The sequence below is a fragment of the Amazonocrinis nigriterrae CENA67 genome, from assembly GCF_016056305.1.
In the GTDB taxonomy this organism is placed as follows: Bacteria; Cyanobacteriota; Cyanobacteriia; order Cyanobacteriales; family Nostocaceae; genus Amazonocrinis; species Amazonocrinis nigriterrae.
Genome location: NZ_JAECZC010000033.1, coordinates 1 through 57,671 on the forward strand (window position 1 = coordinate 1; position 57,671 = coordinate 57,671).

The window sequence follows — 57,671 nt, forward strand, 5'->3', positions numbered from 1 at the left end:
ATACCAAATTATGTGGGTCTATACCTAAAACCCAATCTCGATAATCAAAGCGCATTTGATTGACTCGTGAACTGTCTTGCTCGCTAGCATATAGTGTTTTTTTTAGTGGTCAACTTCAACCTTTGAACTGCTCGATGCATAGTCGTAACACTGACTTCGACACCACTTTTGGCTGCAAAACCAGAGCATAATTCTTCAAGTATTGCATCTGGTTGCTCATCAACTAACTGCTCAATTACTGCCAAACTACTATTCCTGATTTTAGCGATCGCACCTCCTCCATGAGGCAAAGATGTCACCTGTCCCGTGTCTCGATAGCGACGAATTAACCTTTTAATGAAGGATACACTCACTTGAAAGCGTTCAGCCAATTGGCGTTGCGACCCTTGTTTGGATTCATAAGCATTTATCACACGTTGGCGTAAATCTGTTGAGTAGGGAGCCGGCATAACTATGAGTATTTTTGCTGCTCCTTCAGTTTACTAAATTTGGTGTCTATTCAATTGAAAAACGCTGTAAACCCAGCAACATCATTCGACGACGCTCTGATTGCAAGCTTGTATTAATTGACTTTGGCGCTGTCAAAGAAGTATCCACACCACAGTTAGATGATTCAGAGCCAACACCCTTTACCATTGGCATTGGTACAAAGGGATACGCACCAAGTGAACAATGCTTTGGGCGTCCGCAATACAACAGTGACATCTATGCAGTCGGCATGATTGCCATTAAAGCTTTGACTGGTATCCCACCCCATGAGCTAGATAGAGATATTTATGGGGAGGTGAAATGGAGTCATAAAGCTGTAGTCAGCAACTCTTTGGCTCAAATTCTTTCTCAAATGGTGCTAGATAATTGCAAACAGCGATATCAGTCTGCATTGCAAATATTAGCAGACATTGACCAATTAATCAATTCTCCAAACACCAACGTGATTTCAAAAGCTAACTCACCGATTGATACATTATCAAAAGACGATTTAGAAACTCCCACCACACCTTGGACAGGATCATTCTCAGAAACATCTGTATTAGACGACTTTAACCAGAGCAGGGGAGATGGAGGGATGGGGAGATAGGGAGCAGGAAAGCAGGGGAAAAATAAATCAATTTGCTTGTTTATTTATTCAAAATTCAAGGAAGAGGGTTGTATAGAATACAGGATGATTTACTACGGGCAGGTTTACCAATATCCTCGTTAATAGTATTGATTTGTCTTTTAAACGCACTCCTACTTACGCTTATCTTTCTCCTCATCTCCCCTGCTCCCCTGCTCCCCTGCTCCCCTGCTCCCCTGCTCCCCTGCTCAAAATCTCACCCCAGGAACTCTTCTCCAATAGTAGGATGAATGCCGATTGTATCATCTAAATCTTGCTTGGTAATGCCCTGACGAATTGCTACCCCAAGACTTTGAATGATATCAGCTGCGTGTTCACCCACCATATGAGCGCCTAAAACTTGCCCAGAATCATTATTTACTACTAATTTAATTGTGGCTTGCTCGTCGTATTCAGTCAGCTGATACAATAGTGGTCGAAAATGGTGGCAATAGCATTTTACAGCTTCACCAAATTTTTCTTTTGCTTGAGCCTCTGTCATACCTACACTAGCCGCTTCGGGGCGAGAAAAAACAGCAGTAGGCACATAGTCATAATTTATTTGTTGTGACTGATTGCCAAACAGTGTATTAGCTACAGCCACACCTTCTGCCTTAGCAACAGGAGTTAATTGGATTCCTTTGATGCAGTCACCTACAGCATAAATATTTTCTTGGGTGGTGCGGTTGTATGCATCCACTGTGATTGCACCTTGTTTGTCAAGTTCAACTTTGACTTTTTCTAAACCAAGATTCTTGGTATTAGGAGCATAACCTGTGGCAACCAGGATCGTGTCTGTGGCGATGATTTCCTGAAATTTGCCAGTAGTAGTCAAAAGTAAACCATCATCACAGAGTGTAATTTTTTGAGCAGTACTGTTGGTAAAAAACCGGATTCCCCGTTTGCTTAAACCTTCTTGCACACCAGAGCGGATGTCATCATCAAAACCTGATAAAATCATGGCATCATGCTCGATTACCGTAACATCGCATCCAAAAGCGTGCATCACGCTAGAAAATTCAGTGCCAATATAGCCACCACCAATAATTGCCAAACGTTTCGGCAGATAAGGTAAGTGAAACATCTGGCGGGATGTGATAGCGTATTCTATACCTCGAATGTCAGGCTTTGTCGGACGACCCCCTACAGCAATTACAATTTTGTCGGCTGTAACTTTACGTCCACCCAAATCTAGAGTGTGCGTATCGACAAAAGTCGCACGTTCCCGAATTAATTCAATTCCCGCTGTTTGCAACTGCTCAATATAGGAGTGGCTAATATGTTCTAGATGCTGATACACTGACTTCATAAACAGTGTCCAGTCAAAGTACCGTTGACAGTTGCTCCACCCATAATAGTGCGCCATTTGATTATCCTTGGCAAAGTCAGCGGCGTAAACAATCAGTTTTTTGGGAATGCAACCGCGATTTACACAAGTACCACCGATGGTTTCTTGTTCAGCAATAGCGACACGGACACCGTAGCTAGCTGCTTTTTTAGCTGCTGCTAATCCCCCAGGACCAGCACCAATGACAAACAGGTCGTAATCAAATGCCATAAAAATCTGTTCCTTTTCAACTGTTTGGAAAGCAGAGCTATTTGATCTTTTATAGTTATTTAGTCAACATTTGAGCTACTGTCTTTGGATGGACAAAACGGTATGGAAACGCTCTGATACGTAACAGATTGCCGCTTTACTAGCAATTATGTACAAAAGAAACAGCGATCGCAATGACTAATGCTCATGACAGAAGAATCAACTCCTGAGGGGATTGAAGAAATACTCATAAATCTTGCTGATACCAGTGCTATTCTAGCTCCATACTGGGAAGGAAGAAACTTAGCACCAGGTTTGGGCATTCCTCTGAATCGGGATTATACGCCAGAACAATGGGACTGGATTTTTGAGAGATTTATCAGCCTACTCAATAGTGAAGACTGGCAAATCAGACAACAGGCGATCGCGAGACTCAAAACAGCACTAGAAGCCGAAAGTAGGCAAAGCAACCGACAAGCAGAACGTTTACCAAATATTTTACAGGCGATCGCCGAGCAAGCAACTATCATACCAGATATCTTTGAGGAGTTCTGCGACGAATTCAGCTATTTTTGCGAAGATGAGGCTTATAGGCGTTTATTACTTCAGTGGCTAGAAGAACTGACCAGCAATGAACAGCGCCAGCTTCCCAGTGATGAAGCTATTGAAGCTGTTCAAATTTACTTCTATGGTTACGGTTGGACATGGACAGAAGCAGGAACAAAATTAATCACAGCTTTAGACCATCCTGACTTAACTATTAGAGCTAGTGCTGCTTACCAGATTGGTAAATTTTACACGAGAATACAGCAAAATAGCTGGGATGATCAGCAAGATTTGCAGATTAAGCAACAAATTGCTGAGGGAATACCAGCCATTGAAGAAATAATGGTATTAATTCGCCAAAAAGAATTAGAAAACCCTGGGGTTGCTGGGGCTTTTGGGTTTTCGTGCCCTAAAGATAACATTAATCTTGATTATGGAGCTTGGGTTTTAGACATTTTAGAAAATTCACCATCCCCAGAACCATATATTAAATATTTTCCCTGTCACCTTGGTTTTGATGCTCATGAACGGTTCAGTCGAGATGCAAATGCCATTCGTCGCCTGATACAAATTGGCAGAGTAGATATTGCCATCGCAGCAGCTACAGATGAAAACTATAAAATAGCAGCATTAGAACCTTTGTTAATAGAAATGGGTTACAAAGAAGAACCCGAAATTGCCAAGGCAGCAGCTTGGCATTTAGCTTACTATTACCATTACCTGCATTCTTATGGTGCAGAATTGGGTTATGTAGAATTGATTGCTGATTTGCCAGAAATTGACCTATTCTTGTTATTTAACGAACTGGAAGTAAGAACATCACCTTACGCAGCCATAATTTATGCCAAAGGTAAAGACCAACTTTTAAATCAAAAACTTGTCCAAAAATGGGTAGATAAAATATTTCCTGACTCAGTACGGGGAGAATCAAGAAATCATCAGTATTCAAGTAGTTTATGGTTTAGTAAAGGTTACATAAAATATCAAAGCTATGATGTAAATGAGCAGAACAAGCTTTGGAATAACGTCATCATTGGTTATCGTTCTGATACTCCTTGGAATCCCAAAGATCTTTTGTAAGTTGGCAATTATATTTCATAAAAAGTGGAGAAAATAACAATTTAATAATTTAAATACTAAAAGTTTGAGATTGAGGATTGATAATAATCACATTTGGTAAAGTAAAATAAGTGAGCAAAATTTTTACTTTTTGAAATTAAGTTCGATGAATTCCATCTTCCTGTACCATCCGTCGAACAAAATAAATTCATGACAACCAACCGAATTCAAACTTCCCTATTACCCATTTTTTCACCAGTAATTGCCATAGGATCTGCCTTAGCCGTTGGTGCAGTCCTCATCTTATTCGCTGGGGCAAATCCCATAGCAGCATATACCGCGTTGTTTCAAGAATCCCTTTCTACCTACTTCGGATTTGGCAACACCCTTACCAAAATGACACCGCTATTATTCACTAGTTTAGGAGTGTTAATAGCATTGCGTGCAGGTCAATTTAATATCGGTGGCGAGGGACAAATTTATTTGGGTGCTTTGGGAAGTACTTTAATAGGGTTATATTTGCAAGGATTACCAGCTTTAATCCACATTCCCTTAGCATTATTAGCAGGCTTTTTATTTGGTGCAATTTGGGGTTGGATTCCTGGTTATCTCAAAGCAATGCGGGGAGTAAATGAAGTAATCACTACTTTGTTATTGAATTATATAGCCGTGAATTTAGTTAGCTACTTGGTGCAAAATCCTCTCAAAGCACCGAGTGCGCCTAGTGCTTATTCACCATTAATTGCTAAATCTGCTCAGTTACCGATTATCTTACCCCAGAGTCTTGCCCATGCAGGAATTTTATTAGCGTTAATAGCAGCCGGAATATTGTGGGTATTGTTAGTGCGATCGCCTTTAGGATACCAAATCAATGCGGTGGGATTTAACTCTACTGCTGCCCGTTATGCTGGGATTTCTGTAGAACGTACCGTTATGTTAGTAATGACGTTAGCGGGTGGTTTAGCAGGGTTAGCAGGTGCATCTGAAGTAATGGGCTTGAAGTATCGGTTATTTGAACAAGTCTCACCTGGTTATGGATTTGATGCCATTGCGATCGCTTTTTTAAGCCGTGGTAGTGTTTTCGCTGTAGTGCTGACTTCTCTATTTTTCGCAGCCCTTCGCAGTGGTGCCAATGTCATGCAGCGCAGTGCTGGAGTACCCGTAACTGTGGTTTACGCCATTCAAGGATTGACTGTGCTATTCATTGCCGTTGCTTTGGCTTTGGAATATCGGATCAAGGGTAAAGTTTAGGGACTGGGGACTGGGTACTGGGTACAGGGGACTGGGGATTAGGGAAGAGTTTCCCAATTACCAATTACCAATTACCCATTCCCAATTCACATTAATTAAAATTGCTGCAAAAACCGCAAATCACTGGCATACAATCGGCGAATATCGTCGATTTGGTGTAATACCATTGCAAAGCGTTCTACACCAAAACCAGCAGCAAATCCAGTATAAACTTCTGGGTCATAACCTACAGCTTTGAGTACATTGGGATCGACCATACCGCACCCCATAACTTCTAGCCAGCGACCATTCCATTGCAAATCCACTTCTGCGGATGGTTCTGTGAAGGGGAAATAACTGGCGCGGAAGCGAATTGGCAACTCGCCAAACATTTCTTGTAAAAACACCTTAATAGTGCCTTTGAGGTCTGTAAACGTCAGCCCCTCATCAATTGCTAAAAGTTCTATTTGATGGAAAACAGCGGAGTGAGTGGCATCTACATTATCTCGCCGATAAACTCGCCCTGGCGCCACAACTCGGATGGGTGGTTCCTCCTTTTCCATGTAACGAATTTGTACTGATGAGGTATGAGTCCGTAGCAAATTGCCATCTGGCAGGTAGAAAGTATCCTGCATATCACGGGCGGGGTGATCAGGCGGGGTATTAAGAGCCTCAAAATTATAATAGTCGGTTTCCATCTCTGGGCCTTGAGCTACGGTGTAGCCCATACCGACAAAGATATCCAGCGCCCGGTCAATAATACCGTTCAGGGGATGAATGCGACCTTGAGGGCGGTAAATTCCCGGCATTGTCACATCCAAAGTTTCGGATTCTAACTGTAGTTGAATTTGTGCTGCTTCTAGGGCGAGACGTTGCTGGTCTAAACTAGTTTGCAGGGACTCCTTGACTGTATTCGCGATCGCCCCAATTTTTGGGCGTTCCTCCGCACTCATCTGCCCCATACTTCGCAACAGTGCCCCTAGTTGCCCCTTCTTACCCAGATAGCTAACTCGGAGTTCTTCTAGACGTTCTAGGGTATCAGCGGCGGCGATCGCTTTTTCTCCTTCTTGCCGCAGTGCTAAAAGTTGAGCCTCTAAATTGTTAGTCATTAGTTATTAGTCAATAGTCATTAGTTATTGGTCATTAGTCCAATGTTTTGGACAACCCGACAAATAATCTTAGTAGTATGGCATTAGTGAAGTACCCCTAGTGACGCTTCGCAACACTTAGGGCTTCCTGACCTCACCCACTACTGCGGGTGATACCCAATCTTTCAACTGGCTGTTCAGGCGTAGATTTTCCTTCTTCCAAGGGTATTTTTGATTCAGAGAATAGCATCAGGTTCAAGGTAGCATTAATATCTCTGTCCCAAAAACTTTTGCATTCTGGACACTCCGATTCACGAATAGCAAGTGTTAAATCTTGTTTTAGGTGTTCTTGAAGGCTAGGGTAGGGTAGGATAAAAGCTGAAATTACTCTACCTACTTTTGAATAGGAGCCTGAGTAGTAAAAAACTTTATCTTTTTGTCCATCAGGGGTCAAATACATACGAAAATTTTTATGAACCATCCATTATCCTAACCTAGGGCAAGCCGCCCAGAAGGCATCTACAAACTTGAGAATTTTTTGGTCAAAACCACACCTCTTTTTACCAGTTTATAGGCAATTGAACATGCGAGTATGTTTTTTGTTCTTAGCTGGTGACACTAGACATTGACAATTAGCCTGTGACTGTTGACCCCTTGGGGGTGACGCTACAAGCGTCAAAGATCGCTGTTGAGATCGCCAGTCACTCAGGGGGGACTCGGGTCTCCACGAAGTGGGGATTGGGGGAAAACTCCCTTTGAAGCACGCTGGCTCACTCTGGACTGTTGACTATTGACTATTTGCACATGAAATTACTCATTAGCAATGATGATGGTATTTCTGCCCTAGGTATTCGTACTTTAGCTAACTGCTTGGCAGAAGCAGGTCATGATGTAACTGTAGTTTGCCCAGATCGCGAACGCTCTGCAACTGGACATGGACTAACCCTCCATCAGCCGATTCGTGCTGAAATTGTCGAGTCACTTTTTCATCCCACAGTTAATGCTTGGGCTTGTGATGGCACACCCTCAGATTGTGTGAAATTGGCGCTGTGGGCTTTGCTAAAATCGCCTCCTGACTTAGTTCTTTCTGGCATTAATCATGGTGCAAATTTAGGAACTGAAATACTTTATTCTGGTACTGTTTCTGCTGCTATGGAAGGACTCATCGAAGGCATTCCCAGCATAGCCCTGAGTCTTACCAGTCATACATCAAAGGACTTTCAACCTGCTGCTCAGTTTGCCAAAATCTTAGTAGAGCAACTGGCTGTAAAACCTCTACCCGATTTAATGTTGCTCAACGTTAATGTTCCAGCTGTCAAGTGGGAAGAAATTACTGGTGTTACCCTCACCCGTCAGGGAGTGCGCCGCTATGTTGATGTTTTTGACAAGCGCGTAGATCCGCGTGGTAAAACATATTACTGGTTAACTGGAGAAGTGCTAGAAGACGTGGAACCACCAGAAGGCTTAAATTTACCACATAATGTGCCTATCGATGTAGATGTCATCCGTAAAAACTACATTAGCATCACGCCGTTGCAATACAATCTTACTTATGGTAACGGACTGGAAAAATTATCTAATTGGGAATTTCATTTTTCTTAAATTACTTGACAGTGATTCTCAAATGAATCAAACATACAGAACAGGGGAATTGGGCATTGGGCATTGGGCATTGGGCATTGGGCATTGGGCATTGGGCATGGTAGTTAAGAATAGAAGTTACTTCTCCCTCATCTCCTCTGCTCCCCTGCTCTCTAATCTACTGGTAAGCCGCAAAACATAGTTAAATGTATTACAACAGGAAAATTTAGGCTATAAAGACTATAAAGTAGAAATACTCCCAATATTAGCGATACAAGTATGCTCGTAAAATATGAGGTTATTGGCTCGTAGTAGATTAACTACGTTTATACAATTGAGCCACATAGGGTATGCTGTTTTACCAATAAATACAGATTCCACCAAATGTGGTAGTACAGCATAGACTTAACAAAGCAAGTAAAATTTTGTTGTCGATCGCCCGCTCAGTCCAGCAAGCAACACCCATGTCCAGGATCAAGAATCAATTTACCGTACAATTTTGGGGCGTTCGCGGAAGCATCCCCAGTCCAGGACCACACACCGTTCGTTATGGTGGTAATACCCCTTGCGTTGAGATGCAAGTGGGCGATAAACGCTTAATTTTCGATGGTGGTACCGGACTGCATGTCTTGGGGCAATCTTTATTGCACCAGATGCCGATAGAAGCTCATCTATTTTTTACCCACTCTCACTGGGATCACATGCAGGGTTTTCCCTTCTTTGTGCCAGGGTTTGTCAAAGGAAATCATTTTCATATTTATGGCGCGATCGCTCCTGATGGTTCCACCATAGAACAGCGACTCAATGACCAGATGCTACACCCCAATTTTCCTGTACCCTTGCAGATCATGCAGGCAAATTTGCATTTTTACAACATTGAACCAGGGCAACCAATACAAATCAATGACATTACCATAGAGACGGCATCTCTCAACCATCCGGGTGAAGCTATAGGATATCGAGTCAATTGGCTTGGTGGTGCTGCTGCTTACATTACGGATACAGAACATTTTGCCGATAGGGTGGATGAAAATGTCTTATGGCTATCTCGCAACGCCGACATCCTCATCTATGATTCTACCTATACTGATGAGGAATACCATTCACCAAAATCTCCCAAAATTGGCTGGGGACATTCTACATGGCAAGAAGCTGTGAAACTTGCTAAAGCAGCTAATGTCAAAACTCTGGTAATTTATCATCACGATCCCGCTCACAATGATGACTTTTTGGATTCTGTAGGAGAACAAGCAGCTCTTCAATTTCCTGGTGCAATTATGGCACGGGAAGGAATGGTGCTTCAAGTTCCTACCTCAGTTCCCTTATCAGAATCTTTTCCTGTCAGCAAGTTTTCTGTGTAAAGGTTGCGAAGGAAGCGATTATCAATTTTAGATTAGATTGGTGATCGAGAGCTGTTAGCGAGAGAGCGTACCTCACAGTTACGCCGCAATAACAGAAGGAAACGCTGTATGGGTATAGAGAGATGGGAAGCAAAGGAGCGGGGGAGCAGGGGAGCAGGGGAGATGAGGGAGATGAGGGAGATGAGGGAGAAATAACTTTCTAATTCCCAATGCCCCATTCTCAATGCCCCATGCCCCATGACGCCACTTGCTTCAAGTCGGCAAAGCCGCCCAACGCAGTGGCTCCCCAATGCCCAATACCCCATTCCCAATTCCTCAAAGCGGCTGACGTAAGGTAGCTTGTAGCTGATGGCTAAATAAACCTAAAATCCCAGAATCCACGTGCTAAATTTGTCTCAAAATGGATGTTCTGTGTGGGTTGCTTCTTCGACTCAATTGGCTTTAACACCAACTGCTGTGGCTCTTGGCAAGTTTGATGGTGTGCATCTTGGCCATCACAGAGTCATTCAACCAGTTTTACACGCTGGTGGTCAGTTGTCGCAAGGAGGAGCGCAAGGCTTTGCGCCCGTACAACAGTTAAACGAAAACCAACAACTGACTACTGAGCAAGGACGACTGACAAATCAAGAACATACATACTCGACAGTTGTCACTTTTCATCCCCATCCACAGGAGTTTTTTACAGGGCAACCCCGTGCTTTATTAACACCCCTGGATGAAAAAGTGGAAAAATTGCGATCGCTTGGAGTAGAACAACTAGTACTACTGCCCTTCGACAAAGAATTATCTGCTTTGTCTCCTGAAGAGTTCGTAGAAAAGATTTTAGTGCAACAACTGCAATGTCGGCGAATTAGCGTTGGGCAAGATTTTTGTTTTGGCAAACAACGCCGTGGTACTGCTAGGGATTTGCAACTACTCGCTGCCAAGTACGATATCCCTGTCACCATTGTTCCCTTACAAACTTATACAGACACTGCCCCCACCGAGGAGATTCCCATTAGCACTTCACTGATCCGCCACTCGCTAGAAAGTGGTGACATCAAAAATGCTAACCTCCTCCTAGGACGCCCCTACACCCTGATTGGTATTGTGGTTCAAGGTCAGCAACTAGGCAGAACCATTGGCTTTCCTACCGCCAACCTGCAATTACCAAACGACAAGTTTATACCTCGCCAAGGTGTTTATGCTGTGCGCGTTGAGATTTTGAGCGAGACACCAGATATTACTGTGACTCAAAACTTGGGTGTGATGAACATAGGCAATCGTCCCACAGTAAATGGTACTGGATCATCTGTGGAAGTACACCTGTTCGATTGGTCTGGTGATTTGTATGGACAAAAATTGGCTGTGCAGCTAGTTGAATTTTTGCGACCTGAACAGAAATTTCCTTCACTAGAAGACCTAAAAACACAAATTCAACTTGACTGTACCGTTGCTAGAAAAATTCTCAGTGCTGAGTGCTGAGTGCTGAGTGCTGAGTGGGAACACTGTAGATAAGGGACTGGGGAGCAGGGGAGCAGAGGAGCAGGGGAAGATGAGGGAGATAGCCCCCAATGCCCCATTCCCAATGCCCCATTCCCCATTCCCCATTCCCCATTCCCCACATTGCATGAGAGAAAAAATTGAGGCTCTGACACAAAATCTTGCTCGTACCATCGTTGGTAAAACTGATGCTATACGTTTAGTGCTAGTGGCGTTGCTAGGTGGTGGCCATGCCTTACTCGAAGATGTCCCAGGAGTCGGCAAAACTCTCCTCGCTAAATCCCTAGCTCGTTCACTTGATGGTAAGTTTCAACGGTTACAATGTACCCCCGATTTATTGCCAACTGATATCACTGGTACTAACATTTGGAACCCCAAAAGCGGCGAATTTACTTTTCTGCCTGGGCCAGTATTTGCCAATGTGCTACTAGCTGACGAAATCAACCGCGCTACACCCCGCACTCAGTCGGCTTTGCTGGAAGTTATGGAAGAACATCAAGTTACAGTTGATGGTGTCTCTCGTGCAGTTCCCCAACCTTTCTTTGTAATTGCTACCCAAAACCCCATCGAGTACCAAGGCACTTTTCCCTTACCGGAAGCGCAGATGGATCGGTTTATGTTGTCGTTGAGTTTAGGCTATCCTTCTGCTACAGAAGAACTGGAAATGCTGCAAAATCTCCAGCATGGTGTGAATGTTGCTGATTTGCAACCTTGTATTACCTTGGCAGAAGTACAAGAATTGCGTAACCTCTGTTTCAAGGTACGAGTGGATACTTCTTTACAGCAATACATATTGGAATTAGTACGAGCAACCAGGCAGGATGAAGAAATAACTTTAGGTGTTAGTCCTCGCGGTACTATAGCACTACAACGGGCTACCCAAGCCTTAGCTTTTATATCAGGGCGTGATTACGCAATTCCTGATGACGTGAAATTTCTTGTACCTCATGTTCTTTGCCATCGCCTCATTCCTAGAGGAGGACGTAGTGCCAGAACTGTTGTTGAGCGATTATTGCGATCGCTTGCCATTCCTTAAAATCAGCTTTATCCTGCCAGAATTTGCGCATGTTAGGATCACCAACAAAATGAGGTGGATAAAAGATGAAAGCGATTGAAGTTACTGGCAGGATTGACGCTCAAGGAAATCTAATTTTAGATGAGCCGATTCAGGGAATAAGTTATCCTCATCCGGTTCGGGTGATTGTGTTGGTTCCAGAACAGGCAGAAACACAAGAGTATGACCCTGATGATACACCCGTTGAGGAAATTAAAGCCAGTTTGAAGAGAGCTTTGCAGCAAGCAAAAGCCGGGCAACGCCTACCACTATCGCAAATGTGGGATGGAATTGATGCCGAATGAACAGCCATCGATATTAATCGATTTAACTCCTGAATATAAACAAAATTTGCGTGACCTTTTAAAGAGATACCGCAATATTCGCTCTGATGTTCAACCGATTATTGAGCAGTTACAACAAGGCAACTTTGTAGGAGATAGAATTGGCAGTCTTGGTGAAGAGTATGTTGTATATAAAGTGAAGGTTCGCAATAGCAATATCCAAAAAGGTAAAAGCGCTGGATACCGATTAATTTATCAATTGGAATCACCTACAAGTATTTTGCTACTAACAATTTACTCTAAGTCAGACCGAGAAGATATTAGCGCACATTAAATCCAGGGTATTGTAACTAATTTTTATGATGAGGACGGTTAAAAATATTAGAAGATTATTCCTTTGGTAAACATTGAGAAACCAATGTAAATTTTACAAAATTGCACACCCGTAATTAAAAAATACTAAAACCGCTCCCTGCAATCTAAAAGACTTACGCAAAACTTGAAACACCAGCAAGCCTGTGTAAGTCTTATTATTAGTTACAATTGCCACATTGCAACTGGGAATGTGAGGAATGTCAAATTTTGTGAAGCGGAAATTTCGCGATCGCCAACTCAAACGCCGTCCTTTAGGATTAATGTTAGTAATTTTAGTTTGGAGTCTAGCTATGGGCTGGCTTCTGGCCTTGGCAACCAGCGCCCACAGTGCTACTCCTACCCCTGAAATTGGCACAGTTGACGTAGTACCTGCACAATACCAGCTAGGGCAAGAATTATATTTGGAAAACTGCTCTACTTGTCACATTGCTCTACCACCAGCTGTGCTACCCAGGGAAACTTGGAAAAATCTGCTTGAAGACTCACAACATTATGGGGCACAACTCAAGCCTTTAATCGATCCGCCCCGTATTCTCGTGTGGAGGTATCTTTCCACCTTCTCCCGCACCCAGTCACCAAACGAAGAAACCCCATATCGCGTAAATAACTCCCGTTACTTCAAAGCTTTGCACCCCAAAGTCGAGTTACCACGCCCGACACAAATTGGCAGTTGTGTCAGTTGTCATCCCAGCGCTAGTGATTACAACTTCCGCCGCCTTAGCCAGGAATGGGAGAAGTAGGAAGATGAGGGGGATGAGGGAGAATTATTGTTGTATGGCCGTGGTGACATAGGTTAGGACAATGTTGATTGCTCAAAGTCTTCTTGAATCACCTGGGTTTCTACTCAGCAACGCGCTTGTGCTACCCTGCGGGTTCCGCGTTAGCGGTACAAGTCGGCGAAGCGCGATAGCACACTGCCTCCACCCTGCGGGTTCGCCGTTAGGCGTTCTCGTTCGCGTAGCGTCTCCGAAGGAGAAGAGTAGCCGCACCAAGCGTCTACAGCACGAGCGCACTTTGCTATAACTTTCTCATCTCCCCCTGCTCCCATGCTCTAAAAGCCCCCCTGCTCTTAAAGGGTGGGCGATCGCTAAAACCTATGGTCGGCGTTCTCTGCCTCAGTGGAGGGCAAAATGATACTATTAAAAGAGTCTCAAATTTAAACTGTGAAATAAAACCAATCATTTAGTAAACTGATTTGATCGGCTTTTTGCTGTTTTATACCCATCCATAATTAAAATGGCTGGGTTGGTTCAAATTCTTATAATCAATATCAAACCTTTAGTTCCCATCCCCTCCATTTAGTGCCATAACCTGCCATGCTAAAAATCTTGTTGGGCGATCCCAACGCTCGTAAGCTTAAAAAATATCAACCTGACATTACCGACATTAACCTCTTAGAGGAAGACATTAAAGCGCTTTCTGATGAAGATTTAAAAGGCAAAACAGCAGAATTTAAACAGCGGCTTGCCAAAGGCGAAACCCTGGATGATATTCTGCCGGAAGCCTTTGCTGTGGTAAGAGAAGCAGGACGGCGAGTCTTAGGATTGCGGCATTTTGATGTCCAATTGTTAGGCGGTGTAATTCTGCATTCTGGGCAAATTGCGGAAATGAAAACTGGGGAAGGTAAAACCCTGGTTGCTACATTACCAAGTTATTTAAATGCCCTGACTGGCAAAGGCGTACACGTAGTCACAGTCAACGATTACCTGGCTCGTCGGGACGCGGAATGGATGGGACAGGTACATCGGTTCTTGGGGTTGAGTGTGGGGCTGATTCAAGCTAGCATGACTCCCACTGAACGCCAGAAAAACTATGAGTGTGATATTACTTATGTCACCAACAGTGAGGTAGGCTTTGACTACCTGCGGGATAACATGGCAACATCAATGGCTGATGTGGTACAACGCCCGTTTAACTATTGCGTAATTGACGAAGTAGACTCGATTTTAATTGATGAAGCACGGACACCGCTAATTATTTCCGGGCAAGTAGAAAGACCTACAGAAAAATATTTGCAAGCGGCGGAAATCTCACTGACGCTGAAAAAAGATGAGCATTACGAAGTAGATGAAAAAGCTCGTAACGTACTGTTGACAGATGAAGGTTTTGCAGAAGCCGAAAGTCTTTTAAACGTCACAGATTTATTTAACCCAGAAGATCCTTGGGCACACTTCGTTTTCAATGCCATTAAAGCTAAAGAATTGTTCCTCAAGGATGTTAACTACATCGTCCGCAACGGGGAAGTGGTAATTGTAGATGAATTTACTGGGCGAGTATTGCCAGGAAGACGTTGGAGTGATGGCTTGCACCAAGCAATTGAAGCCAAAGAACGCGTAGAAATTCAACCAGAAACTCAAACTCTAGCGACAATTACTTATCAAAATTTGTTCTTGCTGTATCCGAAATTGGGCGGGATGACGGGAACAGCAAAAACAGAAGAACCAGAGTTTGAAAAAATTTACAAACTGGAAGTTGCTGTAATTCCTACCAACAGACCGAGAAACCGCCAAGACTTGTCTGATATGGTGTTTAAGACCGAAGCAGGCAAGTGGGGGGCGATCGCTAAAGAATGTGCTGAAATGCACCAGTTAGGCAGACCAGTACTAGTAGGAACCACTAGTGTAGAAAAATCTGAACTTCTCAGTCGGCTGCTGAAGCAAATGTCAATACCCCATGAATTGCTCAATGCTAGACCGGAAAACGTGGAACGGGAAGCGGAAATTGTCGCTCAGGCGGGACGGCGGGGTGCTGTCACCATTGCGACCAACATGGCAGGACGAGGTACAGACATCATCCTCGGTGGTAACTCTGAATACATGGCGCGTCTGAAGCTGCGGGAATACTTTATGCCGCGCATTGTCATGCCAGAAGATGAAGATGTATTTGGCGTGCAAAGAGCTGCGGGACTGCCCACAGGACACGGTGGCGGACACGGCTTTGTTCCTGGTAAAAAAGTCAAAACCTGGAAAGCTTCACCAGAAATCTTCCCCACTAAACTTTCCAAAGAAACGGAACAGTTATTGAAAGAAGCTGTAGACTCTGCTGTACGGGAGTATGGTGAGCGCAGTTTACCAGAATTGGAAGCAGAAGACAAGGTAGCTGTAGCAGCAGAAAAAGCTCCCACCGATGACCCCGTGATTCAGCAATTGCGGGAAGCTTACAAGCGAATTAAACACGAGTACGAAGAATTTACTAGCCGCGAACACGACGAGGTTGTACAGTTAGGCGGTTTGCACGTAATTGGTACAGAACGCCACGAATCACGGCGTATTGACAACCAGTTGCGGGGACGTGCAGGACGACAAGGCGACCCTGGTTCTACGAGATTCTTCCTCAGTTTAGAGGATAACTTATTGCGGATTTTCGGTGGCGATCGCGTGGCTGGATTGATGAATGCTTTCCAAGTGGAGGAAGATATGCCCATCGAGTCGGGAATGCTTACCCGCAGTTTGGAAGGCGCACAGAAAAAAGTTGAAACCTACTACTACGACATCCGTAAACAGGTGTTTGAGTACGACGAGGTGATGAACAACCAACGTCGCGCAATTTACGCTGAACGTCGCCGTGTGTTGGAAGGTCAAGACTTGAAAGAACAAGTGATTAAGTACGCTGAAAAAACGATGGATGACATCGTTGATTATTACATCAACCCAGATTTACCCTCGGAAGAGTGGGAATTAGAAAAGTTGGTGGAAAAGGTTAAAGAATTTGTTTACTTGTTAGCAGACTTGCAGTCTAGTCAGTTAGAGGATATGGCTGTCACGGAGATTAAAGCCTTCCTCCACGAACAGGTGCGAATTGCTTATGACCTCAAAGAAGCGCAAATTGACCAAATTCAACCCGGACTGATGCGCCAAGCTGAACGTTTCTTTATCTTGCAGCGAATTGATACTCTGTGGCGGGAACATTTGCAACAAATGGATGCTTTGCGCGAGTCTGTTGGTTTGCGTGGTTATGGTCAAAAAGACCCGCTGATTGAGTATAAGAGTGAGGGATATGAGTTGTTCTTGGATATGATGACTAATATCCGTCGCGATGTGGTGTATTCGTTGTTCATGTTCCAGCCTCAGCCTCAGCCGGTGGTGCAAACATCATCTGAAGTGGTGTAAAAAGTTAGAGGGAATATTTCACGCAACAGACGCAGAGGCGCAGAGAGTGCTTTCTGCGTCTTTGTTTTATGGTGAGATGAGTACTTTTAAGAAGGAATGAACTACTACAGTATGTTCTTTGAGCATTTTGAAATGAGGAACATAAAGACAACAAAACTTGAAGAAAAAAGGAACCAACTTTTATTTACCACTATGAAATGTGCAAAACTTGAAGAATATCATCAAGCAGCTTAAAATTTTAGACTAAACTAAATTTTTTGATGCCTAACAAAGGTTATCTGTGAAGAATTAATATTTTTCTGGAGTATTTGTGGAAATATTCACTCTAGATACATCTTGTGTCCTAAATCTGCTTAATACCCATGAATTGGTAGACCAAGAACTTGTTATACTTTTACGATTTGGCTTCAATGATGCTGTGAAGTTAGTAGTAACAGAGCAACTGTCAACAGAGGTTATAGGAAATGCAGGTAACCAAAGACCAGAAATAGCTCAACGCATAGGCTTTCTTCCGGTTCACAGTGTTTCTTCACAAAGATGTGCTGAACGTGATTCACTGGCTCAAGACTTATTTCAAAAATTTTGGCCAAACGCAAACCCTAGTTCTCGTAATGGAGAACATAGCTATCGTGATTGTTTGCATCTGGCTTCCCACAAACTATGCGGTGGCAATGTCTTTGTAACCCGTGATGAAACACTGCATAAAAAAGTGACAACTCATGGCGCTAGTTTTGGAATCACTGCATTGTCTCCCAAAGAAGCTGTTGCTCGAATTCAAAAAGAATTGCCGCTTTTAACTGGAATAGAGGCATCATCGCCTGTGATTAGACTTTCTCAACCTGATGATAAAGACACGCTCAAAAATTTATTACAACCACTCAAAGATTCTTATTTAGACTTTGACAAATGGTTGAATAAAACGTTAAATGATTCAAATGCTTCTATCAGCATAGCATCAATCGAAAATCAACCTATCAGTGCAGTAGCTATTTGGAAGAAAAAAGATAAAATAACTGCTAAACTTTCTTTATTTTACATAGCACCTGAAAGCCGAAAAACAGGTTTAGGTCAGCATTTATTGTTTTACTGCATCAGAGAGTGGATTAGAAATCGTTTTGAAAAAATTATTGTTACATTGTCAGAACAAAATGCAGAGCTTATAACATTTTTTACTAAATATGGTTTTCGTATAGAAGGAATTTCTCAACGTAGATATCAGCGTGCTGATGGAAATAATTCGGCGGAACTTGTTCTCGCTAAACATTGCTTTTATCGACGTATCACCGAAGTAAATATTAATCAGTTTACAGATGAGTTAGTTAATACAGTTTTTTTGATTCCCCAAAAAGAACAGATTATACATCATAAAAATTGGTTTATCCCTCCTCAAAACTCAAATATACAAACTCAACTTTATAACAATAGACTAATTCTAAATGTAAATAATCAAGAGATTAATAATTTTGCTATTTCTGATTTAGAAGTTTTGTTTTATCCAGTCCGGTTTGCTTTTAATAATCGGCAAGCTTACCTTGTCCCAATTAAGCCGAAGTGGGCTAATCAAATGATACAAATAAATAATACGCAAAATATTCTACAGAACAAATCAACTATTAATGTTTATGACAGACTTTTTCTCCGTACAGATAATGTTTATTACTGCCATCCCTGGTGTATCTATGAAGATGTTGTCGGTGCGCCAATATTGTTTTACATCTCAAGTCCACAGAGTATAATTGGCGGAATAGGTTATATTCTTGAACGACGTATTGCCCTACCTGAAGAGCTTTTTCTACAATTTGGAGGTATTGGTGTATACCAAATATCAGATATTCAGAATCATATCAAACGTCGAGGGTCTGGCGCAGGATGTGCAATGGCTTTAAGATTTGGCTGGTGGGTACCATTTCCAAACCCAATTCATCATTCCAGGTTCAGCCAATTTGGTATTAATGGTGTTCCTCAACATATGCAGAGTATTAGCTATCAGCAATACGAAAATATTATGAAAGAGGGTGGACTGGAATGGTGAATGATTGTGTTTTTTACCAATAATTTGGTTAGGACAACAAAAACAATATTATAAAATTAGTTAAACTGGAAATAGTTTTAATTGGTTACTTAGCCGTCCTGCTTGCATTAATTCATTCCTTCCTTCTCCTAGCACATTAATCCATTCTTTATGAATATACCAATCTTCTCGCCAATTAATGGTTGCTTGTGGGGGTGTAAAACCAGAACATACTTGATAGATTTCATTGAGTGATAACTCAGGAAAGGTAAAAGTCCGATAGATTAAAGTACCATATGCAAGTTCACAGTTAGCAAAATAGCTATCGTAAAAATCTTTTTCTACTCCCATCATATAATGATACTTTTCCCACATTTGTGAAACAGGTAAAGATATAGTTTTATCTGCTATGAAGCCTCCTCTGATAACAGAATCAGGAGCAGTTTCGTATAAAAGAATAAGATCACCTAACTCCATACCTATTCGACGCTTTCGCAACTCAATAGTTTTGATACCAGCCATAATACGTTCAGCATAGATTCGCTTGATACTTAGAGCTTTGATGTGTTTAAATTGCATAAAAACCTCTTAAATAAGCTATTCTACTGTAAAGATTTAGAGAAATATTTCCTAAGTGGCTGAAAATAAACATAAGTATGGTGTCTGAGGTAAAAATACCCTAAGCTCTTACCAATGAAAAATGACAAATAATGAACCTCATCAGTTAACTTGAATTGTGCCGACCTACTTAATGTATGCATTGTCTGACAATGAATTGTGAACAAACCCACTAGAGTATTTTATAGGCGATCGCTCCCTTTAAGATACCCCTCATAGTACAGTTACAATAATGAGCAAGACAGAGTTGGGGAAAGCGCACTATGCCGAAAATCACCCTAGAAGTATCAGAGGAACTATCTCAACAATTAGCACAATTAGGCCATCGCTTACCTGAATTGCTGGCTTTGAGTCTGCAACAACCAGCAGTACCAGCACAAGTTTACCGATACATCCTTGACTTTCTTGCTAGTAATCCAACTCCTGAACAAATTGCTGATTTTAAACCTACACCAGAAATGCAAGCACGGCTACGTACCTTGTTAGCACGTAGCAAAGCAGGCGAACTAGCACCCAGTGAGTTAAAAGAACTGGATGAATATGAGCGCATTGAACACCTAATGGTGATGATTAAAGCAGGTAACTTAGTAGCTGTTGAGGCATGAAAAAGCTGTTATTTCTCTGTAGTCAAAATAGATTACGAAGTCCTACGGCTGAGGCTGTATTTTCTGAGTATGAAGGATTGGAAACTGATTCAGCAGGTTTAGATCACTATGCTGAAGTTCCAGTATCAACAGAAGCACTTTTATGGGCTGATATTATTTTTGTGATGGAAAAATCACATAAACAAAAGCTCTCACAAAATTTTCAGCCATTTCTGAAAAATAAAAGAGTTATCTGTTTAGACATACCAGATGAGTTTGAGTATATGGAACCATCTTTAATTGAGTTATTAAAAAATAAGGTTTTGCCTTTATTAGGAAGTTATTAATTGAAGTAAATCAAATATAGCAGTTTACAGTTGAGTGTAATAAATCAATAAACTTGTATTTCATCCAAATTTAACTGCTATATTTGGTATGAAGCTAAACGCAGAATTATACCAATTTGAAAAATGATTGCGACAGATTGATTCGTAAAACCTAGATGCACAAGGCGATTCACAATCCAAAATCCGCTCATCCAAAATGGTATCACTTACCAGAACAGTAACCGTTAATTTCCTTGACGATAGCACTTTCCTGATTAGTAGTGTTTTTCAAGGTTGCTAAAAAGCCAGTAGCAGCTTTTAAATTCTTTTTATCCAAAGCACCTGCTGTATCACGCAAAGCCTTACTACTATCCTGATAAAGTTTCAGAAAGCGTCCCTGAAAGCCTTGGAGTTTTTCATCTTTAACTTCGACTGCTTTCATGTCATTGGCGATTTTATCTATCTTAGTAGCAGCTTCAGTTAAGGATTTTGAACCTTTTTCAGACTTAGAATTTGTGCTAATTTCCTGACCTATGGTAGCTGCTTGATTGGCAACGTTGATGATTTTGTTACATTGAGTAACTTTACTTTCACCACAACCCGTAAATAGGATTGCGATCGCAGCTGTTGCTGAAAGTATAGCAGTTTGTTTAAACGCGCGTTGCATATGTTCTCTCCATATATTCTGGGAAAAATGGGCTGACTTTCTTTTTGCCCTGCTAATTTATACTCTATTAATTCCAAAATGCGTATGTAATTTTACTAAGATAAACAAATTTTCAATAGCATAGTGAGGTTAAGCTTTTTAGTCTGCTTGAGAATACAGGGTGATCGCTCTAATACTCACTCTAGATGGGTAGCAGTATGTTCAAAATTAGTATAAAAAATAACTAAAATTTAGGTTAATTTCTTTTGACTTCTAGCGGTTAAGCTGCTGATAGTCTACATATCTTGACAATGCTTTATTGCCAAATATCAGCATATATGTTAACAGTAAAGGATAGAAATTTTACTGAAAATTAAAAATTTTCAGTAATTAAATATCACAGTACAAGGTTATTACTTCTTGAATAGGTTCATAGGCAACAACTAAGCTTAACCTTCACCGATGTATCACCTGGAACGAAGTAAAAAAAGCATCAGCGAACCCTGTAAAAATCTTTCATAACAAACTAGCAAATGCATGATAGATTTTAAATCCATCTTGTTCCCTTCGCGGCTCGTCCCATGCATCTGCATTATTTACACCCCCAACATCTTGAGGAATTAGTCAAGAATAGTGGTATAGATTTAAACTTAGCAGAGCTGAACTTTAAGTCTCTCCAAGACGCAACCGCTTATGAGTACTTATTAATTTCCGAACATCTCCCTCGCACCAACACGGGAATGGTTAAAAGTGGCTGGTTACAGCGCTACTCTCATATTGGCGCAGGCGGTTGGTGGTGTTCGGGACTAGATCCTCTAAAAAATTGGCAATCAATGGAATGGGGATGTTTTAAGCCAAACCAACCCAGAATTAATGATAAAGGCAAGGCAATTAAGTATGAGCATCCCCCCAGCACGCCAACGCGGGTATTTTATCTGCGAGTAACGTTGTCCATTTGGCAGCAAGTCTCACAGCGTTATAATTTAGCAATGCCTGCTGATATCAGCGTTGCATCTCATGGTGAAGCTGTTGGTTTTTGGCAGTGGGTGATGCAACATAATATCCCCATAATCATCTGCGAGGGAGCAAAGAAAGCAGCGGCGCTATTATCACAAGGATATGCTGCGATCGCTATTCCTGGAATCACAAGCGGTTATCGAGTTGTCAAAGATAGATTTGGCAAAGTCATCAGTCGACAGTTAATTCCCGACTTAGCAGCATTTGCTATTACAAAACGCACCTTTTATATTTGTTTTGATTTTGAAACTCAACCACGAAAAATTGCTGCTATAAATAATGCCATTTCCCAACTTGGCTGTCTATTCCAAAAGAAAAATTGCCCTGTTAAAGTTATAGAACTTCCAGGTTTGGAAAAAGGTGTAGATGAGTTCATTGTTGCTAAAGGTGCAAGTAATTTTGAAAAACTTTATCGCCAAAGCGTTGATTTAGAAATTTATCTGGCCCAAGTTAAACCCCATACCGAGTTAACTATTCCTGCTGCACTTACTGTCAATCGTCCGTATTTAGGGGAAATATCTTTACCCACTTCTGGATTAGTAGGAGTAAAATCAGCAAAAGGAACTGGTAAAACTACAGGACTACAAGCTATTGTTAATCAAGCTAAAATTATAAATCAACCAGTATTGTTAATTACTCACAGAATCCAATTAGGACGCTTTTTATGTGAAAAAATTGGTATTACATGGGGTTTCAATAATACTAAGCTGCTAATAAAAGAGCTACCATTGAATAATCATCCATTAACAATTACTCAATCTTTTGGATTATGTGTTGATTCTCTTTGGAAACTTAACCCTGAAGATTGGCAAGGCGCAATAGTAATTTTAGATGAAGTAGAGCAATCTTTGTGGCATCTACTCAATAGTAATACCTGTAAACACAAGCGTGTCAAAATTTTAAAATTATTCCAACAACTAATTTCTACAGTTTTGAAAACTGGAGGTTTAGTAATTGCCCAAGATGCTGATTTATCAGATGTATCCCTAGAATATTTGCAGGGATTGGCAGGAATTAAATTAACGCCTTGGGTAGTTGTGAACCAATGGAAACCACAAAGGGGCTGGGACGTAACTTTCTATGATTCTCCTAACCCAACACCTCTGATTCATCAACTAGAATTAGATTTACTTGCAGGACGCAAATGTTATGTGACTACCGATAGTCGCTCAGGGCGTTATAGTTGTGAAACAATCGAACGTTACCTCAAGGAACGTTTAGAAAAATTACGATATCAATTTCCTAAATCTCTAGTTATTAGCAGCCATACGACAAACACACCGGGTCATGAAGCCGTTGATTTTGTTGCAGCTATTAATCAAAAAATAGCTGAATACGATACAGTTTTTGTCACCCCTAGCCTTGGTACAGGTATTAGTATTGATATCCAACATTTTGACCGAGTTTATGGTATTTTTCAAGGAGTGATTCCAGACTCAGAAGCACGACAAGCCTTAGCAAGAGTTAGGGATGATGTACCGCGTATTGTCTGGTGTGCTAAACGAGGAATTGGCTTGATTGGTAGCGGTAGTACAAATTATCGGTTATTGTCTGATTGGTATCAGGAAAATCAAAAAGAAAACTTAGCCTTGCTCAGTCCACTGCATAAAATAGATGTGGATTTACCATTAGTATATGACCCCATTCATTTACGTACTTGGTCAAAGTTGTCAGCCAGGGTAAACGCTTCTATTCGTCTTTATCGTCAGTCGATGCAAGATGGTTTAACTGCGGATGGTCATCAAATTTGGATACGGAGTAATGCTGTTCACAATAATATTATTAGAGATTTGCGTCTTGCCTTTTTAGCTACAGACCCTAATGATTTAGCAACACGTAAGAGGTTGATTTTAGAAATTGTCAAAGTACAAAAAGATTGGGTAGATAAGCGTCAAAAAGCTAAGGAAATCAAACGCCAAATTAGAGAAATTAAGCTACAAAATCAATTAGCCGCTGCAAAAACTGTTGCTGAGGCTAAGGATATTGATTACGTAGAATATGAACAGCTAATAGCCAAACATGCTCTCACTGATGGGGAACGTAGTCAAATCAACAAGTACATGCTGAGACAAAAGTATGGTGTTAAAGTTACTCCCTTACTCAAGCTACAGGATGATAAAGGATATTATTCCCAGTTGTTAATTCACTATTATCTTACCCATGAAAGCGAGTATTTCCACTATAGAGACCAGCAAGAATGGTATCAGCAGCTATCTTGGGGTGATGGAAAAGTTTTTCTCCCAGACTTAAAAACATATACTTTCAAAGTAGAAGCTTTGAGAGCTTTAGGAATGTTACAGTTACTTGATTTGAAAAGAGATTTTCATGAAAATGATGCTGATTTGCTCTTGCTCAAAGATATAGTTTTTCAACATGATAAACAAATTAAAAGAGTGCTTGGTCTGGATTTTATCAGGGGGAAAGAAGGTGTTTCGCCAATTAAAATACTCAGTCGGCTGCTAAATCTGTTGGGGTTAAAGTTAATACGGAGAAATGAGGCTTATCAAATTGACCAAGAGACATTCTATGATGGCAGAGAAAAAATATTTACCGTTTGGCATCAACGAGATGAGTTGATGTTGGCTCATGTTAAGAATGTTGGCTGTGAGATAGGTAATTATTCTTCAAACTGGAAATTGGAAAAGATACAATTTCAACCAGCATTTAGTAAGTAACTATTAAAACTTACGCAAAATATCTCTCGAATTCTTATTTCTCTGTGTTCTCTGTGCCTCTGTGGTTCGTTGAAGAAACGAACCACCAAGACGCCAAGGACGCAGAGAGAAGAAAGAATATATAAAATAAGTCAAAGAATTTAACTATGTCTAAAGCTAAAGTTTTTATTACTCGTCGCCTTCCTGTAGAATTAAAACAACTGCAAGAGGTTGCTACTGTAGAGGTTTGGACGGAACGCCAACCACCTCCTTATGATGTTTTGTTGGAGAAGGTAAAAACTATAGATGGATTATTGTGTTTGCTGACTGATAAAATTGATTCGCCACTAATAGCAGGAAATCTGAAAGTTATTAGTCAAGTTGCAGTGGGTTACGATAATATAGATGTTGCCGCAGCTAGTAAAAGAAAAATTCCGGTTGGGCATACTCCTGGTGTGTTGACAGATGCAACTGCGGATTTTGCTTGGGCGTTGCTAATGGCAGCAGCAAGGCGAGTGATGGAAGCAGACAAGTTTACTCGTGCGGGTTTGTGGCAAACTTGGGAACCAGATTTGTTACTGGGGCCTAATATCACAGGTGCAACTTTGGGAATTGTCGGTTTTGGTCGCATCGGTCAAGCTGTTGCCCGTCGGGCAAAGGGCTTTGATATGCGAATTTTGTATACAAGCAGATATCAGTGGGAACCAGAATTAGAAAAGTCTTTGGGTGTGGAGTTTGCCCCGTTTGAACAGTTACTCCAAGAGTCAGATTTTGTCACCGTTCATACACCAGGGACAGATGATACCTATCATTTATTTAGCGATCGCCAATTTAATCTAATGAAGCCTGAAGCTATTCTAATTAATACAGCGCGGGGAACTGTTGTAGACCCGGATGCGTTATATCGGGCGCTTGCAAGTGGTAAAATTGCAGCGGCTGCGGTGGATGTCACTGAACCAGAACCAATTCCTCAAGATAGTCCATTGCTGACTCTGGATAACTTGATTATTACACCGCATATTGGCAGTGCCAGCCGCCAAACGCGTTCAAAAATGGCAAAGATGGCGATCGCAAATTTGATTGCTGGATTGAAAGGTCATCAGTTACCTTATTGTGTCAACCCAGAAATTTATACTGATGACTGATGACTGTTGTACGGGCGCACAGCTGTACGCCTGTACCGTTGTTAACAACCATGCCCCATTTCTATGCAACTTGAAAATTCGTTGCTTCTTCTACTGGCTCATAACCAATATTTAACTGTTCGATTGCTTTGTCAATCAAATCCAAACCTTGCTGCACTGTTTCGATGACGCTCAATTGTCCGCGCAATTCAGCAGCACCAACGAAACCTTTAGCATACCAAGTCATGTGCTTGCGGGCTTGACGCACACCGCGATCGCCTTTATACTCCCACAATGCTTGTAAATGATCTCTAGCACATTCCAACCGCTGAATGGGAGTTGGTGTTGGTAAGATTTCCCCTGTTTTCAAGAAGTGGTCAATTTCTCCTACCAGAAACGGATAACCCAAAGTTCCACGGGAACACATTACCCCGTCAGCACCGGTTTGTTCTAAACATTTCACCGCCGCCTCAACTGAGAAAATATCGCCATTGCCAATTACCGGAATAGAAAGCACTTCTTTCACACGGGCAATCCATTCCCAGCGAGCATTACCATTGTATCCTTGGGCGCGGGTGCGGCCGTGTACCGTAATCATTTTTGCCCCTGCATCTTCCATGCGCTTGGCAAAGTCGAGAATTGTGATTTCTTTATCATTCCAGCCAATACGGGTTTTAACTGTCACTGGTACATCAACAGCTTTGACTACTTCCCGCACAATAGCTTCAGCAACTTCCGGTTGCCGCAGCAAGGAAGAACCACCACCATTTTTAGTAATTTTATTTACTGGGCATCCCATATTAATATCAACAGTATCAGCCCCTTCTGCCACTGCCTTAACTGCTGCTTCTGCTAAAAAATCTGGACGACAGTCAAATAACTGAATGCTGATTGGTCGTTCGTTGGGGTCTACCTCCATGATTTTCGGTAACTGTTTGACATAGTGTAAGCCTGTGGCGTTTACCATTTCTGTGTACATCATCGAATCTGGTGCATAACGACGCACAAGGCGGCGAAAAACCATATCTGTCACCCCAGATAAAGGTGATTGCAAAACTCGGCTTTTGACTTCAAAAGAGCCGATTTTGAGTGGTTGGGATAGTCTAGCTTGCAGAGTGGGAGACAGAGTAAACATAAAAACAATTCAAAATGCAATATTAATCAACTTGATGATAGTTCAAGAAACTTTTCTCTGAAATTCACTTGTAATTGAAGCGATCGCAAAATACAATTTTCGCTTAATCAAATCTGGCCCTGGCACTAGAATGATTCCCACTTGTTGCATTAAGCTTAATAAGTCACTTTGCCCCCAGTGTTCTACAAGCTTATCATCTACGATGCGATCAATGTGAAAAAATGGAATGGTGATTTGTTTGCCTGTGGGAGGAATACCGAGTAGTTCTCCGCTATGAGTGCCAGTGAATGTTCCCCGTGTGACGACTTTTTCAGTTTCGGCAATAACGTCTGCAAATGTATGATGGCCATCAGGGAAAGCTGAGTGGAAGACCATGAGTACAGACTGGATAAAAGCTTCCCGATTCAGCGGTTCTGATGTACCAGGGATGTAAGCAACAAAATTTGGTGCGAGAAATTCCTGTGCTTGCTCTAAATTACCTTGGTCAAAGGTCTTATACATTTGCAGCACGATGGACTTGTTTTGTTCGGTTGACATAGTTAACGGGGGTACTGGGGACTGGGGACTGGGTACTGGGGGACTGGAAAGAGATCTATTTATAGATTCTTTCAATTCCCAATTCCCAATTCCCAGTCCCTTTTACGCACGAAATGGGCGTAACTTTGGGTTATGTTCATTTTAGATAAGTTTTATGGAGCAGTTTGAGGAATGACCGCAACAGCAGACCCCGTGACGTTGATGAAGCAAGAAGTTGGTAAAGCCGCCGCTGCTTTGGTAAAATCAGGTTCGATTGTTGGGTTGGGTACGGGTTCAACCACAGCTTATACAATTCAGTTTTTGGGCGATCGCCTCAAGTCCGGTGAACTTAAAGATATCGTCGGTATCCCTACCTCTTTTCAATCAGAAGTGCTAGCAAAAAAGTACGGTGTTCCTCTCACCACTTTAGATGCTGTTGACCACATTGATATCGCCATTGATGGCGCTGATGAAGTAGATCCCCAAAAGAATCTGATTAAAGGCGGTGGTGCAGCACATACCCGTGAAAAAGTCGTCGATTACCTAGCAGCACAATTTATAGTCGTGGTAGATAGTGGTAAATTAGTAGACCGTTTGGGTTCTAGTTTCCCCGTACCAGTGGAAGTCATACCAATGGCCATCACACCTGTGACAAATGCCATTAAACAACTCGGTGGTAAACCCGAACTCCGTATGGGTGTGAAAAAAGCTGGCCCAGTAATCACCGACCAAGGAAATTTTGTATTAGATGTCAGATTTGACTCAATTGACGACCCGGTGAACCTAGAAAAAACACTGAATAACATTCCCGGTGTTCTGGAAAATGGTATCTTCGTCAACTGTGCAGATTTAGTTTTAGTTGGCGAAGTTAAAGATGGTCAGCCACTAGTCAGGGAACTGTAAAACATAGTTAAATCTTCGTGTCTTCGTGTCTTTGTGGTAAAAAATTTAAACCACCAAGACACGAAGACACAAAGAAATTTAACTTAGTAAAACTTAAAATAAACATATTGAAAAATACAAATAATTAATGTAGAACGTGATAGTAAGAGCCGGAAAAAGTTTCCCCTTTGTTCATACATTCTCTCTGGGAAATTTGGTTAATAGCGTTTTCGATGTGAGGTAATTCAGCAGATTTCCGGCGATTAGAGAGAAGGTTTTTTGCAAAATTATTTGAAAACAACAAAGTTCTCAATTCTTGATGATTTGAGAAAGTTTGTTGTCCCTACTTTATAATCACCAAATCCATGACTACAACTTTAGGAAGAAGCGAAAGCGGTAGCCTGTGGCATCGTTTTTGTCAATGGATTACTAGCACCGATAATCGGCTTTATGTCGGCTGGTTCGGCGTTTTAATGATTCCTACTCTGTTGACCGCTACTATCTGTTTCATCATTGCCTTTATTGCTGCGCCTCCCGTCGATATTGATGGGATTCGAGAGCCGGTTTCTGGTTCTTTATTATACGGCAATAACATCATTACTGGTGCTGTTGTACCCACATCCAATGCTATTGGTTTGCATTTCTACCCACTTTGGGAAGCTGCTTCTATGGATGAATGGCTGTACAATGGCGGCCCTTATCAACTAATTATTTTGCACTTTCTCATTGGTATTTTCTGCTGGCTAGGTCGGCAATGGGAATTAAGCTATCGTTTGGGGATGCGTCCCTGGATTTGTGTTGCTTATTCTGCCCCTGTAGCTGCTGCAACGTCGGTTTTCTTAATTTATCCCATTGGTCAAGGTAGTTTTTCTGACGGGATGCCTCTGGGAATTAGTGGCACTTTTAATTTCATGTTGGTATTCCAAGCTGAGCATAACATCCTCATGCACCCATTCCATCAGTTTGGTGTAGCGGGGGTGTTTGGTGGTGCGCTGTTCTCTGCAATGCATGGTTCTTTGGTGTCTTCTTCTCTAGTTAGGGAGACAACTGAAGTTGAATCTGTGAACTACGGCTATAAGTTTGGTCAAGAACAAGAAACTTATAGCATCGTAGCGGCTCACGGTTACTTTGGACGTTTAATTTGGCAATATGCCAGCTTTAATAACTCGCGTTCGTTGCACTTTTTCTTGGCTGCTTGGCCTGTGGTTTGTATTTGGTTGACAGCATTGGGCATTAGTACAATGGCGTTTAATCTCAATGGGTTCAATTTCAACCAATCGATACTTGACTCTGAAGGTCGTGTAATTAATACATGGGCAGATGTATTAAACCGTGCCAATTTGGGTATAGAAGTAATGCATGAACGCAATGCTCACAATTTCCCACTTGATTTAGCTACTGCTGAAGCTATGCCTGTGGCTTTACAAGCTCCTACAATTCATGGTTAGGTCTAGGGTTAATATAATTTAATAGCGCTCTCTGATGTAGAGGGCGTTTTTTTTATTGTTAATTTTAAGGGTTAGTAGATTATAAAAAATAACTTGTATACTTGGGTACAGTTGGCTAATTGTAACTATTCTATATTAGTAAATGTCCTAGTATAAATAGCAATAATTCTTAAAGTTGTCATACGGCTTTTTGCTGAAGATGCACTTAATATTTATCTAACCGCCAAGACGCCAAGAAGGAGAATGCTAGTTTTTTTGGAGGTAAAGGTGTAATTATTTAAGTGCCAGTTTACAGAAAATTGGTGACAGTTGAATTTTTATTGAGCAATTCAGTATAAAATCAAAAACTTAAAATCTCTAATCAACATGGCAGACCTAACTCCCAATTCTAGTTTTAGTTTGACGCTACGCTTGCAGATTCCCAATCGTGTGGGAATGTTGGCGTCAGTTACCCAGGCGATCGCAACTACTGGTGGTAATCTCGGTCAAATTGATTTAATCGAACAAAGCCGCAAGGAGTCTACCCGCGATATTACTGTTGATGCGGCTAGTACTGAACATGCTGAAACCATTGTGCAAGCTATTAAAGCATTACCCGATATCAAGGTGCTGAGTGTCTACGATCGCACGTTCAATTTACATCGCGGTGGCAAAATTAGCATTGCCAGCAGAATTCCTCTCAAAAGTGTTGCTGATCTAGCAATGGCTTACACGCCCGGAGTCGGTCGGATTTGTACTGCGATCGCTCAAGACCCACAAGAAGTTTACAATTTAACTATTAAACAAAATACTGTTGCTATTGTTACAGATGGTAGTGCTGTTTTGGGGTTAGGAAATCTCGGCGCAGCTGCTTCTTTGCCTGTAATGGAAGGCAAAGCGATGTTGTTCAAAGAATTTGCTGGTATAGATGCTTTTCCCATCTGTCTTGCTACTCAAGATACAGATGAAATTGTCCGTACAGTGAAAAATCTGGCTCCGGTATTTGGCGGTGTAAATTTAGAGGATATCGCTGCACCTCGCTGCTTTGAAATTGAGCAGAGATTGCGGCAAGAATTAGATATCCCCGTTTTTCACGATGACCAGCATGGTACAGCAATTGTCACCTTGGCAGCTTTGTTTAATGCTTTGAAGTTGGTACATAAGTCAATTGCAGAAATCCGCATCGTGATTAATGGTGCCGGGGCGGCTGGGGTAGCGATCGCGCGTTTACTCCGCAAAGCCGGGGCAGAAAAAATCTGGATGTGCGACTCTAAAGGTATACTCTCTATTAGTCGCACTGACTTGACAGAGGAAAAGCGGGAATTTGCAGTGAAAGCCCAAGGTACTCTAGCGGGTGCGCTACAAGGGGCAGATGTATTTATTGGTGTCAGTGTTCCGGGAGTTTTGACACCAGAAATGGTGCAAGCAATGGCGAAAGACCCGATTGTGTTTGCCATGGCTAATCCGATTCCAGAAATTCAACCAGAATTAGTCAGTAAAAATGTAGCAGTTATCGCTACTGGTCGCAGTGATTACCCCAACCAAATTAATAACGTCTTAGCTTTTCCGGGAGTATTTCGTGGTGCTTTAGATTGTCGGGCACAGACCATTACCACCACAATGTATCTAGAAGCTGCGAGTGCGATCGCGTCATTGGTGAAACCTTCAGATTTGGATCGGGAGCATATTATTCCTTCAGTCTTTGATGAACGTGTTGTTAGTGCTGTTGCTGCGGCTGTACAACGCGCAGCCCGTGAAGAAGGTATTGCTCAAAGTTAATTAAACCTTTGCAGGAGCGCAGATTTGACGCTCCTGTGGATAATTTTTCCACAAAGCGATCGCTCTGTTCAACACAGATAATTTTTAGCTGCTCGTAGCCATTGAGGATGTACTAACTTACACTATCAAACGACAAATAAATATCACCCGATTGGGTGAATACAAGAAAAATATGAGATTTTTTTAGTTGATATTTAAAATTTTATTTTGAGTAATTCAGGAAATTTTTTAGTTGTGTTTGTAGATCTTTTGTGTAAACAACAAACACCAATTTTCCCGAAAGTAATGGGAATTTAGTTACTCAATATAGAGGTTTATCACTATGACTACTTATACAAATGCTCAATTCCGTTCTATCTTATTTGGTTTAGGATATCTGGCGAAAGATTTTGCTAATCCTGCTCTTGGTTTTCCTGTCACCACTGATAATTCTCCATTCACAGGCAACAAAACTCTACAGGCAATTAGAAACTTCCAAGCAGATTATGGACTTTTAGTTGATGGCATAGTGGGTGCAAAAACTATGGCAAAAGTAGAAGAAGTAATCAAAATTCTGCAATACGAATTGAACGTAGTCGTCAATGCGGGTCTACCAAAAGACCAACCCTTTTATGGCCCGAAAACTGTGCAAGCTGTGAAGAAATTTGAAGCCCAATATTATGGAAAAGATGAGCGATTTGTTACTGGTGTCGCTACCCTAGAACTGCGTAAATATCTAGATGCTATTGCTAAACAAATAGCTTAATACCGTTTCATATCAAGTTCGGCTAATTACTTACGATATAGTTGGTTTGGTGGGTAATGGCCAATAGGGAAGAAAATACAGTTTACCAATTCCCAATTCCCGACCCCCACAGATATTATAAGTGTTTAAGCGGACATGGTATCACTTTCAGGTTGATATAAATCAAAAGCGAATGAAGCGAAGCGGAACGCAAAAGGCTGTTCCGGATTGAAGTTGCAGATCTAATTGTGTTGACCGATGACTAATGACAGTCATCAGTTATCGGTCATCGGTCAACGACCTTCTCCTAACCCAGACGCTACGCGAACATGAATAATTATGCTATTTAGATGTGTTTTAGCTTATTCTGGACTTACAAATTCTAAATAGCCATTGCTGAGTTCTTTCACCGCCAAATCATAAAATTGCTTACCATGTTCAGGCGTTGCTAACCCAGGATTTGAACCCATGCGTCCATCTGGGTAGCGCACTCGAAAGTCACTTGCACCATAAATCTTGTGTCCAGATGCAACTTCTGGTGAGAAGGACACTTGCTTAATTGCTTCTGGATAAACGTACTGGGTGAGGGCTACTTCACTAGGCGTTGCATGAGAGCCTTCTTGGTCGCCGTATAATTCTTTAGCAAGTTTATATACAGAACTGCACATAAACCAGTTAGCAACTTGACATTGTACTAGTTGAGCATTGTTAATCTGCAAATCTTCTAAGTAAGCGTAGGTTTCAGAGAAAGCAGCTTTGAGGGTGGCGATGTTACCACCGTGTCCATTGATAAAGTAAAACTTGGTAAAACCAGCTTTGGCTAAACAAGTGATGTAGTCTCGCACCAGTTGAATCATAGTGGTAGGACGCAGACTTATTGTCCCAGGAAAGGCGGTATGATGCAGTGCCATACCTACATTGATTGTAGGGCCAACGATCGCCCCAGTTGCTTCACCCACACCACGAGCGATCGCTTCTGCACAAATAGCATCAGTACCGATTAATCCCGTTGGCCCGTGTTGCTCTGTGGAACCAATAGGGAGAATAATACCTTTAGACTGCTGTAAATAAACTTCAACTTCCTGCCAGGTACTCAAATGCAGTAACATTTTTGCTTAACATCCTCATCATAATTGCAGTGGGAAGCAACTTTTTTTGCTTATTGGTGGGTAATGGCCAATAGGGGAGAAAATACAGTTTACCAATTCCCAATTCCCAATTCCCAATTCCCAATTCCCAATTCCCAATTCCCGACCCCCACAGATATTATAATTGTTTAAGCGGACATGATATGAACACTATTTTGGCTGTCCCATTAGCAAACAAACCAATGGCAATGGTGTTATCTATATCTATAATCCCAAAAGCTTCCGGCGAATATTTCCCCAGTTTCCCAAAAGTAATTTCTCTATTACCTTTGTCAATAACCAAGCGAAATATATTACCCTAAATTTTAACGCAGACTTTTCTGAATATCCTGGAGATTATAATTACGCTCAAGCTGAAGCCGCAAAATTCTATAATTATATTTTTGAATACCAACCGCCCATCTGGCAGGAACTTGCTGCCAAATTTGGTGGCAATGAGACTGTCTATTTCTATAAATATTGTCTAGGAGATGGGGTCGCAACAAGTTTTGAGAGATATGGATATAAGCAATTTACCGATTCTGCTACTTTATCCTATGATGCTCGCTGCGAACCTTCCTACAATCAAAATTCCAATTAAGTTCTGAAATTTTTGTGTTTTGGAGGACAAAGAATACAAGGATATCAGAGAAGTGGTTCCTGATTCTTGGCCTTGAATATTAACTAATCACAGCGATAATACTTTCTTACGTCGCTTCTAATTTCCCATGTACAGGACGTGCCGACAGGAAAAGCTACTAAATCTCCTTTACCCATTAGCATCGGTTGTCCTCCATCAGGCGTAACAATAACATCGCCTGTCAAAAAGTAGCAAATCTCTAGACGATTATATAGCTGTAGTCACATAGGTTAGGACAATGTTCATTCATCAAAGCCTTGAAACAACTGGCTTCCTACTTAGAACTCACCCTCAGCGCTTTGCTATATCTCTAGGAATACTTTGTCAACTTATTTTTGCCAAATTGCCCCTTTGAACACACCCAATTGATTGAGACGTTGTTGACTGGGTTGATGCTCAATTTTAATTTCCATGGTGTATTATATCTATTTGTAGTTAGCAGTAAGACTGGATATCTTCTCCACATTGATCTGCCAAATAACACAAAGCACGAAAACGCAAGCCTATAAATTGCTCATAAAGTGGATTGAGCTTACACATAGGAGGAATATGAACGATTTTGCGACCAAACAATACTAAATCACGCTCAAAAGGGCACTGTGCAGGAATAAGTTTAGCAATCAGATGAGCTAATTTACGATTCTGCACTTCTATTTCGTCAAGCCAGTTACGCAATGGTTCCAGTAAATCTAATTTGGGTTGAGTAAATTGTTTTTGACTAGTTGCTTGATGATTCACATTCATCAGGTTAATAAAAGCAGGCATAATCATATTCTGATTTTTTGCTTTGAGTATAGTCATAGTTAAGATTTTCCTTGTGTTAATAAATCAGTCATCATGTTTGATGATTCCCATGCAATCTAGCCCAACTGTTTCTACGCTTGCTAGAGTTTTCTGGTAGAACTAAGGCAAGCAAACAATAAATAACTGGCATAGTATTTATGGGTAATCTAGCTGAACTAATTGTTATTTAAACTCAGCAAATGGGAAATAACTGTCCCGTTAAATACAAAATAACAAAGAAATTCTAAAAGTGGTATTTCTTTAACTTATTAATTACTGATATGACAGATAGTGATCCCCTATGTTGCCTTTAAATAGCTGGTTTTGAAACTACACAGTACCTTGAATTGCACGGGTACTGGCAAAATGCTCCATTGTTCTTACTCCATATGGGTTTTCTTGACATTACTTTTTAAACACTAATAATTTTAGGCTATGCAGTATAAAATAAATTGTTATATATGTTACAGTTCTTAACCTAGAGATTATTTAATAACTAGTACAAATTCGTTTGATAAGTACAAACTAATATAGTGATACGGATAACCCATAAAAAACAGGGAGAAGACATTTTACACTTATATGAGGCAAATAGACCCAATAAAGGCAAATAATATTGAGAATCCATATGAAAAGCTGAAGCTCTGAATCAGGAATAATAATAAAAGTTAGTTATTGAATATTAAAAAAAGAGTAGCTAGTACAGCAGTTTTTCAGACTACTCAGTAATTGGACATAAATTATATATGGGTCTAGTCAGATAATATGTTTCAAAACCAACTAAAATAGACTTTTGGTATAAGCCTAAAAGATTTTCAAATCATCCTATAGATGTATTTTGTCTACAAATGAACCAAAAGTGTAGTTTATATTTACACTGCTAATCAGCTAGTAACTGCACTGAATAATCTTACAAAGCAAAACACATAATTTGTAGCTTACTTTGGTTTTTTTAAGTATGCGTAGTTTGCAACAATCTTATTGATAATTTTAATACTTCTTCTTGGTATATCTGTATGAATGTATTCCACTTTGTACAAAGTATGCTTTGAAAAAGCTAAAAAATATGCAATTTTTAATGCGATTTTTCTAATACGATTGTCTTACAATTGCACGAGGTATCGAGGAGAGTAAGGCAGTATCATGGTTAACTCTTTCAATAGCCGCCCTGAAATTTTATGGCGACAAGTTTGGGGATTAGCCGCTTTACTAGCAGCGATCATTTTCAGTTGGATGGCATACGGTTTTTATCAGCCTAAAATTTTACGAAAACTAGAATTTGTTGAACTGGCTAGTTGGCTAGGAATATTGCAAGGCTTACTTGCAGCAGTTATAGAACCTTTGATTGGAAGAGTTTCCGATCGCATTCAGCAGCGTTTAGGTAGCCGCCTACCGTTGATTAGTGTGGGAGTCATGCTAGCAGGTTTAATTCTTGTAACTGTATCGCTGTTAGTGGAATATAGCCTACCATTGGGTATACGTTGGATTTTACCAGTGCTGATGACTGCTTGGGTGATAGCAATAATTATGTTTCGTGGCCCTGCGATCGCACTTTTAACACAATTCGCACCCATCGCCGAATTACCCCAAGCCAATGCCATCCTCGTGTTTGTATTTGGGTTAGTAGCAGCCATTGGCTTAATGTGGAATGCCAGACTCTACAGTATGGGTGCATCAATTACTTTTCTTGTGGGAGCGATCGCTTTAATTTTGGGAGCATACATTTTGCGCTTATTCACTCCCAAACATGTGTTTTATGCTTCTAACCGGAATCAAATTACTGCTAAAACTCCCACAGCGCTGTTAATTCTGATTTTTGTGATTGGTTTAGCCACAAGTTTGGAAATTAATTTACTATTATCAATATTTCCTCAAGAATTGCAAACTCAGCTGCCAAGATTAAAAGTAGAATTTATTAAGGCTGAAATCCTTTTTGTGTCAGCGATCGCTTCAGTTCCTTTAGGAGAATGGACAGCAGAATTAGGCCCTAATAAATCTATGTTGCTTGGCTTGGGGACAATGACAAGTTTAATGGCCCTAACATTACTTAATGACAATAATATCATAGCAATAGGATTAATACTTGCTTTCGGTGTTAGTTTAAGCATAGTTTTTATCAGTATGATTTCCTTAGTATTAGCTAAAATTCCCCCTCATCGAGCAGGTTTAGGTACTGGATTATATTTTGGTGGTAGCGCTGGGGGAACTGCGCTCATCTCTTTGTTAATTAAATTAATCGGGATCAAATCAGTAGGAGCATTTTTGTTAGCTGAGGTTGCTTTTGCAGTAGTGGCTGTGTCTATTTTTCTGACTAAGAAAATATCAGTTACCTAATTTCAGCTAAAACACATTATAGTCAGTTTGCCTGGTAATAGGTAATGGGTAATTGGTAATAGGGAATAGTAAAAACCAGCAATTACCAATTACCGACCTCCACAGATATCATAAGTATTTAAACGGACATGATATGACTAATGACTAATGACAAATGACAGTCTTAACCAGATAATTTGCAATTTGGACACACAGTAGCTCATAACGCTTCTGGATTTATGCCCAGTGTACGTAATTGTTCCGCCAAGCGATCGGCTCTTTGTCTTTCTTGTTCAGCTATTTGTCTTTCTTGTTCGGCCTCCTGGCGTTTTTGATCAGCTTGAGCTTGAGCTGCTTCTTCTGGTAACAAAACCAAATTTCCCGAATCATCGTAAAATCGCAACCAAACAGCTGTTTCTCGGTCTATGGTTCCTTGCCAAGTTCCTAGCCAAAAGCCTAAAGTCTGACACCAAAGCCAACCGCGCTCATCTGGTGCTATGGGTTGATAGCGCAAGTTACCATTTAACTGCCATCCTTGCAGAGAATTGGGATCGAAGGGATCAAACACAAAATAATCTCGTGTTTTAAAAACGCGCTCGTAAATATCTTTCTTAGTTGTGATGTCTACTTCAGCAGTCGTTGGTGACATTAATTCGACAATCACATCTGGATAACGACCGCCTTCATCCCAAACTACCCAACCTTGCCTAGAAATAGTGCCATCAACATCTAGCACTACAAAAAAATCTGGGCCACGAAAATCTCGATTACGTGCTTGAGCGCTGTTGTAGTAAACAAACATGTTACCACCCGTAAAGAAGTCATTGCGATCGCACCAAGTTTGTTGCAACGACCGAATCAAAACATTCATGGCAATGCGGTGGCGATTACTCTCCAAAGGTTCTCCATCATCGAAAATTAAGTCAGTGGGAGGCATGGGAGGGTTTTCCCAATCCCATGATTCTGCATTCTGGGAGATTGTCTCTTTGATGGCGTCAGATGACATAGTTTGGTTCTCCCTCGTTTGAGCTTCATGCTTTTAGATTAGCCGATTTGTATGGTAAAATAAGCGATTCCAACAATGCACTTGGAGAAAAATTAGCGATCGCCTTATGATATAACCGTGGTCACATCTGTTAGGACAATGCTGATGGCTCAAAGCCTTGAAATAACCGGGTTTATACTCAGCAACGCCACATGCTCCACTTGGGGAAACCCCAAGACCGCAGTGGCTCCTCAGCACTCAGCACTCAGCACTTTGCTATATCTTGATAGATAGTACAGACAGACAATTAGCATCTTGAATGAGCAAATCAACCCTTTACATGGGATGCTGGTTGATTGGTTAGTTGAGTATTTGCAGATGTCTGTTGTTTCTGGTGTTACTGTTTCCGTTCCCGCCACAACTGCTAATTTGGGGCCTGGTTTTGATTGCATTGGCGCAGCTTTAACGCTATACAACGAATTTAAGTTCACTCGCTTGCAAGCAGGCGGGTTAATGATTCATGTCACAGGTGCGGAAGCTCTGCGAGTGCAAACTGATGAAAGTAATCTGCTTTATCAGGCATTTTTGAAGTTATATCAATATATAGATCAAACGCCGCCATCGGTGAACATAGAAATTCAGTTGGGTGTACCACTGGCGCGGGGTTTAGGTAGTTCGGCGACGGCGATTGTCGGCGGGTTAGTTGCTGCTAATCAACTGGCAGGTGCGCCTTTGTCTGAGTTGCAAGTGATGGAACTAGCGATCGCAATGGAAGGACATCCTGATAATGTAGTTCCCGCTTTATTAGGAGGATGTCGTCTCGCAGCTACTAGTAACACAGGTTGGGAAATTTGTGATATTCCCTGGCATCAAGATATTGTCCCAGTGGTGGCGATTCCTGATTTTGAGCTTTCCACCAAGGAAGCGCGGCGAGTTTTGCCGACTGAAGTCAGTCGTGCAGATGCGATTTTTAATACGGCACATCTAGGGTTATTGTTGCGTGGTTTGCAAACTGGTAAGGGAGAATGGTTGCAAGCAGCTTTGCAAGATAAGTTACATCAACCTTACCGCCAAGCTTTGATTCCTGGTTACGAAGCTGTGAATGCGGCGGCGGTTGCTGCTGGTGCTTATGGCATGGTGATTAGTGGTGCAGGGCCGACACTGTTAGCTTTAGTTAATGCTGCTAACTCCCAAGCAACAGAAGTCGCCATGGCCACAGCTTGGGAAGCAGCAGGAATAACAGCCACAGTGCGATCGCTTTCTTTAGATACCCAAGGCGCAGTTTTCACCTAATTGGTCAGTAGTCAGTGGTCAGTAGTCAGTGGTCAGTGGCAAAACACAACTAACAACTGACAACTGACAACTGACAACTAACAAAGAACAGTCTTAACCAAATAATTTACAATTTAGAAGTTTTTAAACCATTATGATAGAGCAGATTCAAGCAGAAATAGCAGCGCTTACCTCTCAAATTCAGGCTCTCCAGCAAGAACGCGCTGCCCTCACTATTAATAATGTAATGAAGAGCGAGAATGATTCACCTCTAGCAATAGTTGAAGCTTATCGTCGCCAAGCTAGAGAAAATCCCCAATTATCTGCTGAAATTCAAGGCATAGATGGAGCGATCGCGGCGCTAAACGTGCAACTACAGCAAAAACAAGCAAAATTAGCCCGATGGCAAGTTGAATCAAAACAACTTACCCAACAGCAGCAGTTGGAAGAAGCTAAAAAAGTGGCTCAGGTTCATGCCCAACGCATTAATCAGCTGGCGGCAGAACTGGCAACAGAAATCCGTTTACTCAAAGCCTGTGCCGATCATCTCAGTCCCTTGTATTGGCAAGTGTATTACAAGCCTTTTATCACAGGCTTTAAAACCATATCAGTTCCTCATGTGCGATCAGATGGGGAAGTGTGGACAATTGTCAACCGCATTGTTTGAGGGAATTATTGGGCAGGCAGGGGAGCAGGGGAGCAGAGGAGCAGGGGAAAATAAATAGTTTGCAATTTCCAATGCCCCATGCCCCATGTCCCATTCCCCACTTTGTTTGTAAATCTTTACATTTAGAGAAGTAATACAATACAATTTAATGAGTATTTATTCCTAAAAATACTCATAAACTGCTATTTGCTGAGCATTTATTCCTAGTGAAATATTAAATTTTCCGATTCCAGAGATAAACAACGTTTACAAAAGTACGAATTCCTTAATATAATGTAATTAAAAGAAAAAACGAAAAATGATTGTCATAAGTGATGATTCCTACTGAATTTCCCTGGCTAACAGCCATAATTCTCTTGCCCTTGGTGGCTGCCTTAGCCATTCCGCTGATTCCAGACAAAGAAGGTAAAACTGTCCGCTGGTATGGTCTGGGAGTAGCTTTCGCAGACTTTGCATTAATGATTTATGCCTTTTGGCATGGTTACGACTTTCAAAACTCAACACTCCAACTTGTAGAAAACTACTCTTGGATACCGCAATTGGGTTTGAACTGGGCTGTAGGGGTTGATGGTTTATCGATGCCCTTGGTGCTTTTGACAGGCTTAATTAACACCCTCGCAATCTTCGCGGCTTGGAAAGTTACCAACAAGCCGCGATTATTTTATGGTCTGATGCTGGCAATGTACAGCGCTCAGCTTGGCGTATTTGTTGCCCAAGATTTGCTGTTGTTCTTCTTGATGTGGGAAATCGAGTTAGTACCTGTATACTTGCTGATTTCCATCTGGGGAGGGCCAAAGCGCCGCTATGCAGCTACCAAATTCATTCTTTACACTGCCGCAGCATCAATATTTATCTTAGTTGCGGGTTTTGCGATGGCATTCTCTGGAGATACTGTCACCTTCGATATGGCAACTCTGGGAATGAAGGAATATCCCAAAGCTTTGGAACTGTTGGTTTATGCAGGTTTCTTAATTGCCTACGGTGTAAAACTGCCAATTTTCCCCTTGCACACTTGGCTACCTGATGCCCACGGTGAAGCATCAGCACCTGGTTCCATGATTTTAGCTGGTGTGTTGTTGAAAATGGGTGGTTATGCCCTCATCCGCTTCAACGTAGAAATGTTACCTAATGCCCATGTTTACTTTGCCCCAGTACTAGCGATTTTGGGTGTAGTGAACATTGTTTACGGTGCTTGCTGTGCCTTTGCCCAAACCAACCTCAAGCGTCGCTTGGCTTACTCTTCAATTGCCCACATGGGGTTTGTGTTAATAGGTATTGCTTCTTATACAGAAATTGGTATCAGTGGTGCAGTTTTACAAATGGTATCCCACGGCTTAATTGCCGCTAGCTTATTCTTCTTATCTGGTGTGACTTACGAACGTACCCACACCTTGATGATGGATAAAATGGGTGGTATCGCCAAAGTAATGCCTAGAACCTTTGCTTTGTTTACTGCTGGTGCAATGGCTTCTCTGGCCTTACCAGGAATGAGTGGTTTTGTGGGAGAGTTGATGGTGTTCCTCGGTATCGCTACCAGTGATGTTTACAGTTCTAGCTTCAAAGTTGTAGTTGTGCTGTTGTCAGCGGTTGGTGTGATTTTAACACCGATTTACTTACTTTCCATGCTCCGCCAAGTGTTCTACGGCAAGCAAAGCGAAGAGTTGCATTTGGATGCTGTTATATCCGATGTCAAACCCCGCGAATTGTTTATCACCGCTTGTTTACTTCTACCAATCATCGGCATCGGTTTTTATCCCAAGTTGGCAACGCAGACTTATGATGTGAAGACAGTAGAATTAGCGGCACATGCTCGTCAAGTTCTACCAGTTGTAGCTCATCAGCAACCATCAAGTTTGTACTCGCGTATTTTCACAGCGCCAACATTGGCTACTTCTGAGGTTGAAAGTTTAGTTAATATTTCAAAGTAAATATACTTTCCAACTAGGGTGCAACAACTAAATTATATTTTTGAGGGGAATAAAGGGGTGATTATAAAATCACCCCTTAAATTTTGTTTTTGCTGAGTAGGAGCGTACAGCTGTACGCCCATACAACTCTTTGCGTCCTTTGCAGTTCATTAAAAGAATGACTTTGACAAAAAGTTTTAGCCTTAACTGAACCGTATTGTCTATATGTTGCAAATATTTTTGGCGATGGTATTAGCAAGGATCAGGATTCTGACAAAATTTCCTGATTCAGTTTACTGAGTTTATTGACAAGGTATGTTTTGATTGTGTCTAGTTGTCGCATTTTTTCAGCAATTTCTTCAACCTTACGCTCAATAATCCTGATTTGATCTCGCTTAGACAGCGTGCCATCGCCCCACTCATTGAGCAACTGTTTAATTTCACGGAGTGTGAATCCCAGCCCTTTGCCTTGGTTAATCATCAACAAACGTTCTACTGTTTCTGGACTGTATTCTTTATAAAGTCTTGTTCCTGCTTGCCTATCGCTGGCAGTAATTAGTCCCAGTTTTTCGTAAAAACGAATCGTATCCTTTGATAAACCTGTTTTCTTGGATAGTTCACCAATCAGCATTTTAGTAACCCAAAAATTACCAAACCCTCTTGACTGTGGAGTATACTCCATAGATTACGCTGCTTGATAACAATATCTAGTTTTCTAGAAGTGATATCGAGCATGAACAAAACAGTTTTGATTACAGGTGCTTCCAGTGGAATTGGCGAAGCAACTGCCAAGTATTTCCTGCAAAAAGGTTGGAATGTTGCAGCAACCATGCGATCGCCTATTAATGCAGGAGATTGGACAAAAGCAGACAAGGTGATTTGTCCACGTCTTGATGTCACACGCCCTGAGACGATTGAAATTGCAGTCCGTGAAACGTTAGAGTGTTTTGGGCGAATTGATGTATTAGTAAATAATGCAGGATATGCCCTGATGGGGCCACTTGAAGGTGTGACGCCTGAACAATTAGAGCGGCAATTTCAAACCAATGTCTTTGGATTGGTGTCTACAATTCAAACAGTTCTTCCGATTCTGCGACAACAAGGAAGCGGCACAATTATTAATGTTACTTCAATTGGCGGTCGTTTAGCTTTTCCTCTGACTTCCTGTTACCATGCGACAAAATGGGCTGTGGAAGGGCTTTCTGAGTCTCTACGCTATGAGTTGCGTCGTTTTAATATTCAAGTCAAGATTATTGAGCCAGGTGGAATCAAAACAAATTTTATCAATCATGGTTCAGCTTGGGCAAGTCACCCAAACTATAGCGATATGGTTAAGCATGTGAAGGATTTCAGCGAGGGATTAAATAATTCATTGCCTGGCCCTGAAAAAGTCGCTAAAACTATCTACAAGGCTGCAAGCGATCGCTCACACAAGTTACGATATTCTCCACACGGCGAAGTCTTCTTTTTCATGCACGCGATTCTTCCTGATTCCTTGTGGCGATATCTTGTTACACGTCTGATGCTTGGAAGCAATAAATGAATAAGCTGTTTTGCATAAAAGATTGAGCGTTGCCAAATCAGAATATGAAATGCCAAAATTACCTTTCCTTTTCTTTGTACCTTTGCGTCTTGGCGACTTTGCGTGAGACAAATTCATATTTTTAATCAGCAACGCCAAAGATTGCATATCTAATTGTGTTGACTGATGACTGATGACTGTCATTAGTCACGCCCCTACAAGGTATCTGTTGCATTCTTTTTTCAGAAGCGATCGCTGCAAATTGTGCTATCGGAACCCCACCCCGCCAAAGCTACGCTTTGTCTCCCCTCCCCGTGAACGGGGAGGGGATTAAGGGGTGGGGTAAAACGCTGATGGAGTAAGCGTTTTAACTTAAATTGACACCAATGACAGCTGTACGCCCCTACAGGCAATTTATATGTTGCAAATATTTTTGGAAATAGTATTGGTTACAAAAAGCGAAACCAAAACAAAGTTTGCTAGATGCACCCATAAAATCAAGATAAATTTTCAGTAATATCTCTGAAGACAATTGAATAATTAGCCAATGGCAGTATTTGCGCTTTCAGTGTCACCAATCATTACTTGAGGCTTAAAAATGAACAGGTGTGCAAAGTCTGGGCGGTTTTTTTGGTACTTGCTACCGAATTTTAGCCGCTACAGTTTAACTGTTTTGCTGAGTGTAGTTTTGCTATGTGAATCAACGGGAGCATCATCCAAAAATATACCGTTGCAGATAGCACAACAAGGAACAACACAACAGGATGCAACTCGCGCCGCTGCTGAACAAGCTTTGCAAGAAGGTTTAAAACTTTACGAACAAGGGACAGCAGAATCGCTGCAAGGTGCAATTGTTAAATGGGAAGAAGCACTAGTGCTATGGCGAAAACTAGACGATAAATCTCAGCAAGCCCTTACCCTTCTTGTTATCGGTCGTGTCTACTCAGATTTAGGCGAGAAGCAACAAGCCCTCTCATTCTTCAACCAAGCTTTGCCATTATGGCGGCTTGTGGGGTATAAAGCAGGCGAGGCTGCTACCCTCAATAATATCGGTTTAGTCTACTCAGATTTAGGCGACAAGCAACAAGCCCTCTCATTCTACAACCAAGCTTTGCCATTATCTCGGCTTGTGGGGGATAAAGCAGGCGAGGCTACTACTCTCAATAATATCGGTCTTGTCTACTCAGCTTTAGGCGACAAGCAACAAGCCCTCTCATTCTTCAACCAAGCTTTGCCATTATGGCGGCTTGTGGGGTATAAAGCTGGCGAGGCTATTACTCTCAGTAGTATCGGTGTTGTCTACTCAGCTTTAGGCGACAAGCAACAAGCCCTCTCATTCTACAACCAAGCTTTGCCATTATTTCGGCTTGTGGGGCATAAAGCAGGCGAGGCTGCTACCCTCAATAATATCGGTTTAGTCTACTCAGCTTTAGGCGACAAGCAACAAGCCCTCTCATTCTACAACCAAGCTTTGCCATTATCTCGGCTTGTGGGGGATAAAGCTGGCGAGGCTATTACTCTCAGTAGTATCGGTCTTGTCTACTCAGCTTTAGGCGACAAGCAACAAGCCCTCTCATTCTACAACCAAGCTTTGCCATTATCTCGGCTTGTAGGGGATAAAGCAGGCGAGGCTACTACTCTCAATAATATCGGTTTAGTCTACTCAGATTTAGGCGACAAGCAACAAGCCCTCTCATTTTACAACCAAGCTTTGCCATTATCTCGGCTTGTAGGGGATAAAGCTGCCGTTGCTAGAACCCTCAATAATATCGGTGCTGTCTACGATGCTTTAGGCGACAAGCAACAAGCCCTCTCATTCTACAACCAAGCTTTGCCATTATGGCGGGTTGTGGGGGATAAAGCTGGCGAGGCTAGTACTCTCAATAATATCGGTTATGTCTACTATGTTTTAGGCAACAAGCAACAAGCCCTCTCATTCTACAACCAAGCTTTGCTACTGGTGCGGCTTGTGGGGGATAAAGCAAGCGAGGCTACTACCCTCGGTAATATTGCTCTCGTAGAACGAGATCAAGGCAACTTGCAAACAGCACTCACCCAAATCGAAGCAGCCATTAAAATTATTGAGGAATTACGCACCAAAGTTGCTAGCCAAGATTTACGTGCTTCTTACTTTGCCTCAAAGCAAAACGTTTACAAATTCTACATCGACTTGTTGATGCAGTTGCACAAAAAAGACCCAGCAAAAGGATATGATGGTTTGGCGCTGCAAGCAAGCGATCGCTCCCGTGCCAGAGGTTTAATAGAACTATTAACTGAAGCTAACGTAGATATTAAAAAAGGCGTTGACCCCAAATTACAAACAGAAGAACGCCGTTTACAATTACTAATTGATGCCAGAGAAAAACAACTCTCACAATTATCAAGTCAAAAACAACCACCAACCGAACTGATAACAGAAACCAAACAACAAATTGAAGATTTGTTCAAGCAACAAAAAGAACTGGAAGCACAAATTCGCGCTACTAACTCTGACTATGCTGCACTTCAATATCCTCAACCCCTCACTTTAAAAGAAATTCAGCAACAACTCGATAAAGACACTTTGCTGTTGCAGTATTCTTTGGGTGAAGAACGTAGCTATGTTTGGGCTGTGACTCCTAATTCTCTTGATAGCTATGAACTACCAGGACGCGAACAAATTAACAAAGTAGCAAAAGATTTATACAATAATTTAAGAAACCCAGGAATGAGCGGTGTTTCTCCAGAAGAAACTGGCAAAGTTGCTGAGAAATTAAGTAAACTTATTCTTGCACCTGTTGCTAACAAGTTGGGGCAAAAACGTCTAGTAATTGTTGGGGATGAAGCTTTACAATACATTCCCTTTGCGGCGTTGAATGACCTAACCCCCCTACCCCCTTCCCTGCGAGGGAAGGGGGAGCAAGATCAACTAGGGAAGGGGGAGCAAAATATACTCCCCTCTCCTCGTAGGAGAGGGGCCGGGGGAGAGGTCAATTATCAACCATTGCTAGTCAACCATGAAATTATTAGTTTGCCTTCCGCTTCTACTATTGCTATTCTCCGTAAACAAATTCAAAAGCGTTCTGTTGCACCTAAAACTCTTGCTATCCTAGCCGACCCAGTATTTAGTGTCGATGATCATCGCGTCACTGGCAAATCTGCAAATGCTGATAATAATCTCATCTTACAATCAGATGAGTCTGCTTTGAAGCGGTCAATGAGAAGCGTTGACCGCAGCGAAATTGAAAGGCTGGAAAATACTCGCACTGAAGCACAAGCAATTCTCAAACTCGTAACATCAAACAGTTTACAAGCTTTTGATTTTGACGCAAATTATAACTGGGCAACTAGCACCCAACTGAGTCAATATCGGATGCTGCATTTTGCTACCCACGGCTTTGTAGACAGCACCAACCCAGAATTATCAGGAATTGTGCTGTCGTTGGTAGACAAACAAGGTAAGCCTCAAAAAGGCTTTTTAAGGTTGAACGAAATCTTTAACCTCAACTTACCAGCGGAGTTAGTGGTGCTAAGTGCTTGTGAAACCGGACTCGGTAAGGAAGTCAAGGGTGAAGGATTGGTTGGGTTGACAAGAGGCTTAATGTATGCAGGTGCAGCACGAGTTGTGGTGTCTTTGTGGAGAGTTGACGATGAAGCGACATCATTATTAATGCAACAATTTTACAGCCAAATGTTACAGCGTGGTTTATCGCCGGCAGCAGCCCTCAGAGCGGCACAATTGCAACTTTGGCAACAAAAAAATTGGCAAAATCCCTATTCTTGGGCAAGTTTTACTTTACTCGGTGAATGGCGGTAAAGGGAATTGGGGAGTCGGCGCGGTGGTGATACCATCTCTATATGGGTAGGGCGTACTGCTGTCGGAACCCCACCCCGCCAAAGCGATGCTTTGTCGCCCCTCCCCGTTCACGGGGAGGGGTTGGGGGTGGGGTGTTTTTATTATGGGCAATTTGCCGGACATCATATGAAAAGTCTTTTTGTGTCTAGCTAGTAGGGTGCGTTATGGACAATAGTCAAACACGCACCGTAAATCTCTGGCGGTGCGTTATGCTGGCGCAATAACGCACCCTACAAAACTAAGATCCGAAACCCCAGATCTAAGATCCGAAACCCCGGATCTAAGATCCAAAACCCCGGATCTAAAATCCGAAACCCCGGATCTAAGATCCGACATCCCAGATCTAAGATCCGAAATCCCGGATCTAAAATCCAAAATCTAAAATCCAAAATCCCAAATCTAAAATCCCCCGTTCTCTCAAAGAAAACGGGGGTTTACAAGTTAGGAAACTACAATCTGACGGATGAGAATACTCATCACTTCATCACCGTTTCCGGTTGGTAATAGTGGACTCCAGTCTCCCACGTTTGCATAGCCAATCACTTGCAAATAGTGGATTGTCCCAGTAACGGCTTTGGGAGAACCTATCAGTAAATGCTTTATCGGTTCTCTGGTAGGTAAGAGTTTTGCAAAAGATTGCTTAGGAGTGGGTGTATTTGAGTCTTCGCTTGGCAAATAACCCTCAAACTCTCCTTTGGCAAAGTCTTGATCATCTCCGGACTGTTTTTCTTGTGTCATGATAGTGTTGACTCCTATTTAGGTGTTCAAAGAAGGGCGATCGCAGTGCCTTGCTACAGGGGCGATCGCCTTTCTTGTACATTTGACTGTACATTTATAATATAAAGTATAATTTTATACTTTGCAATCCCTAATTGCAAAAATTTTTTTGTCATTAGTTTAGGACTTATACAGTTAAATTATTTGTTGAGGTTGGGAATTGGGAATTGAGGCAGTATCATGGCGTAGGAATCTCGCACTGTCAACAATTCAAGGTGCGTTTGGGTTTTGTTTGTGTAGACGCGGTTTTTAACCGCCCATTTCCCTGTTGCAAAAAATGCAACCGACACGAGTTTATTTGAGCAACTTCATAAAATAACAATAAAATTACCAAAAAGGGGAAAAGAAAAAGGGGAAGGGGAAGGGAATTAAAGTTAAAACTTTTCCCCATATGGTATAAAGCCCCTATTTTTAAATATGGGGTTTCCTTCCCCTTCCCCTTCTTCATAAATGGCAGTATTTTTGTCAATGTGATTATTGCCAAAAATCATTATTTTTCATTACTCGTGGATAAATTCTGTGAAGATGATGTTGAAATCTAAACAATTTATTTTTCCCTGTGTAGGAATAATTAGTACAGCAGTTTTAGGTATTTGGGCATCAGTATCAGCCCAAACACAATCTCAAAAAGCTCTACCAAGTTTTACTAAAGTCCAAAATCCTACAGAATTTAAATTACAAGGTAAGGGCGAACCTTCCGTACCGAATCAGTCTGAGCAATCTCCCGGAGGAACACGGGTAATAATTGGTTCTAAAGATGACCGGATTCCCATGACTAGCAGAAATTATCCTTGGTCAGCAGTTGGAAAGATTGAAGGAATAGCTGATGATGATAGTGGTTATAGTTGCACGGGAACGTTGATTGCGGAAGACGTTGTTTTAACCAATGCTCATTGTGTGGTTAATCCTGACACTCGAAAGGTAAGTAAAGCGATCGCATTTCTGCCAAACTTAGTTAACGGTGTTGTCCGCGATAAAAATGATATTGCTTATGCAACTAGAGTTTATTACGGCACAGACTTTAAAAATAGGAATTTAGCAGACTTTGCCCAAGATTGGGCACTACTAAAGCTGGACAAACCCATCGGTAGAAAATACGGTTATTTAGGTTGGAAATCTCTGCCTGCTTCTGTTTTGGTTGGTGATAGCAAAAAGTTTGCTTTAGTAGGCTACTCCGGCGATTTTCCAGATCCTAAAAAAGAAGGATATGAAGACTTAACAGCGGGTAAAAGTAATACTGCTGGCGTTCATATAGGATGTAGTATTATACGCCAAAAGGATAATTTGCTTTACCACAATTGTGATACTAATAGCGGTGCCTCCGGAGGAGCAATTATCGGCAATTTTGACGGTAAATATTATATTGTTGCCCTTCACTCCGGTGCAAACGAAGTTAATGGTTTGCTGTTGAACCGTGCAGTAGAAATGTCTCGTTTGGATGAATGGTTGCAACAAAATTAGTTTAAGTTGACTTATGACTGATAACTGTTAAGTGATGACTGATGACGGTTAACGGTACAAATGATAAATGACCGTTGTGAATAATCACTATGTTGAGGCTTAGGTCATGATGAAGAGTAGCAAATATAAAACGCTAAATGCAAATTCCACGAACTATTTTACAATCCCAAATCCCAAATCCAAAATCTAAAATCCAAAATTGTACAAGGAGTTAAATCAATGACTAAAAAGCCTTTCTATAAACAAAGTTTGGCTTTATTTTTTACTGCAATTCTTGGTGTCACAACATTAGGTGGTTGGGTATCTGTTCAAGCCCAAGCAAATAGAGAAGCACCACAAACTACCCCGCCTAAATTCACTAATTTTAAAGATGCAGATAAATTGCCATTATCACAAAGTGGTAAACCTTACAAACCTTCTACATTAAATCAGTCTGAAAAACCTACTGGAGGTGTTAGGGGAATTCCTGACGGTATAGACGATCGCGTCCCCATGCTGAGCAGAGAATATCCTTGGTCTACTATCGGTCGCGTGCAAGGAACAACAGCCGATGCCAAAAGCTATCATTGCACAGGGACTTTAATTTTTGACAATATAGTTTTGACAAATTCCCATTGTGTTATTGACCCTGAAACCCATCAATTAAGTAAACAAATTCTGTTTCTACCAAACGTTATTAATGGTAATGTGCAAAATAAAAGAGACATAGCTCTGGTAGAGCAAGTGATTTATGGTACTGATTTCAAAGGCGATCGCATTACCAATCAAGTTAACGATTGGGCAATTTTGAAAATTAATAAACCTCTAGGTCGCAAGTATGGTTAAATCGGATGGAAATCTATACCTTCTTCAGCTCTAATTAAGAACCGAGAAAAATTCTTCTTCGTAGGCTATTCTGGAGACTTTCCCGATCCCAGTAAAAAAGGTTATGAATTCCTGAGTGCTGGCCCTGGATGGACTGCTGGATTTCAAGCTGGATGTAGTATTGTCGGAGAAGAACAAGAAATACTATTTCATGATTGTGACACTGCCGGTGGTTCTTCTGGCGGGCCAATCATTGGTTTAATAGATGGTGAACCCTACATTGTCGCCCTTAACAATGCCGAGATTAAAGACCCTAAATCTCGACGAGATATAGTCAACTTGGCAGTGAAAATCTCTTTCTTGGATCAGTTGGCTGGTAGAAATTAGTCAGTTGTCAGTGGTCAGTGGTCAGTTGTCAGTTGTCAGTTGTCAGTGGTCAGTTGTCACTGTTCATTTCTCCCTCATCTCCCTCATCTCCCCATCCCCCCATCTCCTACCTGCTGGCAGAAAATACAATAAAAATAAACACTAACTATGAACCAGGTAGACTACCTCAGGATTAGCTTAATCGATCGCTGCAATTTTCGTTGTCAGTACTGTATGCCAGAGGGAGCAGAACTGGACTATATTCTCAACCAACAACTGTTAACTGATGAGGAATTACTCACCCTCATTCAAGAAGTATTTATTCCCCTTGGCTTTCGGCGGTTTCGTTTGACTGGGGGGGAACCTCTACTGCGTCCCCGTGTGGTGGAGTTAGTACGGGCGATCGCATCTTTTCCCCAAACTCAAGATTTGTCAATGACGACCAACGCCTTTTTACTTGCTCCCATAGCACAAAACCTTTACGATGCAGGTTTACGACGCATTAATATCAGCCTCGACTCTCTTGATAGCGATACTTTTGACCAAATTATCGGTAATCGCGGTCGCCCTCGTTGGCAACGAGTCTGGGATGGAATTCAAGCCGCTCATCGTGTCGGATTTGACCCTTTGAAACTTAATGTAGTGGTAATTCCTGGGGTCAATGACCACGAAATTCTGGATTTAGCCGCCTTGACAATTGACAAACAATGGCATGTGCGGTTTATTGAATTTATGCCTATCGGTAATGGGGAATTATTTAGCGATCGCGGTTGGGTAACTTCAGCCGAATTACGACAACGCATCCGTGATCGCTGGGGCTTGACAGAATCTCAAGTTTGTGGTGCTGGCCCTGCTGATATCTTTCAAATTCCGGGAGCGAAGGGAACACTGGGATTTATTAGTCAGATGTCCGAGTGTTTTTGCGATCGTTGTAACCGGATGCGCCTGAGTGCTGATGGTTGGCTGCGTCCCTGTTTATTAAATGAAACTGGTCAAATTGACTTAAAAACTTCTCTGCGTGCTGGTATTAGCACCACCCAATTACGAGAGCAAGTCAGACACCTATTAGCAATCAAGCCAGAAATTAACTTCAAAGGGCGCGACACTGGTACTTCGGGTACGTATAGCCGTACCATGTCGCAAATTGGTGGATAAAAAAGTTATGAGTTATGAGTTATGAATTGAAGATTTTAACTCTTAACTCCTAACTCTTAACTCCTAACTCCTTAAGCTTGACGTGAGTAGTATTCCACCACAAGTAGTTCGTTAACTTGCAGTGCTACCCATTCGCGCTCAATCACACCGTTAACTTTGCCAACCAATTTGTTTTTGTCAAACTCCAGATGACTGGGAAGGTTAGCCAAGCCGGGATATTGCAAGTTGTTTTCTACCAACTTCTTCGACTGTTCGCGTTCGCGGACAGCAATAACTTCACCAGGACGAACCTGGTAGCTGGCAATATTCACTACACGACCATTAACTGTCACATGACCGTGATTCACTAGCTGACGCGCTGCTGGAATTGTGGGAGCCATACCCAAGCGGAAAACGGTGTTATCCAAGCGCATTTCTAACAGTTGTAGCAGCACTTGTCCGGTAGAACCAGTCACACGTCTAGCTTTACGTACATAGCGTAGCAGTTGCTTTTCTGTCAGACCATAGTTCATCCGGAGTTTTTGCTTTTCCTCTAGACGGATAGCATACTCAGAGCGTTTTTTGCGGTTTTGGCCGTGCTGGCCTGGCGGATAAGCGCGTCTGGCGCTTTTACGAGTTAATCCTGGTAAGTCGCCCAAGCGACGTACAATTCTAAGGCGTGGCCCTCTATATCGGGACATGAGTTTCCTTAATCTAATCCTGTTTTAACTTTACCCAGACATACTATTTTGACATTCCTCACGCTAAAAGTGCGAGGATTCTTGGGCTAAATCCCGCCTCCGTCAGCAACGCTGATTTTGGTCTTACAGTTTTATGTCTAGTCCGACTACACTTTTACAGCAAGCACTCTGATGGACTACTCCCCAAGCGTAAGTTTCCGTGTGTCCCACGGTACATATTCAATTCTTTTTGTCCTTTCTGTGTGGATTATTAATTATGCCATTGACAGACAGGAATTTTGAGATCACGGAGTAGGACGTTAAACCTGTTTCCTCATCGTTCTCACAGTTAGAGACCGATTCTCCATTTTATCAAAGAGTCGCTCTAGAGGGGCAAGGTTTTAAACCCTATTTTTCGATAAATACCAACAAATCATAATTTAATTAGCAAAAATCATAAATTTCTTCATCAAATTTTAATGTTATGGGCATAATATTTCAGTAGTGAGCAATTCGCACCCGCTTTCAAGAAACGTAGGGAGTAGGGAGTGGGGGTTTGAAAGTGTTTGTTTCATCAGTCATCAGTTATCAGCCAACCGAAATTTCCTGTTTTGCCAAAGAGTTGATGCATATTTGAGTTAGCATAACCTTGGGTGTTTGGAGAATGGCAATGTCCAAAACAAAAATTAGCAGAGGTGGAACCCCACAAGGTAGTTCTACTGGAAGGTTTACGAATAGGGCAATTCGGCTGACAGTACCAGTATTAGCTATAGCTGGATGGCTAGCTGCGATCGCCCCAGGTATAGCTATCACCGCCCGCTATAACAATGATTACCGTGTCTGTGCAGGCAGAATCTTGACGAATACCGAGGGGGTGAATACACAAGCAATATCAGAAGCTTGTGCAACTTCACTACGTCCAAGGGATTTGGCTACCTGCGTGGTTGATATTAAGAAGAAGACACAAATTGTTGCTACGGATGCCCTTTCTTATTGTAGCCAGGCTCGCCGTCCTTTGGATTATGGCTACTGTGTAGTTAACATTAGTCAGAATACTCAAAATGCAATTAACCCAGCAGTTTTAAATTATTGTGGTCGTAGTTTGTTGCCTACACGTTTTGCTCAGTGTGTAGTGGGCTTGCGTGGTGAAATCAAAGAACTAGAACCCACTCCAGCACTGGATACTTGTATTGATGGTAGCGATCGCATTGGTGGTCTTACACCTTCATCTACATTATCACCATCTCAAAGCCCTACGGAATCTAGTCCCAATGTTGAGACTAATCCACTACCTGTGATTCCAGGTAGCCAGTAAATTCTTGCTGTTCTACTTTGACTGCAATCTGAGTTTTTTATTTAGTCGATGGGAGATTTTTTCACTCACCTACCGCTGAAAAATAAGGCAGAGTAGAGACGCTATTGCTGTCAGATTAACAGGGCTTACGCATGGACTACAATTTTACGTCATTACGAGCTTAGCGTTGTAATCGCAAAAGCTTAGGTTTTTCGTCACGAGTGCGTAAGTCCTAATTAATTTGAAACTGTTGTAATCATTTGATACCGAGTTCATTCAATTAGCAATCAATTCCGAAAAACCTCACCCAATTTTGTCTAACAAAAAACTACCTCTCAGCCTTTGTGAGGAAGTGATTAAGGGTTGGTGTAAATCACTATGGATGGAGTCTTTGTACTGCTAAGCGGAAGGTTTCTGCTAATATAGAAATTACGCAAGATTACAAGTTGTAGCAGCAATTCATTAATTGCCGCTACAGCTAAATCAGCTTTCGACTATAGCTTGTAAGTACTGTATCAATTAGCCTCCATAACTGTTGTAGCACGGAAAAACCTAGACATGAAGTGAGTTTCCGCAGGATACCGCAGAGGAAAAAAAGTCATGAGGGTTTGAGGGATTCTTACGTAAGTCCTATGAGTCTAAAAATTAAATAGCCAGCTTCCTGAACTCATACCAATTTTCCAAAACAAAGTAACAGATTTCAAATATAAACTGTCGAAGCTCTGATTAAATCTGACTTTCTTAATTACGAATTGGTATCAGTACCAGCCTAATGCTTTACTGAAGCGCATGGCAACGGACAAATATTGCTCATTGAGGTAGGAACACAAGCTGCACCTCTTCATATGTATGGCAATAAACTGCCCGTTGCAGTTGTTGGATAGTCGGTATTCATCTCGCCAACTACTATATTTTAAGAGCGTTTTACCTGGGAAAAAATTTAGACAAAAATGGCGAGGAATTAATTTGTTGACTGTTGAATTGTCAGTCTTCTTTCCTGCCAAAAACCATTTGTAAAATCATTGGAATGCCGCCACTTTGGTGATATCTATCTGCCCAAGCACGGATAATTTCATCCAATTCTTCCATAGCCTGATCCCATTTCTCTGGTGGGATATCCAGTTCTTCTAAAGCACGCATGGCATTTGGTCGCCGTTCTGCCCAATCTTTCATCATCCGGAAATACCGAGCAGTGTCTTCGACCATAATGTAGGTACGCTCTTGGTCGTCTGCTGGTGCATAAAAAGGACGAGTCAGAGCGTAGAAAGGCATTCCCCAAGGAGAATCAATACGGGTGACTGTGCCTGAATATAACAGACGGCGCTTGATATGTTCTGCTAAGGCTTCACTTAAAACCATCTGATGCTCAGGTGGTAAGCCTTCTTGCGATCGCTTGTGCAGAAATTCAATCAATTCCAGAAATTCAAACGATGTGACTAACTGAGCATCGGGTAGATTACTCGGTAATTTTTGCTCAATTTGTCTTTTTTCCTCACTTGTTAAACTTGTACCAGGAACGCGCGATCGCCCTGGTTGCCAAGGATACTTTTCCATCCAAACGTAGGGCAACTGAATCAGATACCGAGGTTCTTGAGAACCCAGCATCTTCAACAATTTACCCTCTGTTAATGCCTGTCTGACTTCCTCAACGATAATTTTGACTCGTTTTGGCTCTAGGTGGTGCAAATGCCCAGTCATCCGCAGGTTTTGTCCCTGCTCTAGATAGGTCATGTAAATTGCACATTTAGCTGCCGTTGCTGCTGCATCTAAGAATGCCCCATGCCTGTGCCCACTTGTCCGCATGGCACTAAAAGCCAGATAAAGCATAATCTGATCCATCGCACTGGGGCCGAGTTGTTTGATCAGATCTACGTCGTTACTCATATTACAAATTATTTGGATAGCAAGTTTACACGATTATTAGTCAAAGGAAAGTAAGTAGCATACACCCGAATGGAGGCAATTTATTCACTCCAGGCTGTTTATCACGCATTAACTCTGAAATGTTTATTAGCTAGAATCGTTCACCTCCGTATTTTCTGGCGTACACCCAGAATCTTGTGTTTTTTGTGAAAGTTGACTTGTATCTGACCGGAAAATCATCAAATAACATCAGCTTTCCTCAATTGTGACTTCATAAAATCACAAGCAACCTTTGTGCTTCTTACTAGTACTCTACAAAGACTTCTTGCGATATCCGGGTTTTCCCCACCCTTTACGAGCAACAATGAGAAAACTATTTTGGCTAGGTACCCACATCAGGCAGATCTCATTGGAATTTAAATATATTCCCAAAGTCTAAAGATGTTTGGGAACGGCTGAGGTAGAAGTCACTATTACACCTTGATCACACCGATTAGCTCCACTAGGAAGGTTTTAACCACTATACTGCCCAAGGATTACGGTGATTTATCGGCAGTATCAGTAGTTTGCTATAAGGGCAATCATAGACTTCAAATAAGGCAGATGATTCCAACTTCAGGATACCTTTTGTCTTTTTATAGTATGATATTCCATTTTTACAGCCTTTTTGTCAATTTTGTATGAAGTAATCTATTTTTAATTTTTTGGTAATTATTATTTAAATACTTTATATACAACCAAGTATTAAGGTTTGCTGATATTTCCCTAGATCTGAAAAAGCAAAATTTCAGTCAGACTTTGGCATTAAAAGAACAAATAAGAAAGCTATGATACAGATCAAATCAACGGCTTATGTTCATTCACGAAATCACTTTTCCCAGCTGTTCATTTGTAACAAATTGTAGTGTGGCTGTATTAGCCCTGATCCAGCAATACTTGTGGTCACATTTATCAGAGGCAAGGAAAGCCAAGAGTAAGAGGAAGACAACGATAAATTCTTTTCCCCAATGCCCAATGCCCAATTTCATACATGGTAGTAAAAATTTTTCTTTGGGACTGGCTTTTTGGACTAGTCATCGAGAGTAAAAATTTAAAAGTTAAAAGTGAACAGTTAAAAGATCAAGCTCTGCTTTTAACGTTACACTTTTAACTTTTATGACTTGAGGCTTGCTGCTATGCGTCATTTAATGTTATTGACTAGATGCTTTCACTCCCGATCGCATTTTTTCAAAGCTGAAAGCTGCGACTCCGAAAGTTACAAACAAGACTCCCAAAATCTGTACAATATCCAAAGTTTCCTGAAGCATCAGACCCGCAAAAATTACGGTTAAAATTGGTACGCCTGCACCAATAATCGCGGCTCGTGATGCCCCAAGTTTGCCAATTCCCACATGATTGAATACGTAGCTAGAAAGAGTCAGTACACCCAAAATAAAAGCACTTAAGACTATTTCAAGCAATTTAGATTGTTCAACTATCAGGCTCCAGGTTTCTGGCAAAGGCAACATTAAACCGATAAAGCTCAACGCCAACATGGTAGAAAAATTAATTAAAGTGAAAGACACTGGATGTACTTTAGTAGCACACATCCTTGTCAGAATCACGTAGCAGGCGAAAGCCAAACCGGCGAAAATTGCTGTAGTGGCTGCTAGGGGAATATTCTCGATACCGCTACTCACAGAACTTCCGAATACCAGCAATTCCCCACAGAAAATAGAGCCGATCGCAATGGCGCGGAAGGAATTCGGGCGATCGCGGAACAGGAACCAAGACAGAAGTCCATTAAACAGCGGATAGACAAAGAATAGCGCGATCACTGTCCCAGTGGCGATTTGACCAATGGCTAGGTAGATTAACACTTGAGATAAAAACAAAAAACAGCCACTGGCGATGGATAGCTGCAAAATTTTCTGCTGATTTTTGGCATTACCAGGAGTAGAACTACTCCGTGTTGATGTAATTAAATTTTGTAAGTCTTGCCAGACCTGGGGATACA

Annotated in this window: 47 protein-coding genes and 1 pseudogene (1 of these 48 running past the window's edge); 30 read left to right on the top strand and 18 right to left on the bottom strand. The window is 41.5% G+C overall.

Translation table 11 applies throughout. From position 1 onward, the window contains the following. Positions 1-83: 83 nt before the first annotated feature. Positions 84-449 carry a helix-turn-helix domain-containing protein gene (locus I8748_RS17575; RefSeq protein WP_198125864.1) on the bottom strand — a complete coding sequence of 122 codons (366 nt, stop codon included), beginning with the start codon at positions 447-449 and terminating at the stop codon, positions 84-86. Between the two features lie 14 nt (positions 450-463). On the opposite strand from I8748_RS17575, the gene I8748_RS17580 reads away from it, so the two are divergent. Further along, positions 464-1,078 carry a protein kinase domain-containing protein gene (locus I8748_RS17580; protein ID WP_198125865.1) on the top strand — a complete coding sequence of 205 codons (615 nt, stop codon included), beginning with the start codon at positions 464-466 and terminating at the stop codon, positions 1,076-1,078. Between the two features lie 235 nt (positions 1,079-1,313). Here the strand turns inward: I8748_RS17580 and gorA are convergent, their stop codons facing one another. Next, positions 1,314-2,654, bottom strand: coding sequence for a glutathione-disulfide reductase (gene gorA / locus I8748_RS17585; protein WP_198125866.1), 1,341 nt, complete (start codon positions 2,652-2,654; stop codon positions 1,314-1,316). 186 nt (positions 2,655-2,840) lie between these two features. On the opposite strand from gorA, the gene I8748_RS17590 reads away from it, so the two are divergent. Continuing rightward, a complete protein-coding gene (locus I8748_RS17590) occupies positions 2,841-4,259 on the top strand; it encodes a hypothetical protein (protein WP_198125867.1) in 1,419 nt (472 codons plus the stop codon). Positions 4,260-4,448: 189 nt separating this feature from the next. After that, entirely contained in the window at positions 4,449-5,489 is a 1,041-nt protein-coding gene (locus I8748_RS17595; protein WP_198125868.1) for an ABC transporter permease, read from the top strand. Positions 5,490-5,584: 95 nt separating this feature from the next. Here I8748_RS17595 and pheS read toward each other — a convergent pair whose 3' ends face one another. Together pheS and I8748_RS17605 are read right to left on the bottom strand one after the other, a co-directional pair. Next, positions 5,585-6,577, bottom strand: coding sequence for a phenylalanine--tRNA ligase subunit alpha (gene pheS / locus I8748_RS17600; RefSeq protein ID WP_198125869.1), 993 nt, complete (start codon positions 6,575-6,577; stop codon positions 5,585-5,587). Between the two features lie 133 nt (positions 6,578-6,710). Beyond that, complete coding sequence (locus I8748_RS17605; protein WP_198125870.1) at positions 6,711-7,037, bottom strand: hypothetical protein; 327 nt, start codon at positions 7,035-7,037, stop codon at positions 6,711-6,713. Positions 7,038-7,360: 323 nt separating this feature from the next. Here I8748_RS17605 and surE point away from each other — a divergent pair, with 323 nt between their 5' ends. From surE to I8748_RS17640, 7 genes are all read left to right on the top strand, one after another. After that, a complete protein-coding gene (gene surE, locus I8748_RS17610) occupies positions 7,361-8,158 on the top strand; it encodes a 5'/3'-nucleotidase SurE (RefSeq protein ID WP_198125871.1) in 798 nt (265 codons plus the stop codon). Between the two features lie 443 nt (positions 8,159-8,601). Beyond that, on the top strand, positions 8,602-9,498 hold the full coding sequence (locus I8748_RS17615; protein ID WP_198125872.1) for an MBL fold metallo-hydrolase: 897 nt from the start codon (positions 8,602-8,604) through the stop codon (positions 9,496-9,498). Positions 9,499-9,879: 381 nt separating this feature from the next. Further along, positions 9,880-10,962, top strand: a complete 1,083-nt coding sequence (locus I8748_RS17620) for a bifunctional riboflavin kinase/FAD synthetase (protein WP_198125873.1) — start codon at positions 9,880-9,882, stop codon at positions 10,960-10,962. Between the two features lie 145 nt (positions 10,963-11,107). Then, positions 11,108-12,016, top strand: a complete 909-nt coding sequence (locus tag I8748_RS17625; RefSeq protein WP_198125874.1) for an AAA family ATPase — start codon at positions 11,108-11,110, stop codon at positions 12,014-12,016. A 65-nt stretch (positions 12,017-12,081) separates the two neighbouring features. Further along, a complete protein-coding gene (locus I8748_RS17630; RefSeq protein ID WP_198125875.1) occupies positions 12,082-12,339 on the top strand; it encodes a type II toxin-antitoxin system RelN family antitoxin in 258 nt (85 codons plus the stop codon). Further along, the gene (locus tag I8748_RS17635; protein ID WP_198125876.1) at positions 12,329-12,652 is read left to right on the top strand and encodes a type II toxin-antitoxin system RelE family toxin; all 324 of its coding nucleotides are present in this window, start codon (positions 12,329-12,331) and stop codon (positions 12,650-12,652) included. Before I8748_RS17630 ends, I8748_RS17635 begins: the two co-directional genes overlap by 11 nt. Before the next feature lie 238 nt (positions 12,653-12,890). Next, a complete protein-coding gene (locus tag I8748_RS17640) occupies positions 12,891-13,433 on the top strand; it encodes a cytochrome C (protein ID WP_198125877.1) in 543 nt (180 codons plus the stop codon). Positions 13,434-13,573: 140 nt separating this feature from the next. Here I8748_RS17640 and I8748_RS17645 read toward each other — a convergent pair whose 3' ends face one another. Continuing rightward, the gene (locus I8748_RS17645) at positions 13,574-13,741 is read right to left on the bottom strand and encodes a hypothetical protein (protein ID WP_198125878.1); all 168 of its coding nucleotides are present in this window, start codon (positions 13,739-13,741) and stop codon (positions 13,574-13,576) included. A 268-nt stretch (positions 13,742-14,009) separates the two neighbouring features. Between I8748_RS17645 and secA the strand changes: the two genes are divergently transcribed. Continuing rightward, on the top strand, positions 14,010-16,802 hold the full coding sequence (secA, locus tag I8748_RS17650) for a preprotein translocase subunit SecA (protein ID WP_198125879.1): 2,793 nt from the start codon (positions 14,010-14,012) through the stop codon (positions 16,800-16,802). 367 nt (positions 16,803-17,169) lie between these two features. After that, complete coding sequence (locus I8748_RS17655; protein WP_214662624.1) at positions 17,170-18,834, top strand: GNAT family N-acetyltransferase; 1,665 nt, start codon at positions 17,170-17,172, stop codon at positions 18,832-18,834. Between the two features lie 60 nt (positions 18,835-18,894). Here I8748_RS17655 and I8748_RS17660 read toward each other — a convergent pair whose 3' ends face one another. Further along, positions 18,895-19,392, bottom strand: a complete 498-nt coding sequence (locus tag I8748_RS17660; protein ID WP_198125881.1) for an ASCH domain-containing protein — start codon at positions 19,390-19,392, stop codon at positions 18,895-18,897. A gap of 302 nt (positions 19,393-19,694) precedes the next feature. Between I8748_RS17660 and I8748_RS17665 the strand changes: the two genes are divergently transcribed. Together I8748_RS17665 and I8748_RS17670 are read left to right on the top strand one after the other, a co-directional pair. Further along, on the top strand, positions 19,695-20,036 hold the full coding sequence (locus I8748_RS17665; protein ID WP_198125882.1) for a hypothetical protein: 342 nt from the start codon (positions 19,695-19,697) through the stop codon (positions 20,034-20,036). Then, positions 20,033-20,362 (top strand): low molecular weight protein tyrosine phosphatase family protein, encoded by a 330-nt coding sequence (locus I8748_RS17670; RefSeq protein WP_198125883.1) that lies wholly within the window; start codon positions 20,033-20,035, stop codon positions 20,360-20,362. Before I8748_RS17665 ends, I8748_RS17670 begins: the two co-directional genes overlap by 4 nt. A gap of 202 nt (positions 20,363-20,564) precedes the next feature. Here I8748_RS17670 and I8748_RS17675 read toward each other — a convergent pair whose 3' ends face one another. Then, positions 20,565-21,008, bottom strand: a complete 444-nt coding sequence (locus I8748_RS17675; RefSeq protein ID WP_198125884.1) for a hypothetical protein — start codon at positions 21,006-21,008, stop codon at positions 20,565-20,567. Between the two features lie 560 nt (positions 21,009-21,568). Between I8748_RS17675 and I8748_RS17680 the strand changes: the two genes are divergently transcribed. Continuing rightward, positions 21,569-24,679, top strand: coding sequence for a plasmid replication protein, CyRepA1 family (locus I8748_RS17680; protein WP_198125885.1), 3,111 nt, complete (start codon positions 21,569-21,571; stop codon positions 24,677-24,679). 146 nt (positions 24,680-24,825) lie between these two features. Then, positions 24,826-25,803 carry a 2-hydroxyacid dehydrogenase gene (locus I8748_RS17685; RefSeq protein WP_198125886.1) on the top strand — a complete coding sequence of 326 codons (978 nt, stop codon included), beginning with the start codon at positions 24,826-24,828 and terminating at the stop codon, positions 25,801-25,803. A 61-nt stretch (positions 25,804-25,864) separates the two neighbouring features. Here the strand turns inward: I8748_RS17685 and dusB are convergent, their stop codons facing one another. Together dusB and I8748_RS17695 are read right to left on the bottom strand one after the other, a co-directional pair. After that, on the bottom strand, positions 25,865-26,917 hold the full coding sequence (gene dusB / locus I8748_RS17690; RefSeq protein WP_198125887.1) for a tRNA dihydrouridine synthase DusB: 1,053 nt from the start codon (positions 26,915-26,917) through the stop codon (positions 25,865-25,867). A gap of 42 nt (positions 26,918-26,959) precedes the next feature. Then, positions 26,960-27,454 (bottom strand): ester cyclase, encoded by a 495-nt coding sequence (locus I8748_RS17695; protein ID WP_198125888.1) that lies wholly within the window; start codon positions 27,452-27,454, stop codon positions 26,960-26,962. Positions 27,455-27,625: 171 nt separating this feature from the next. On the opposite strand from I8748_RS17695, the gene rpiA reads away from it, so the two are divergent. The 4 genes from rpiA (at position 27,626) to I8748_RS17715 (ending at position 32,266) form a co-directional block, all read left to right on the top strand. Then, positions 27,626-28,336, top strand: coding sequence for a ribose-5-phosphate isomerase RpiA (gene rpiA / locus I8748_RS17700; RefSeq protein ID WP_198125889.1), 711 nt, complete (start codon positions 27,626-27,628; stop codon positions 28,334-28,336). Positions 28,337-28,680: 344 nt separating this feature from the next. Continuing rightward, positions 28,681-29,763 carry a photosystem II q(b) protein gene (psbA, locus tag I8748_RS17705; RefSeq protein WP_198125890.1) on the top strand — a complete coding sequence of 361 codons (1,083 nt, stop codon included), beginning with the start codon at positions 28,681-28,683 and terminating at the stop codon, positions 29,761-29,763. Between the two features lie 366 nt (positions 29,764-30,129). Continuing rightward, a complete protein-coding gene (locus tag I8748_RS17710; protein ID WP_198125891.1) occupies positions 30,130-31,521 on the top strand; it encodes a malic enzyme-like NAD(P)-binding protein in 1,392 nt (463 codons plus the stop codon). Between the two features lie 322 nt (positions 31,522-31,843). Continuing rightward, the gene (locus tag I8748_RS17715; RefSeq protein WP_198125892.1) at positions 31,844-32,266 is read left to right on the top strand and encodes a peptidoglycan-binding domain-containing protein; all 423 of its coding nucleotides are present in this window, start codon (positions 31,844-31,846) and stop codon (positions 32,264-32,266) included. Between the two features lie 341 nt (positions 32,267-32,607). Here the strand turns inward: I8748_RS17715 and I8748_RS17720 are convergent, their stop codons facing one another. The 3 genes and pseudogenes from I8748_RS17720 to I8748_RS17730 all read right to left on the bottom strand — a co-directional run bounded on the left by I8748_RS17720 (position 32,608) and on the right by I8748_RS17730 (position 34,807). Beyond that, positions 32,608-33,354: a creatininase family protein gene (locus I8748_RS17720; RefSeq protein WP_198125893.1), complete on the bottom strand. Its 747-nt coding sequence runs from the start codon at positions 33,352-33,354 to the stop codon at positions 32,608-32,610. A 702-nt stretch (positions 33,355-34,056) separates the two neighbouring features. Next, positions 34,057-34,224: pseudogene (locus tag I8748_RS17725) on the bottom strand (cupin domain-containing protein); the annotation flags it as partial. 223 nt (positions 34,225-34,447) lie between these two features. Then, entirely contained in the window at positions 34,448-34,807 is a 360-nt protein-coding gene (locus tag I8748_RS17730; protein ID WP_198125904.1) for a Mo-dependent nitrogenase C-terminal domain-containing protein, read from the bottom strand. A gap of 1,131 nt (positions 34,808-35,938) precedes the next feature. Between I8748_RS17730 and I8748_RS17735 the strand changes: the two genes are divergently transcribed. Beyond that, positions 35,939-37,129 carry an MFS transporter gene (locus I8748_RS17735; RefSeq protein ID WP_198125894.1) on the top strand — a complete coding sequence of 397 codons (1,191 nt, stop codon included), beginning with the start codon at positions 35,939-35,941 and terminating at the stop codon, positions 37,127-37,129. 199 nt (positions 37,130-37,328) lie between these two features. Here the strand turns inward: I8748_RS17735 and I8748_RS17740 are convergent, their stop codons facing one another. Next, positions 37,329-38,114, bottom strand: a complete 786-nt coding sequence (locus I8748_RS17740; protein WP_198125895.1) for a Uma2 family endonuclease — start codon at positions 38,112-38,114, stop codon at positions 37,329-37,331. A 357-nt stretch (positions 38,115-38,471) separates the two neighbouring features. Here I8748_RS17740 and thrB point away from each other — a divergent pair, with 357 nt between their 5' ends. The 3 genes from thrB (at position 38,472) to I8748_RS17755 (ending at position 41,960) form a co-directional block, all read left to right on the top strand. Beyond that, on the top strand, positions 38,472-39,386 hold the full coding sequence (thrB, locus tag I8748_RS17745; protein WP_198125905.1) for a homoserine kinase: 915 nt from the start codon (positions 38,472-38,474) through the stop codon (positions 39,384-39,386). 133 nt (positions 39,387-39,519) lie between these two features. Then, positions 39,520-40,032, top strand: a complete 513-nt coding sequence (locus I8748_RS17750; protein ID WP_214662627.1) for a prefoldin domain-containing protein — start codon at positions 39,520-39,522, stop codon at positions 40,030-40,032. A 314-nt stretch (positions 40,033-40,346) separates the two neighbouring features. Further along, positions 40,347-41,960: an NAD(P)H-quinone oxidoreductase subunit 4 gene (locus tag I8748_RS17755; RefSeq protein WP_198125907.1), complete on the top strand. Its 1,614-nt coding sequence runs from the start codon at positions 40,347-40,349 to the stop codon at positions 41,958-41,960. A 241-nt stretch (positions 41,961-42,201) separates the two neighbouring features. Here the strand turns inward: I8748_RS17755 and I8748_RS17760 are convergent, their stop codons facing one another. Then, on the bottom strand, positions 42,202-42,570 hold the full coding sequence (locus I8748_RS17760) for a MerR family transcriptional regulator (RefSeq protein WP_214662628.1): 369 nt from the start codon (positions 42,568-42,570) through the stop codon (positions 42,202-42,204). 102 nt (positions 42,571-42,672) lie between these two features. Between I8748_RS17760 and I8748_RS17765 the strand changes: the two genes are divergently transcribed. Then, positions 42,673-43,482 (top strand): SDR family oxidoreductase, encoded by an 810-nt coding sequence (locus I8748_RS17765; RefSeq protein ID WP_214662629.1) that lies wholly within the window; start codon positions 42,673-42,675, stop codon positions 43,480-43,482. A gap of 577 nt (positions 43,483-44,059) precedes the next feature. Next, positions 44,060-47,257, top strand: a complete 3,198-nt coding sequence (locus tag I8748_RS17770) for a CHAT domain-containing tetratricopeptide repeat protein (RefSeq protein ID WP_198125897.1) — start codon at positions 44,060-44,062, stop codon at positions 47,255-47,257. 480 nt (positions 47,258-47,737) lie between these two features. On the opposite strand, the gene I8748_RS17775 is transcribed toward I8748_RS17770, so the two are convergent. Next, positions 47,738-48,034 carry a hypothetical protein gene (locus I8748_RS17775; protein ID WP_198125898.1) on the bottom strand — a complete coding sequence of 99 codons (297 nt, stop codon included), beginning with the start codon at positions 48,032-48,034 and terminating at the stop codon, positions 47,738-47,740. A 564-nt stretch (positions 48,035-48,598) separates the two neighbouring features. Between I8748_RS17775 and I8748_RS17780 the strand changes: the two genes are divergently transcribed. From I8748_RS17780 to moaA, 3 genes are all read left to right on the top strand, one after another. Then, positions 48,599-49,534 carry a trypsin-like serine peptidase gene (locus tag I8748_RS17780; RefSeq protein ID WP_198125899.1) on the top strand — a complete coding sequence of 312 codons (936 nt, stop codon included), beginning with the start codon at positions 48,599-48,601 and terminating at the stop codon, positions 49,532-49,534. Positions 49,535-49,753: 219 nt separating this feature from the next. Beyond that, on the top strand, positions 49,754-50,359 hold the full coding sequence (locus tag I8748_RS36065) for a trypsin-like serine peptidase (RefSeq protein WP_318781236.1): 606 nt from the start codon (positions 49,754-49,756) through the stop codon (positions 50,357-50,359). A gap of 513 nt (positions 50,360-50,872) precedes the next feature. Further along, positions 50,873-51,859: a GTP 3',8-cyclase MoaA gene (gene moaA / locus I8748_RS17790; protein ID WP_198125900.1), complete on the top strand. Its 987-nt coding sequence runs from the start codon at positions 50,873-50,875 to the stop codon at positions 51,857-51,859. 71 nt (positions 51,860-51,930) lie between these two features. Here the strand turns inward: moaA and rpsD are convergent, their stop codons facing one another. Continuing rightward, entirely contained in the window at positions 51,931-52,539 is a 609-nt protein-coding gene (gene rpsD / locus I8748_RS17795; protein WP_096557265.1) for a 30S ribosomal protein S4, read from the bottom strand. Between the two features lie 649 nt (positions 52,540-53,188). Between rpsD and I8748_RS17800 the strand changes: the two genes are divergently transcribed. Beyond that, on the top strand, positions 53,189-53,833 hold the full coding sequence (locus I8748_RS17800; RefSeq protein ID WP_225896460.1) for a hypothetical protein: 645 nt from the start codon (positions 53,189-53,191) through the stop codon (positions 53,831-53,833). A gap of 963 nt (positions 53,834-54,796) precedes the next feature. Here the strand turns inward: I8748_RS17800 and hetR are convergent. Both hetR and I8748_RS17810 read right to left on the bottom strand, forming a co-directional pair. Next, complete coding sequence (gene hetR / locus I8748_RS17805; protein WP_096557264.1) at positions 54,797-55,696, bottom strand: heterocyst differentiation master regulator HetR; 900 nt, start codon at positions 55,694-55,696, stop codon at positions 54,797-54,799. A gap of 1,169 nt (positions 55,697-56,865) precedes the next feature. Next, positions 56,866-57,671: the end of a DMT family transporter gene (locus I8748_RS17810; RefSeq protein WP_198125901.1), read on the bottom strand. The gene runs 1,549 nt beyond the window's last position; 806 of the gene's 2,355 nt are visible here — the last part of the coding sequence; its start codon lies off the right edge, out of view; its stop codon occupies positions 56,866-56,868.

Coding starts and splice junctions, on each gene's coding strand:
- I8748_RS17575 (WP_198125864.1), bottom strand. CDS start 449: ATGCCGGCTCCCTACTCAACAGATTTACGCCAACGTGTGATAAATGCT.
- gorA (WP_198125866.1), bottom strand. CDS start 2,654: ATGGCATTTGATTACGACCTGTTTGTCATTGGTGCTGGTCCTGGGGGA.
- I8748_RS17590 (WP_198125867.1), top strand. CDS start 2,841: ATGACAGAAGAATCAACTCCTGAGGGGATTGAAGAAATACTCATAAAT.
- I8748_RS17595 (WP_198125868.1), top strand. CDS start 4,449: ATGACAACCAACCGAATTCAAACTTCCCTATTACCCATTTTTTCACCA.
- pheS (WP_198125869.1), bottom strand. CDS start 6,577: ATGACTAACAATTTAGAGGCTCAACTTTTAGCACTGCGGCAAGAAGGA.
- I8748_RS17605 (WP_198125870.1), bottom strand. CDS start 7,037: ATGGTTCATAAAAATTTTCGTATGTATTTGACCCCTGATGGACAAAAA.
- surE (WP_198125871.1), top strand. CDS start 7,361: ATGAAATTACTCATTAGCAATGATGATGGTATTTCTGCCCTAGGTATT.
- I8748_RS17615 (WP_198125872.1), top strand. CDS start 8,602: ATGTCCAGGATCAAGAATCAATTTACCGTACAATTTTGGGGCGTTCGC.
- I8748_RS17625 (WP_198125874.1), top strand. CDS start 11,108: ATGAGAGAAAAAATTGAGGCTCTGACACAAAATCTTGCTCGTACCATC.
- I8748_RS17630 (WP_198125875.1), top strand. CDS start 12,082: ATGAAAGCGATTGAAGTTACTGGCAGGATTGACGCTCAAGGAAATCTA.
- I8748_RS17635 (WP_198125876.1), top strand. CDS start 12,329: ATGCCGAATGAACAGCCATCGATATTAATCGATTTAACTCCTGAATAT.
- I8748_RS17640 (WP_198125877.1), top strand. CDS start 12,891: ATGTCAAATTTTGTGAAGCGGAAATTTCGCGATCGCCAACTCAAACGC.
- I8748_RS17645 (WP_198125878.1), bottom strand. CDS start 13,741: ATGGGAGCAGGGGGAGATGAGAAAGTTATAGCAAAGTGCGCTCGTGCT.
- secA (WP_198125879.1), top strand. CDS start 14,010: ATGCTAAAAATCTTGTTGGGCGATCCCAACGCTCGTAAGCTTAAAAAA.
- I8748_RS17660 (WP_198125881.1), bottom strand. CDS start 19,392: ATGCAATTTAAACACATCAAAGCTCTAAGTATCAAGCGAATCTATGCT.
- I8748_RS17665 (WP_198125882.1), top strand. CDS start 19,695: ATGCCGAAAATCACCCTAGAAGTATCAGAGGAACTATCTCAACAATTA.
- I8748_RS17670 (WP_198125883.1), top strand. CDS start 20,033: ATGAAAAAGCTGTTATTTCTCTGTAGTCAAAATAGATTACGAAGTCCT.
- I8748_RS17675 (WP_198125884.1), bottom strand. CDS start 21,008: ATGCAACGCGCGTTTAAACAAACTGCTATACTTTCAGCAACAGCTGCG.
- I8748_RS17680 (WP_198125885.1), top strand. CDS start 21,569: ATGCATCTGCATTATTTACACCCCCAACATCTTGAGGAATTAGTCAAG.
- I8748_RS17685 (WP_198125886.1), top strand. CDS start 24,826: ATGTCTAAAGCTAAAGTTTTTATTACTCGTCGCCTTCCTGTAGAATTA.
- dusB (WP_198125887.1), bottom strand. CDS start 26,917: ATGTTTACTCTGTCTCCCACTCTGCAAGCTAGACTATCCCAACCACTC.
- I8748_RS17695 (WP_198125888.1), bottom strand. CDS start 27,454: ATGTCAACCGAACAAAACAAGTCCATCGTGCTGCAAATGTATAAGACC.
- rpiA (WP_198125889.1), top strand. CDS start 27,626: ATGACCGCAACAGCAGACCCCGTGACGTTGATGAAGCAAGAAGTTGGT.
- psbA (WP_198125890.1), top strand. CDS start 28,681: ATGACTACAACTTTAGGAAGAAGCGAAAGCGGTAGCCTGTGGCATCGT.
- I8748_RS17710 (WP_198125891.1), top strand. CDS start 30,130: ATGGCAGACCTAACTCCCAATTCTAGTTTTAGTTTGACGCTACGCTTG.
- I8748_RS17715 (WP_198125892.1), top strand. CDS start 31,844: ATGACTACTTATACAAATGCTCAATTCCGTTCTATCTTATTTGGTTTA.
- I8748_RS17720 (WP_198125893.1), bottom strand. CDS start 33,354: ATGTTACTGCATTTGAGTACCTGGCAGGAAGTTGAAGTTTATTTACAG.
- I8748_RS17735 (WP_198125894.1), top strand. CDS start 35,939: ATGGTTAACTCTTTCAATAGCCGCCCTGAAATTTTATGGCGACAAGTT.
- I8748_RS17740 (WP_198125895.1), bottom strand. CDS start 38,114: ATGTCATCTGACGCCATCAAAGAGACAATCTCCCAGAATGCAGAATCA.
- thrB (WP_198125905.1), top strand. CDS start 38,472: ATGTCTGTTGTTTCTGGTGTTACTGTTTCCGTTCCCGCCACAACTGCT.
- I8748_RS17750 (WP_214662627.1), top strand. CDS start 39,520: ATGATAGAGCAGATTCAAGCAGAAATAGCAGCGCTTACCTCTCAAATT.
- I8748_RS17755 (WP_198125907.1), top strand. CDS start 40,347: ATGATTCCTACTGAATTTCCCTGGCTAACAGCCATAATTCTCTTGCCC.
- I8748_RS17760 (WP_214662628.1), bottom strand. CDS start 42,570: ATGCTGATTGGTGAACTATCCAAGAAAACAGGTTTATCAAAGGATACG.
- I8748_RS17765 (WP_214662629.1), top strand. CDS start 42,673: ATGAACAAAACAGTTTTGATTACAGGTGCTTCCAGTGGAATTGGCGAA.
- I8748_RS17770 (WP_198125897.1), top strand. CDS start 44,060: ATGAACAGGTGTGCAAAGTCTGGGCGGTTTTTTTGGTACTTGCTACCG.
- I8748_RS17775 (WP_198125898.1), bottom strand. CDS start 48,034: ATGACACAAGAAAAACAGTCCGGAGATGATCAAGACTTTGCCAAAGGA.
- I8748_RS17780 (WP_198125899.1), top strand. CDS start 48,599: ATGATGTTGAAATCTAAACAATTTATTTTTCCCTGTGTAGGAATAATT.
- I8748_RS36065 (WP_318781236.1), top strand. CDS start 49,754: ATGACTAAAAAGCCTTTCTATAAACAAAGTTTGGCTTTATTTTTTACT.
- moaA (WP_198125900.1), top strand. CDS start 50,873: ATGAACCAGGTAGACTACCTCAGGATTAGCTTAATCGATCGCTGCAAT.
- rpsD (WP_096557265.1), bottom strand. CDS start 52,539: ATGTCCCGATATAGAGGGCCACGCCTTAGAATTGTACGTCGCTTGGGC.
- I8748_RS17800 (WP_225896460.1), top strand. CDS start 53,189: ATGTCCAAAACAAAAATTAGCAGAGGTGGAACCCCACAAGGTAGTTCT.
- hetR (WP_096557264.1), bottom strand. CDS start 55,696: ATGAGTAACGACGTAGATCTGATCAAACAACTCGGCCCCAGTGCGATG.